This is a genomic window from Methanomethylovorans sp. PtaU1.Bin093 (genome assembly GCF_002067275.1).
Lineage (GTDB): Archaea > Halobacteriota > Methanosarcinia > Methanosarcinales > Methanosarcinaceae > Methanomethylovorans.
The window spans coordinates 1-46,731 of record NZ_MVQX01000039.1 but is presented as its reverse complement, the minus strand read 5'-3'; the positions used below and the strand labels follow the sequence as shown (position 1 = coordinate 46,731).

The 46,731-nt window shown below is 44.3% G+C and carries 43 protein-coding genes, 1 tRNA gene and 1 pseudogene; 30 read left to right on the top strand and 15 right to left on the bottom strand.

Annotation, left to right across the window (positions count from 1 at the left end; genetic code table 11):
- The first annotated feature begins 332 nt into the window (after positions 1-332).
- The 4 genes from A4E24_RS04375 (at position 333) to A4E24_RS04360 (ending at position 5,268) form a co-directional block, all read left to right on the top strand.
- Positions 333-1,844, top strand: coding sequence for a 2-isopropylmalate synthase (locus tag A4E24_RS04375; protein ID WP_292352018.1), 1,512 nt, complete (start codon positions 333-335; stop codon positions 1,842-1,844).
- 133 nt (positions 1,845-1,977) lie between these two features.
- Positions 1,978-2,736, top strand: coding sequence for a TatD family hydrolase (locus A4E24_RS04370; protein WP_292352016.1), 759 nt, complete (start codon positions 1,978-1,980; stop codon positions 2,734-2,736).
- 31 nt (positions 2,737-2,767) lie between these two features.
- Positions 2,768-3,412, top strand: a complete 645-nt coding sequence (locus tag A4E24_RS04365; RefSeq protein ID WP_292352014.1) for an MBL fold metallo-hydrolase — start codon at positions 2,768-2,770, stop codon at positions 3,410-3,412.
- A gap of 53 nt (positions 3,413-3,465) precedes the next feature.
- Positions 3,466-5,268 carry a YgiQ family radical SAM protein gene (locus A4E24_RS04360; RefSeq protein WP_292352020.1) on the top strand — a complete coding sequence of 601 codons (1,803 nt, stop codon included), beginning with the start codon at positions 3,466-3,468 and terminating at the stop codon, positions 5,266-5,268.
- A gap of 57 nt (positions 5,269-5,325) precedes the next feature.
- On the opposite strand, the gene A4E24_RS04355 is transcribed toward A4E24_RS04360, so the two are convergent.
- From A4E24_RS04355 to A4E24_RS04345, 3 genes are all read right to left on the bottom strand, one after another.
- Positions 5,326-6,060, bottom strand: a complete 735-nt coding sequence (locus A4E24_RS04355) for a hypothetical protein (protein ID WP_292352012.1) — start codon at positions 6,058-6,060, stop codon at positions 5,326-5,328.
- Between the two features lie 463 nt (positions 6,061-6,523).
- Positions 6,524-7,579: a (Fe-S)-binding protein gene (locus A4E24_RS04350; protein WP_292352010.1), complete on the bottom strand. Its 1,056-nt coding sequence runs from the start codon at positions 7,577-7,579 to the stop codon at positions 6,524-6,526.
- A 1-nt stretch (position 7,580) separates the two neighbouring features.
- Positions 7,581-8,963 carry an FAD-binding oxidoreductase gene (locus tag A4E24_RS04345; protein ID WP_292352008.1) on the bottom strand — a complete coding sequence of 461 codons (1,383 nt, stop codon included), beginning with the start codon at positions 8,961-8,963 and terminating at the stop codon, positions 7,581-7,583.
- A gap of 101 nt (positions 8,964-9,064) precedes the next feature.
- Here A4E24_RS04345 and arcS point away from each other — a divergent pair, with 101 nt between their 5' ends.
- Together arcS and rimI are read left to right on the top strand one after the other, a co-directional pair.
- Entirely contained in the window at positions 9,065-10,897 is a 1,833-nt protein-coding gene (gene arcS / locus A4E24_RS04340) for an archaeosine synthase subunit alpha (protein ID WP_292352006.1), read from the top strand.
- A 15-nt stretch (positions 10,898-10,912) separates the two neighbouring features.
- Positions 10,913-11,434 (top strand): ribosomal protein S18-alanine N-acetyltransferase, encoded by a 522-nt coding sequence (rimI, locus tag A4E24_RS04335; RefSeq protein ID WP_292352004.1) that lies wholly within the window; start codon positions 10,913-10,915, stop codon positions 11,432-11,434.
- Positions 11,435-11,457: 23 nt separating this feature from the next.
- Here rimI and A4E24_RS04330 read toward each other — a convergent pair whose 3' ends face one another.
- Both A4E24_RS04330 and dnaG read right to left on the bottom strand, forming a co-directional pair.
- Positions 11,458-11,745: a UPF0058 family protein gene (locus A4E24_RS04330; protein ID WP_292352003.1), complete on the bottom strand. Its 288-nt coding sequence runs from the start codon at positions 11,743-11,745 to the stop codon at positions 11,458-11,460.
- 223 nt (positions 11,746-11,968) lie between these two features.
- Positions 11,969-13,297: a DNA primase DnaG gene (gene dnaG, locus A4E24_RS04325; RefSeq protein WP_292352001.1), complete on the bottom strand. Its 1,329-nt coding sequence runs from the start codon at positions 13,295-13,297 to the stop codon at positions 11,969-11,971.
- A gap of 629 nt (positions 13,298-13,926) precedes the next feature.
- On the opposite strand from dnaG, the gene A4E24_RS04320 reads away from it, so the two are divergent.
- Entirely contained in the window at positions 13,927-15,303 is a 1,377-nt protein-coding gene (locus A4E24_RS04320; RefSeq protein ID WP_292352000.1) for an FAD-dependent oxidoreductase, read from the top strand.
- Entirely contained in the window at positions 15,300-16,295 is a 996-nt protein-coding gene (gene rtcA / locus A4E24_RS04315) for an RNA 3'-terminal phosphate cyclase (RefSeq protein WP_292351999.1), read from the top strand. The genes A4E24_RS04320 and rtcA overlap by 4 nt, the downstream gene beginning before the upstream one ends.
- A gap of 20 nt (positions 16,296-16,315) precedes the next feature.
- On the opposite strand, the gene A4E24_RS04310 is transcribed toward rtcA, so the two are convergent.
- On the bottom strand, positions 16,316-16,951 hold the full coding sequence (locus A4E24_RS04310) for an RNA 2'-phosphotransferase (protein ID WP_292351997.1): 636 nt from the start codon (positions 16,949-16,951) through the stop codon (positions 16,316-16,318).
- A gap of 174 nt (positions 16,952-17,125) precedes the next feature.
- On the opposite strand from A4E24_RS04310, the gene A4E24_RS04305 reads away from it, so the two are divergent.
- From A4E24_RS04305 to A4E24_RS04270, 8 genes are all read left to right on the top strand, one after another.
- Positions 17,126-18,253 (top strand): OB-fold nucleic acid binding domain-containing protein, encoded by a 1,128-nt coding sequence (locus A4E24_RS04305; protein WP_292351996.1) that lies wholly within the window; start codon positions 17,126-17,128, stop codon positions 18,251-18,253.
- Between the two features lie 138 nt (positions 18,254-18,391).
- The gene (locus A4E24_RS04300) at positions 18,392-19,000 is read left to right on the top strand and encodes a cyclic nucleotide-binding/CBS domain-containing protein (RefSeq protein ID WP_292351994.1); all 609 of its coding nucleotides are present in this window, start codon (positions 18,392-18,394) and stop codon (positions 18,998-19,000) included.
- A 41-nt stretch (positions 19,001-19,041) separates the two neighbouring features.
- Positions 19,042-19,830 (top strand): HPP family protein, encoded by a 789-nt coding sequence (locus A4E24_RS04295; protein WP_292351992.1) that lies wholly within the window; start codon positions 19,042-19,044, stop codon positions 19,828-19,830.
- A gap of 93 nt (positions 19,831-19,923) precedes the next feature.
- Positions 19,924-20,913, top strand: coding sequence for a CBS domain-containing protein (locus A4E24_RS04290; protein WP_292351990.1), 990 nt, complete (start codon positions 19,924-19,926; stop codon positions 20,911-20,913).
- Between the two features lie 49 nt (positions 20,914-20,962).
- Positions 20,963-21,811 carry an HPP family protein gene (locus A4E24_RS04285; protein WP_292351989.1) on the top strand — a complete coding sequence of 283 codons (849 nt, stop codon included), beginning with the start codon at positions 20,963-20,965 and terminating at the stop codon, positions 21,809-21,811.
- A 36-nt stretch (positions 21,812-21,847) separates the two neighbouring features.
- On the top strand, positions 21,848-22,624 hold the full coding sequence (locus A4E24_RS04280) for a CBS domain-containing protein (protein ID WP_292351988.1): 777 nt from the start codon (positions 21,848-21,850) through the stop codon (positions 22,622-22,624).
- A 2-nt stretch (positions 22,625-22,626) separates the two neighbouring features.
- Positions 22,627-23,793, top strand: coding sequence for an RNA ligase (locus tag A4E24_RS04275; protein ID WP_292351987.1), 1,167 nt, complete (start codon positions 22,627-22,629; stop codon positions 23,791-23,793).
- Positions 23,794-23,848: 55 nt separating this feature from the next.
- Complete coding sequence (locus A4E24_RS04270) at positions 23,849-24,883, top strand: EF-Tu/IF-2/RF-3 family GTPase (protein ID WP_292351985.1); 1,035 nt, start codon at positions 23,849-23,851, stop codon at positions 24,881-24,883.
- Between the two features lie 6 nt (positions 24,884-24,889).
- Here the strand turns inward: A4E24_RS04270 and A4E24_RS04265 are convergent, their stop codons facing one another.
- On the bottom strand, positions 24,890-25,393 hold the full coding sequence (locus tag A4E24_RS04265) for a hypothetical protein (protein ID WP_292351984.1): 504 nt from the start codon (positions 25,391-25,393) through the stop codon (positions 24,890-24,892).
- 12 nt (positions 25,394-25,405) lie between these two features.
- Positions 25,406-26,149, bottom strand: coding sequence for an ATPase domain-containing protein (locus tag A4E24_RS04260; protein WP_292351982.1), 744 nt, complete (start codon positions 26,147-26,149; stop codon positions 25,406-25,408).
- Between the two features lie 92 nt (positions 26,150-26,241).
- Between A4E24_RS04260 and A4E24_RS04255 the strand changes: the two genes are divergently transcribed.
- Positions 26,242-27,246, top strand: a complete 1,005-nt coding sequence (locus tag A4E24_RS04255) for a stage II sporulation protein M (RefSeq protein WP_292351980.1) — start codon at positions 26,242-26,244, stop codon at positions 27,244-27,246.
- A gap of 8 nt (positions 27,247-27,254) precedes the next feature.
- Here A4E24_RS04255 and A4E24_RS04250 read toward each other — a convergent pair whose 3' ends face one another.
- The 3 genes from A4E24_RS04250 to A4E24_RS04240 all read right to left on the bottom strand — a co-directional run bounded on the left by A4E24_RS04250 (position 27,255) and on the right by A4E24_RS04240 (position 30,696).
- The gene (locus A4E24_RS04250) at positions 27,255-28,283 is read right to left on the bottom strand and encodes a methionine synthase (RefSeq protein WP_292351978.1); all 1,029 of its coding nucleotides are present in this window, start codon (positions 28,281-28,283) and stop codon (positions 27,255-27,257) included.
- A gap of 83 nt (positions 28,284-28,366) precedes the next feature.
- On the bottom strand, positions 28,367-28,687 hold the full coding sequence (locus A4E24_RS04245) for a hypothetical protein (RefSeq protein ID WP_292351977.1): 321 nt from the start codon (positions 28,685-28,687) through the stop codon (positions 28,367-28,369).
- Between the two features lie 92 nt (positions 28,688-28,779).
- Complete coding sequence (locus tag A4E24_RS04240; RefSeq protein ID WP_292351975.1) at positions 28,780-30,696, bottom strand: sodium:solute symporter; 1,917 nt, start codon at positions 30,694-30,696, stop codon at positions 28,780-28,782.
- A 265-nt stretch (positions 30,697-30,961) separates the two neighbouring features.
- Here A4E24_RS04240 and A4E24_RS04235 point away from each other — a divergent pair, with 265 nt between their 5' ends.
- From A4E24_RS04235 to A4E24_RS04220, 4 genes are all read left to right on the top strand, one after another.
- A complete protein-coding gene (locus A4E24_RS04235; RefSeq protein WP_292351973.1) occupies positions 30,962-32,245 on the top strand; it encodes a DNA double-strand break repair nuclease NurA in 1,284 nt (427 codons plus the stop codon).
- Complete coding sequence (locus A4E24_RS04230) at positions 32,232-34,055, top strand: ATP-binding protein (protein WP_292351971.1); 1,824 nt, start codon at positions 32,232-32,234, stop codon at positions 34,053-34,055. Before A4E24_RS04235 ends, A4E24_RS04230 begins: the two co-directional genes overlap by 14 nt.
- 114 nt (positions 34,056-34,169) lie before the next feature.
- Positions 34,170-34,246, top strand: a tRNA-Lys gene (locus tag A4E24_RS04225).
- A gap of 106 nt (positions 34,247-34,352) precedes the next feature.
- Positions 34,353-34,523, top strand: coding sequence for a CopG family transcriptional regulator (locus A4E24_RS04220; RefSeq protein WP_292351969.1), 171 nt, complete (start codon positions 34,353-34,355; stop codon positions 34,521-34,523).
- Positions 34,524-34,546: 23 nt separating this feature from the next.
- Here A4E24_RS04220 and A4E24_RS04215 read toward each other — a convergent pair whose 3' ends face one another.
- The 3 genes from A4E24_RS04215 to A4E24_RS04205 are packed head-to-tail and all read right to left on the bottom strand — an operon-like array spanning position 34,547 to position 36,314.
- Positions 34,547-35,320: a sugar phosphate isomerase/epimerase gene (locus A4E24_RS04215; protein WP_292351968.1), complete on the bottom strand. Its 774-nt coding sequence runs from the start codon at positions 35,318-35,320 to the stop codon at positions 34,547-34,549.
- Complete coding sequence (locus A4E24_RS04210; protein ID WP_292351966.1) at positions 35,317-35,775, bottom strand: RNA-binding domain-containing protein; 459 nt, start codon at positions 35,773-35,775, stop codon at positions 35,317-35,319. Before A4E24_RS04210 ends, A4E24_RS04215 begins: the two co-directional genes overlap by 4 nt.
- Positions 35,772-36,314 carry a dephospho-CoA kinase gene (locus A4E24_RS04205; RefSeq protein ID WP_292351964.1) on the bottom strand — a complete coding sequence of 181 codons (543 nt, stop codon included), beginning with the start codon at positions 36,312-36,314 and terminating at the stop codon, positions 35,772-35,774. Before A4E24_RS04205 ends, A4E24_RS04210 begins: the two co-directional genes overlap by 4 nt.
- A 330-nt stretch (positions 36,315-36,644) precedes the next feature.
- Here A4E24_RS04205 and dusB point away from each other — a divergent pair, with 330 nt between their 5' ends.
- The 8 genes from dusB (at position 36,645) to A4E24_RS04165 (ending at position 43,933) form a co-directional block, all read left to right on the top strand.
- A complete protein-coding gene (gene dusB, locus A4E24_RS04200) occupies positions 36,645-37,634 on the top strand; it encodes a tRNA dihydrouridine synthase DusB (protein ID WP_292351962.1) in 990 nt (329 codons plus the stop codon).
- Positions 37,635-37,838: 204 nt separating this feature from the next.
- On the top strand, positions 37,839-38,387 hold the full coding sequence (locus tag A4E24_RS04195) for a pyruvate ferredoxin oxidoreductase subunit gamma (RefSeq protein WP_292351960.1): 549 nt from the start codon (positions 37,839-37,841) through the stop codon (positions 38,385-38,387).
- A complete protein-coding gene (porD, locus tag A4E24_RS04190) occupies positions 38,384-38,644 on the top strand; it encodes a pyruvate synthase subunit PorD (RefSeq protein WP_292351958.1) in 261 nt (86 codons plus the stop codon). Before A4E24_RS04195 ends, porD begins: the two co-directional genes overlap by 4 nt.
- A complete protein-coding gene (gene porA, locus A4E24_RS04185) occupies positions 38,644-39,858 on the top strand; it encodes a pyruvate synthase subunit PorA (protein WP_292351956.1) in 1,215 nt (404 codons plus the stop codon). Before porD ends, porA begins: the two co-directional genes overlap by 1 nt.
- Positions 39,855-40,727 (top strand): pyruvate synthase subunit PorB, encoded by an 873-nt coding sequence (gene porB / locus A4E24_RS04180; protein WP_292351955.1) that lies wholly within the window; start codon positions 39,855-39,857, stop codon positions 40,725-40,727. Before porA ends, porB begins: the two co-directional genes overlap by 4 nt.
- 93 nt (positions 40,728-40,820) lie before the next feature.
- Entirely contained in the window at positions 40,821-41,474 is a 654-nt protein-coding gene (nth, locus tag A4E24_RS04175; RefSeq protein ID WP_292351953.1) for an endonuclease III, read from the top strand.
- A gap of 265 nt (positions 41,475-41,739) precedes the next feature.
- Complete coding sequence (locus tag A4E24_RS04170) at positions 41,740-42,018, top strand: DUF3303 domain-containing protein (protein WP_292351951.1); 279 nt, start codon at positions 41,740-41,742, stop codon at positions 42,016-42,018.
- Positions 42,019-42,220: 202 nt separating this feature from the next.
- A complete protein-coding gene (locus A4E24_RS04165; protein WP_292351949.1) occupies positions 42,221-43,933 on the top strand; it encodes a SulP family inorganic anion transporter in 1,713 nt (570 codons plus the stop codon).
- A 332-nt stretch (positions 43,934-44,265) separates the two neighbouring features.
- Here A4E24_RS04165 and A4E24_RS04160 read toward each other — a convergent pair whose 3' ends face one another.
- Positions 44,266-45,471 (bottom strand): aldo/keto reductase, encoded by a 1,206-nt coding sequence (locus A4E24_RS04160; protein WP_292351947.1) that lies wholly within the window; start codon positions 45,469-45,471, stop codon positions 44,266-44,268.
- A 399-nt stretch (positions 45,472-45,870) separates the two neighbouring features.
- Here A4E24_RS04160 and A4E24_RS04155 point away from each other — a divergent pair.
- Positions 45,871-46,731 (top strand): annotated as a pseudogene (locus A4E24_RS04155) (PKD domain protein); the annotation flags it as partial.

The window sequence follows — 46,731 nt, the reverse complement described above, 5'->3', positions numbered from 1 at the left end:
GTGCGGGAATCACCTTAATGACCGTCTTCGTATATATACCTTGCGAAACAAGGCAGGCACACGACAAACGGACATCAATCGATGATAACTTAACGTTATTATCTCTCAAGCGAGCTGCATTGCGTTTCCGCGCTGCAAGGCCCCTTGCGAGCACCCCTAGAAGCACATGCTTCTATAAATACCTATTGGTTATGCAATATATTATCGCCAAAATTTTGAGAGTAGTAGAAACATGAAGAAACATTTAAATATAATAACTTGACACAAAGTTATGATTACTATGAGCGCAGAAATGCAACTGAGGGATCGTTTTTTATAACACAGAACCGCTGTTGAACAAGAAGATCACTATTTTCGATACCACACTGCGCGATGGTGAACAGACGCCCGGGGTTTCCCTGACGAACGACCAGAAGCTGAAGATCGCAAGGCAACTGGACAAGCTTGGAGTAGATGTCCTTGAAGCCGGATTCCCTATTTCCTCTGATGGAGACAGACAGTCTGTAAAAGCTATCGCCAACGAAGGCCTTAAACTGGACGTGTGTGGTCTTGCAAGAGTGCTGACAAAAGACCTAGACGCATGCCTGGACACGGATGTGAACATGATACATACATTCGTATCCACATCTGACATACAGAGGATCCACACAATAAAGAAGAGCAAAGAAGAAGTGCTCACAATGGCTGTGGATGCAGTTCAGTACATAAAGGACCATGGCGTGAAATGTATGTTCTCGGCCATGGATGCCACCCGTACTGATATTGATTACCTTACACAGATATATAAAGCAGTAGAGGAAGCGGGGTGCGACATCATCAATGTGCCAGATACCGTGGGAATAATGTCCCCTTCCCGCATGTACCATCTGGTAGGTGCGGTCAGTAAGGAAATAAGGATTCCCATCGATGTCCACTGCCATAACGACTTTGGAATAGCAGTGGCTAACAGCCTCATGGCAGTTGAGGCTGGAGCAAGCCAGATCCAAGTAACTGTAAATGGCATTGGAGAAAGAGCAGGTAACGCCAATCTTGCTGAAGTGGTCATGTGCCTGCAATCGATCTACGGCGCAAAGACGAACATTAATACAGAATACCTCCTTGAAACGTCTAAAATGGTCGAGAAATATACAGGTATACACATACCCCCGAACACGCCTATTGTTGGCGAGAATGCCTTTGCTCATGAATCTGGTATCCACACCCACGGAGTGCTCACCAAGGCCGATACATTCGAGCCCGGCATCATGACGCCAGAGATGGTAGGGCACAAAAGACGCATCGTGCTGGGTAAGCATGCAGGCAAGCACGCTGTTCAGAAATCACTGGAAGATGCCGGCATCCAGACCACTGATGAGCAACTGGACGAGATAGTCAGGAGAATAAAGGCTATCGCTGACAAAGGAAAAAGGATCTGTGATGCTGATCTGCATGCCGTCGCATCAGACGTACTGGGAAGGAACCTTGGAAGCGAGACCATAAAGCTCAAAGAACTGTCCGTAATGACAAGCAACCTCACAACACCAACTGCAGTGGTCAGAGCCATTGTTGGTGATGAGGAGGCAGTTGCATCCAACATTGGTACCGGACCGGTGGATGCAGCCGTTAAGGCAGTACAGCAAATGATCGCTGGGTACACAAAAGTGAAGATACGGGACTTCCGCATTGAAGCCATCACCGGAGGTGCCGATGCTCTTGCAGAGGTCACCATAGGTGTAGAGGACGAAGATGGACGCATGGTAACAGCCCACGCTGCAAGCACTGACATTGTGACAGCATCCGTGGACGCACTTGTAACAGCCATAAATATCCTGCTTGACAAGAAAAAACTGTGGAATATGCAGTGAAACCTATTGATTATCTAATTACCAGGCAACAATGCCTGGAGTTCTTTTTCTTTTTAGACCTGCGGTTAATTGCATTGCATACAGATCTTCTGAATCGTTCCCTTTATGATTTCAGCAACCAATAGAAATAACCATGGATCTCCAAGTTATAGATTCACACTGCCATCTTGATTTTCCAAAATTCAATAAGGATAGAGATGCAACCATACAACGTGCCCTTGATGCTGGCGTAGTGCAAATGATAAATTCCGGAGTTGATCCAAAGACCAATATCTCAACCCTTGAGCTTGCACAGAAATATGACCATATCCACGCAACTCTGGGGTTCAGCCCCCATTTGTCACCGGAAGCTACTGATGAACAAGTAAAAAGCATGTTGAGTTTTATAGAAGATCACGTCACAGACATAGTTGGAATAGGGGAAGCGGGACTTGATCATCATTACTTCACCTCAAGCGCTGAAAGGAACAGACAGATAGAAGTTTTCAAACAGGTCATAGAGCTTGCAGACAGATACAACAAACCTCTGGTGATACACGGCAGAGAAGCAGAAGATATTGCACTGGGATTGTCAGGACACCTCGACAAAGTGGTATTTCACTGCTATGGCGGGAGTCTTGAAACCATGAGAAATATAGTAGATGCCGGACATTTTATATCAGTTCCCACTTTGGCATGTTTTTCGGAACACCACCAGGAAATAGCAAAGGAAGTGCCATTGGAGCACATGCTTCTTGAAACGGATAGTCCATATCTTTCCCCTCGCAAAGGCAGGAATGAACCTGCATTCGTTCTTGATTCCCTTCCGTGGATCTCAAAACTCAAAGGAATAGAAGAGAAAGATATAGCAGGTATCACCAGGAAAAACACTATAAGGGTTTTCGGCCTCTAAGGACCATATATAGGGAACAGGGATAAGGAACATGAACGTAAAGAAATTCCATACTGGTTACTATGATGCAAATTCGTATCTTATCAATGGCAAAGTGCTGATAGACACAGGCATCAACACAAATGCCCTGATAGCAGAAATCGAAAAAAACATCGATATCAACGATCTTGAACTCATCGTTCTTACCCATTGCCACTATGACCACACTGCAGCTGCAGAGGCCATTGCCAGAAAAAGCGGGGCGCGTATAGCTATCCACAGGGACGATGTAGAATTGCTACATCACGATGAAGCCAGCGCAGCTGCTGCTTTTGATAGCATAGCACCTTCCTTTGAACCAGATATCCTGCTGGATGACGGAGAAAGCATACCCATCGGAAATGGAGAACATCTGCAAATTATACATACACCTGGGCACACACCTGGGGGCATATGCCTTTACGAACCAGTGTCAAAGTCATTGTTCTCAGGAGATACGGTATTTCCGCAGGGGAGTATAGGACGTACGGATTTCATAGGTGGCAACTCTGCAAATATAAGTGGATCTATTCAAAAACTCACACAGCTGGATGTAAGGACAATGTATCCGGGACATGGGGACCCTACTTCTGAGAACGTGAAACGCCAGATAGAACTATCATACCGCATGGCTAAAAGCATATTCAGGATCATCTGATCATGACATTAAAAAAGAAAGAACAAACTTCATTTGTTTCACAGTTCCTCCCGATGGACCTTAAGGAGGCAAAGCAAAGAGGCTGGGAAGAACTTGATGTGATCATTGTGACCGGGGATGCCTACGTAGACCATCCAGGTTTTGGAACAGCCATCATTAGCAGGGTCCTTGAAGATGCCGGATACAGAGTAGGCATTATTGCGCAACCTAAATGGGATAGTGTAGAAGACTTTAAAAGATTAGGAAAGCCACGCCTGTTCTTCGCCGTTAGTGGAGGAAATACAGACTCAATGGTGAGCAACTATACGCCTTCCCAGAGGTTACGCCATGAAGATGCATATTCACCCGGCAACAAACCCGGAATGCGGCCGAACAGAGCAACCATAGTCTATTCCAACAGGTTGCGGGAAGCATATCCTGATGTACCCCTGGTAATAGGAGGCATAGAAGCTTCTTTGCGCCGCTTTGCTCAATACGACTATTGGTCGGACAAAGTGCGTCAGTCAATTCTTGCGGACACACCTGCCGACCTGCTGGTCTATGGCATGGGAGAATTGCAACTGCTCCAGATAGCAGAAAGACTGGATAAAGGCGTATCGTTAAAAGAAATAACTGACATTGACGGCACTGTCTGGAAAATGGAAGTCAAAATATGGAAGGAAAAAAGAGATGAAATGCTCAGGAACAATATCGAGATACCTTCCTACACCGAAGTCTCACAGGACAAAGTGCTCTATTCCAAAGCGTTCAGGCTTACATTCGATGAGCAGGACCCCGTAAGGGGAAGAGGGATAGTACAGGTCCATCCGAAAACAGTGATCATACAGAACAAACCCATGCGCCCTCTTAATGAAAAAGAGCTCGACCATGTGTATGAGCTGCCCTATACCAGAAGTGCACACCCGTCGTACAAAGAACCCATACCTGCCCTTGACATGGCCAGGTTCTCCATCACCACCCACAGAGGATGTTTTGGTTCCTGCTCTTTCTGCGCCATCGTCCTGCACCAGGGAAGAATGATCTCAAGCCGTAGCATTGGATCGATCCTGAGGGAAGCTGAAGGGTTTAAGAAGATCAAGGGCTTCAAAGGTATCATCAACGGGCTTGGCGGACCATCTGCTAACATGTATGGGATGGAATGCGCAAAGTGGGAAAAGAAAGGGACATGTACAGACAAATTATGTATTCATCCACAGGTTTGCCCCTCACTTGACACAAGCCATAAGAAACTGATAGAACTGATGAGAAGACTGCGGGAAATACCCGGCATATCAAAGGTTTTCGTTGGTTATGGCGTACGTTACGATCTGGCACTCCTTGATGAACAGTATATGGAAGAACTGTGTGCCCATCACGTCAGCGGACAGCTCAAGGTAGCACCCGAACATTACTGTAACGCAGTTACCGATGCCATGAAAAAACCCCGCAGGGAAATATTTGAAAAGTTCGAGCAGAAATACAAGGAGATAAATCGAAAATTAGGCAAAGACCAGTACCTTGTGGCATTCTTGATGTCTGGCCATCCAGGATGTACCCTTAACAACATGATCGAAACTGCAGAATACATCCGGGATACAGGAAGATACACAGAACAGGTGCAGGATTTCACACCCACGCCCATGACTGCTGCCACCTGCATGTTCCATACAGGGATCGACCCTTTCACAGGCAGGAACATCTATGTTGCAACTTCCAGAAAAGACAAAATGATACAGAGGGCCTTCTTGCGCTATAAGGACCCTCAGAATCAGATGCTTGTCTACGAAGGGCTTAAACGCGCAGACCGGCTGGACCTTGTGGGCAATAGCTGGAACTGCCTTATCAGAAGGCCACCGAGGGGAAAAGAAAGGCAATAAGGTTTTAAACAAGATTTATTAAACTTAATAGTAAGCAAATAAAAGAAAGAGTAGAGGTCATTCCTTAACCTCTTCAAAACTCTTTATTTCCGGTTCATACCCTTTTTCAATGGCATCCAGCAATTCTTTCTGATCCACATACTCATATTCCCTTACAGCCAGCCCATCATCAGTTAAAGTGAATTTGCCTAAAGATGCACCAATCACAAGATAGTGTTCTGGGCCAAAGTCCTTAAACATAGTAGAAACATCTTTGCTTACATACAACAAGACCTTTTCACCTTCTTTGAAAGATGGTTCCGAACCGAAGGCCATTTTCACAACTTCGTCCTCTCCTCCTTGAATACGAACCCTAATTTCTTTCTGCTCAAGTGGGTTCTTAAGATATTGATCCACACTTATAATGACATCAGTGTACATAGCATCATATTCACCCAAATTTTCAATTGTATCACCCCGCCTTTTTCCGTCAGGAGTGTTCCATTTTGCGGGCAGAATCTCCTTTACTGTGCCAATAACAATCGATTCAGATCGCTGATTTAGCTCAGTAAAATTGAGATATGCAAGCGATGCACTTATAGAAATAGTTGTTTTGTTGACAGATTCTGCTGTGTTATCTTGCACATATAATGCCTCATTAGAAGAAAGTGGGCTAGATACTTCCTGAAAATATTCGTCTGTTGTGTTTTTTTGTGTATCCATTGCTGAGTAGTTGGATAGAATTATGCTCAGCACCAATATTGATAATAATCCAACAATCAATAGTCCATATTTTATTGTTCTGTTAATCACCTATACCACCTTATGTCCCGTATATTGCAATAATACTATTCTTGCCATCTTGAGAGGCTTCTTTTTGATGTACTGCTCTAACTATTTTTGGTCATATAGCGGCAGCTTAAACAGTTGAGTGACCAAAAACCGCAGCGTATCCAATCTAGAGTAACTCAATTAAACTTGTTTATATAAATTTTTTATGGTTATACCATTAAACTGAGAACTTGTTTGCTACCATAATACATAAAAAAGATAAATTGTATTCACGTTGAATACTTTTGTAAGACACATAGCAATACCTAGTAGACTGACTGATTTTATGGCTATGGACTGGGATTTAGAATTCCGAGATTTGTTCTCCGAAAGAAGATCAGTAATCCATTATGCTAAAATTATCCACACGATATTGAAGAGAACAAAAAGAATAAATCATACCGTATTAAAAGAGAAAAGAGTTTTTAAGTAAAACTGTATAAACTTATTTCATTGCCATTTCCATCAGGTCCAGGATATCAATAACTTCGACTTTCGGCCCCCCACGCTTAAGATTTGTCCTGCACAGGGGACAGGACGTGACGAGATAATCCACACCTCCGGGTATCTCTTCCAGGCGTTTCTTTGAAAGGGCCATTGAAAGATCAGGATAACCTTTCAGTACACCACCACCCGCACCGCAGCAACGGGATTGCTCGTGATGGGATCTCATCTCCTTGAGTTCACAGATCGATGTGATGATCTGCCGGGGTGCATCAAAGATACCATTACATCTGCCCAGATGGCAGGGATCATGATAGGTCACTGTGATGTCCAGATGTTTTAGGTCCAGTTCCTGAAGATGTTCTGCCAGGAACTCTGAAACATGCATCACTTTCAGATCACTGTGATAGTCGTTCTTAAGAGTTGTATAGCATCCTGCACAGCCTGTGATGATGGTATGCGCACCGATCCTTTTGATCTGTTCCAGATTCTTAGAGACAAGAGCATCAGGGTCCAAACCAGTACGGAACAGGGGTGAACCGCAGCAAACCTCCTCAGGGATCAGGGTGACATCGAACTTCTTAAGCAGATCAAATGTCCTGCGTGTAAGCTCAGGATACCTGTAAGCACCGAGGCAACCCACAAAAAAGACATAAGGAGCATGCTCTTTGATGTCGGAAGCATCTTCAAGCCAGGCATGACGATACTGTGTTTCTCCAAGAGGATTGCCCGCTAATGCAGCAGCATCGCGCAGTGCTGCCTGAGCATCGGTCATCCTGCCCTTAAGCACAAGATGGTGGCGGGCATCCTGAACAACCTGAACGGGAGAGGCACCTGAAGGGCACATCTGTTCACACAGCCCACAGGTCGTGCACGTATTGAGGCTGTTTAGCACATCCTGATCTGCCTCAAGACCTTGAGAAACACCATGGGCAACAAGCATACGACCTCTGGAGCTTGCTGATTCCCAGCCTACCTGCTCAAAAACAGGACATACTGACCTGCATGTACCACAACGTACACATTTAAGGATGGATCTAAGATCAAGATTGGACATGTCACACACCCATTTTTCCGGGATTCAGTATCCCTTTAGGATCAAGGGCCTTCTTGATCGTGATCATGACATCCAATGCATTTCCCAGCTCCAGGCGCATGTATTCGGATCTCGCACTGCCCACGCCATGCTCTGCAGTGACCGTGCCACCTATCTCAATGGCTGTACGGTGGATCTTATCAGCTGCAGCGTTCAGCTTTTTCCAGGCATCGTCGCTAAGCATGTCTATGCACATGCCTGTATGCAGGTTGCCATCCCCAATGTGACCGTAGGTCATGATAGGCAGGTTGAACTCTTTGGAGATCTCATCCACCTTGCGCAGCATCCTGGGTATTTCTTTTATGGGAACCCCAACGTCCTCGCCCACATAGACCCTGGTACGCATGGGATCAAGACGCGAGATCGCCGCACCCACCAGCCTGCGGGCAGCCCATATCTCATCTCTTTCCTTCTTATCCGAAGCGGTCCTGACACCTGAAGCCAAGCCTTCACATGTTTTTACTATGAGATCAACACCTTCCTTCACTTCAGCTTCAGTACCATCCACTTCAAAAAGTAGAATGGCACCGGCAAGCGGAAGGCCTAGTTTAGGATCATATGTATTTATCGCCCGGATAATATTCGCATCCAGTATCTCGCATGCAGAGGGAACGATACCCGATGACAGCACTCTCACAACGGCTTTCCCTGCAAGTTCTGGGCTATCGAATGAAGCAAATATGACAGAGCGTTCTTTGGGAATGGCACGTACCTTGATTATTGCCTGGGTGATGATGCCAAGAGTCCCCTCCGAACCGACCATGAGGTCAGTGAGAGAATAACCTGCAACAGTTTTCATTGTCTTTGAACCTGTTCTTATTATTTTTCCATCTGCCATCACTACCTCAAGGCCGAGCACATAACTGCGGGTGGTACCATATTTCACAGAGCGCATCCCGCTGCCGTTATTAGCTATCAGCCCTCCTAGAGTACACATTGCAGAACTTCCGGGATCCGGGGGGAAGAAAAAACCGTATGGTTCCAGGGCCTTATTGAGCTTTTCCTGAACTATACCCGGTTCCACTACCACCTGAAGATTATCAAAATCCATTTCCACTATCCGATCCATACCGGACATATCAAGGACGATACCCCCTTCCAGAGGAACGCAGCCACCCGCCAGACCTGTGCCTGCTCCCCTGGCGGTCACTGGAATATCATGCTCGTAAGCGATACTCACAATATCCGAAACCTGAACAGTGGTCTGCGGTTTAATGACAACTTCCGGAATACCTCTTATCTGGGAAGCATCAGAGGAATAACAATATAGTTCGCAGGTAGCAACGGACAGATTGTCCTTACCTACGATCGTTCTCATTTTTTCTATTAGGTCAACATTGAGCATAGCTTTGATTTTAGAGAAGTGGTCATTATTTAAAGATAGCGGTGAAATAGCAGAAATTTATACCAAACATTTACATCTAACTATGCAGTATCCTACAAACAATGACACGATATTTCGAGGTATACCAGAGGGACGGTGCAGCAAGAAAGGGCAGGCTGCTCCTTTCCAGAACTATTGAGACCCCATGCGTCCTGAAAACCGAGACTCTGAAAGATAACACAGGACCTATCGTGGATGCTGGCTCCCTGTGGGAACTAGGCAATGTGGAAAAAGCTGAACATAGGTTACAACAGCTTAGAAGCGAGATCGGAGAAGATAGGCTGATCATACTACCTCATATGTGTCTTGCACCTGACGCTCCTGACTGCATACCGGAATCTCTGGAAATGCCTGCATCGAATAGTGGAGCCACCGGAAGGCTATACCGTAAAGGGAGAGCTCTAAAGGCTGCTGATCTGTATATACTTGAGGGCGCAGGTGTCTTTGAGAACAATGCAAGAGCATTGCTGGAAAGAGTTCTTGACCACAAAGACAGTACACCTGATGATACAGCATTATACCTCCCTGATATCTGTCTTCCTGAGAACCTGGCAATGCTCGTTTACATGGGGGCTGATGTGCTGGATACCACTAAGGCCACAGTTGCAGCATATAAGGACATTTATCTCACTCACGCAGGAAGTTTCGATCTGGGATCGCTTTTCGAGTTACCGTGTAGATGTTCTGCATGTGTATCTACCACCGCATTGGAACTTAAAAAAATGGATAAGAATTCCAGGGCACAGCTGCTCGAACAGCATAATATCAATGCAATGGAAGCTGAACTTGCCCTGGTAAGAGAAAAGATATCTGCAGGCAATCTTCGGGAATATGTTGATGGCCAATGCCGCACCAGACCTTGGCTTACTGCACTGTTGAGACTGCTTGACAGAGAATATCGATATCTTGAGAGGGGGACTCCGATCACCCGCAATGTGGAGATGCTTGCTAATTCGGGTGATTCCCTAACAAGACCGGAAGTTGTGAGGTTTGCACGCAGGATACAGGAAAGGTATACCCCTCCTGAACTGGATGTACTTCTGCTCTTACCATGCTCTGCAAAAAAGCCCTATTCCATTTCACAATCTCACCAGAAGTTCGGTCTGGCTCTGGGCAAGTACCGCAAATTTGTACATGAGGTAATAATTACATCGCCTCTTGGAATAGTTCCCAGGGAACTGGAGCTGACCTATCCGGCAGCTCATTATGATGTTGCTGTAACAGGTCACTGGGATGCTGAAGAAATGAAGTGGGTTTCAGGATGTCTTGAAGATTATCTTTCAAAGCACAGGTACACTGCAATAGTGGCACATGTAGATGGTGCTTACAGGCAGATCTGTGAGATGGTAGCCGATAAGCTTGGACTGGAGATACACTTCACGAACACCGGCAGTGTCACTTCTCATGAATCCCTCAGGAACCTTAGCAAGACCATGGAGGGACTGTGTACAGGCAGGAAAATAAGCGAAACGAAAAGGAAAGCAGCAATGCTGAAGGCTATTGCTGATTATCAGTTTGGGAAGGGAGCAGGAGAAATATTAGTTCCCGATAATTCCGAAATTAAGGGGCCTTTCCCCAGGTATCAATCTTTTTGTGAAAAGATCCAGCTTGCAACCCTTATACCCCAGTATGGAACACTGGCAGTTACCATAGAAGGAGCGGAAATGATGATCCCACGCAATTCCTACATCGTAAGGATAGACGATTTCATACCTAGAGGTTCCATCCTCGCCCCGGGAGTTCTGGAAGCTGATCCTGCTATCCGCGAAGGGGATGAAGTGTTTGTGGTAGGGGAAAGAGCAATTGGTGTTGGACGGGCGCGTATGAACGGCAAGGAGATGAGCATGTCTACAAAAGGCCAGGCCGTTGACCTGCGCCATGTGAAAACTAAATGACATGATATTGATATTATGAGCATAAGGATCAGGAAATTCAAAACTGATGATTTTGAAGATGTGCTTTGCATAGAATCGGAGGCTTTTGCGGAACATAATCCCTTTGCATACATGCACTTCTACGAAATGCATGGGGATATGTTCCTTGTGGCTGAATACCTGGACTTTATAGTTGGCTTCATAGTGGGATACAGGCTGAACGAAAATGAGGGAAGGGTGTTTTCCCTTGCCGTGAGAGAAGAGTTCCAGGGAAGGGGGATAGGAGCAATGCTTCTGGATGCATTGTTCAAAGAGTTCTATTCGAACCTTTTGAAATATGCTACTTTGGAAGTAAGGGCCAATAACATGAAGGCCAGGAACCTTTATGTTAAGATGGGGTTCATTCCTTGCTGGATCGAAAAAGAGTACTACTCGGATGGGGAGGATGGAATAATAATGAAGATGAAACTATCCTCATATAAGTTCCATGACTTGGATCTCTTTGCCGAAAAAATAGAAGGAATATCCCTGAGGGACGCGGAAGAATTTGATGAGTGAACTTTTTCTGAATGGACTGAATTTCAGAAGTTTTCCTGCATGATGCTATGATGCATACGTGTGGCAAGTTCCTTCATTCTCTCGGATGTCCTGCCAAAGCCTGAAAACTCATCCTTGGACATTACAGATGCAAGGCTATTGCCCAGTACAAAGATGGCGAGTTTATGCTCAGCCTTGCTCCGGTGCACATGTACCGGACTTATTGCCAGAGATTCATATTCAGAGAACTCGTTTGTAAAACCCTTTTCTTCCAGACAACTTTTCATTTGTGCCATTAAAGTGTGCAATTGGATCAATTCGTCTTTGTGCATACCAACCAACATGTCCTTTTTTTGTGTGTACATTGTGCTATTGTGCACTGATGAAATTAATGTACGAACATAAATCGATTGGTTTCGATAAAAGGCTATTGTCGGAAATATATGTCCTTGAGTCAAATATAAAAAGTTAACTAAATAAAGTGTTTATATCGTTTTGAAATAATAAAAAATAAAAAAGGAAAGTATTAAAGAATTAAAAATTGACCATCAAGACCTAAAGGTCTTTAACGGTCAATATTTTCACTGAAGCTGGTCTTTTAGTGATACTTCCTATCTTGGCGCCAACAAGGTTTTCAATACCCTTGTTCTCAGCAATGTCAAGGATCCTCTGGGTTATAACACCATCAAAGACAACACTTTTGACATCACCATTGTAGTTCTTAAGGTTATTGACAAGATCACGCACCGCAGTCTCACCAATCACATTATTGCCGGCATCAAGGAAACGAGCACCAAAAGTGCCCATGAGCTCATCTGCGTGCGACTTGAACTTTTTTGAAGCTGGCGAGAGTTTAACGACCGGCTCCTCAACTTTCTGTACTTCCTCCGAAGGTACCTCGACCTCTACAGGTTCCTGAGAGAATTCACGTGGCTTGATCGGGCGTTTCTTCAACTTAGCCGGGGCAGCAACCCTTGGGATCTCAACAGGTCTTCTTTCTTTTGGTTTTGGCACCCTCTGAACTACCGGAGCCTTCATGGAATCCGAATCCTTCAAAGAATACTTATCCATTACCTGTTCTACTGGTATCTTCTGCCTTAGAGCCCTGACTATTTCCTTCTGTACAAGATCCTCTACACTCTTGCCATCGGGGGCACGGGCAATGTAATCAATGTTAGCTACCTGTAGAAGCTCCTTTATGATCAGTTCTCCTCCACGGTCACCATCTGTAAAGGCGGTCACAGTTTCCTTTTTCTTTGTTAGTTCTGCAACCTCAGGAGGCACATTGGTACCACCTACGCAAATAGTGTTCTTGATACCATACCTTAGAAGGTTCAGCACATCTGCACGACCCTCTAGAACGACTATAGCATCTGAATCAAATACTGCCGGACCACATGGGATCTTGTTCTTCCCAAAATACTGCATTTCTTCCACACGTACGGACTGCCGGACCTCTTCGGCTATTTCCTGAGATTCCGGCACATTGACATCGAACATGCCAGTGAGAATGAACTTTGCACGTTCTATGATCTGCTTCCTCTTTGTGGCCCGCACATCTTCTATATTTGTTATTTCGATCTTGGCGCTGCATGGTCCGACCCTGTCGATGGTTTCCAGAGATGCGGCCAGAATGGATGTTTCCACCTTGTCCAGACTGGAAGGCACCAGAATAGTACCCTTGGATTTGCCACCCTTAGCACTGACAAGGACCTCTATCCTACCGATACGTCCTGTTTTCTGAAGGTCCCGCAGATCCAGGTCCGATCCGAGCAGGCCCTCTGTCTGTCCGAAAATGGCACCTACGATATCGGGGCGTTCAATAATACCATCTGCGCTGATCTTTGAATGAATGATATACTTGGTAGTATCTGCATTTTGCATATATGAATCTCCACATTATTTATGCTGATTTTATGCTATTATCTATGGCACATAGCTTGTTCATCTTGCAAAAACAGTCTAACAAGTGACTTACAAAGCCCAGGCGCAAAGGACCTGATACCGTTTTTAGGTCACTTCAACAGTAGCATTCTGCTGAACCCTATCTCAACTCTGTTCGTTTTTTCCGACGTGCCACACGTAATTCAGCATTACATATGCCCATGTCTTGAACACACGTCTACAGCACTATGAGGGTAACTAACGTTCAATTGGTATACCCAATATCACCAGTACATTAAATACCCTTACCGCCATTCCCTTTGGCAATCCATATCAAATGGGATGCTTGATGCTAATAATCAAACGTGAATTCCAACTTATTTCCTGATTATTGTAAATTAGATGATGATAAACTATTTTTGCGTGATCAGAATACCCATGTCCCATGGGTATCCTCAATGATTCTAGATCAATTTCAAGTTGATGTAGCCATATAAGTAATGATTACAATAGGTAATATCCGTATGATATATAATAAACTTGTGGGTTTACAAAGATGCTCAACTCCCTTTGAAAAGAGAAACAGGCTAACGAATGAACTAAATATAGAGAGCGCAGAGTTCTAATACATGGTAAAAAGAGGAGAAACACCAGGTAAAAAACTCTTGATCATTGGCGGGGGTGCGGTCGGTATGGCTGTGTCCACCGGAGCCACAAGACACACCAGTCATGATGTAACGGTGATATCCACTGATAAACATGCATCTTACAGTCAATGCGGCATACCTTACGTTTTTTCAGGTGATGTGCCTAACTTTGAACAATTAATAGTTAAAGGACCTGAGTTCTTCAAAGAGATGGGCATCAAAGTAAGGCTCGATACCCGGGTAGACTCTATTGACCTTGACAACAGGTCAATAAGGATCGGGAAGGAACAACTGGCCTTTGACAAGCTTGTGATAGCTACAGGAAGCACACCATCTATACCTGAACATATAGAAAATAGCACATCTCTGAAGAATGTGTTCACCCTGCGTACACTATCTGACGGCACCCAGATAGGCAAAGTTCTGGACTCTGCAAAAGACCTTGTGATAATAGGCGCCGGTTCCATCGGTGCCGAGGTTGCCATAGCTACCGCACGTAGTGGGATCAGAACTTCGTTACTGAACAGGAGCAATACGATCCTTTCATCCAGCCTTGACCCTGATATGGCAGAAACAGTAATATCATACCTGGAAAAGGAAGGAGTTCAGGTACTGACGGGACATACCCCTACATCCATCAATGGTGAAGATAGTGTCACATCAGTAACAGTGAATGAAATAGAGATACCTGCAGATGCAGTATTGATCTCAGTTGGCGTGACCCCTGATTCGGCCCTTGCAGCAGAGGCTGGAATAGATATTGGACCCACAGGGGGAATACTCACAAACGACAGGCTTCAAGTCATGAGAAATGGAAATGCCATTGAGGATGTGTTCTCCGGAGGAGAATGCACCCAGATATACAATTTTGTCACCGGCAAACCCATGCTTAGCCATCTGGCAAGCACAGCGCGCAGAATGGCAGGAGTGATAACCGACAATCTGGAAGGCAAGGACACATGTTTTGGCCCTGTGGTGAATCCCTGGGTAGCAGTGATCGGAGACCTTCAGATAGGTTCGGTGGGAATTACGACCGCAGAAGCTGAAAAGCAAGGAATGAAAGTTATCAGTGGTATAGCTACAGGTTCCACACGTGCAGAGTATTTCCCTGGTGCAGGCAAGATATTCATAAAGGTCCTGTTCCATGACAGATGCCTGATCGGTGCTCAGATAATTTCAACAACCGGTACTAAGGAGCGCATTGACGGTCTATCTCTGGCAATAAAGAGAAAACAAACCATAGATGAACTGCTTGAGATGGAAACTTGCTACTCTCCTGCTGTTTCCACACTCCAGGACCCTTTGCTTTTTGCTGTCAAAGGTGCACACAGGAAAATGCCAAAAAAAGGTGCACGATGATAGAGATCGATGGTTCTTACGGAGAAGGTGGAGGACAGATACTGAGGACAGCTATTGCTTTGGCAAGCATTACATCAACCGATGTAAGGATATTTAATATTAGATCGCATCGACCCCAACCCGGGCTTAAGGCCCAGCATATGAAAGCCATAGCAACTGCTGCAAAGCTCTGTGATGCTGATGTCTCAGGACTGTATATAGGTTCTCAGGAGATCACCTATTCTCCAATGGAAATAAAGGGGGCTGCATATACAGTGGACATTGGAACCGCGGGGAGCATCTCCCTGCTGCTTCAATGCATTATGCCAATGACAGCATATGCCGGTGGAAGGATAGCACTTGAGATCACCGGTGGAACTGATGTGGCATGGTCCCCAACGATCGATTATCTCAATAATGTGACGTGTAAAGCGCTTGTACAAATGGGATATCACTGTAACATAGAAGTTCTGAAAAGAGGATACTATCCTGAAGGGGGAGGAAAGGTATGTGCGTTCTTTGAACCGGCAAGGCTGCATGGGTTCGAATTTGAAAGAAAAGAAGAGAACATTAAGGGAATATCACACTCATCAAAACTTCCTGAACATATAGCACAGCGTCAGGCCCTGGCGGCTAAAAGAGTGCTGGAGAACAGGGGAATAAAAAGTGATATAGCTGTATGCGCTAAAAATGAACTTTCAACAGGAAGCGGGATCACATTGTGGAGCGAGTATAGTGGTGCCAGTCATCTTGGAAAGAAAGGTCTTCCTGCTGAAAAGGTTGGAGAGATGGCTGCGGAGCAGATGACACGACACCTCGATTCCGGGGCCTCGGTAGACCCTTATCTGGCAGACCAGCTTATCACCTATATGGGTCTTGCAGGAAGTGGGTCTTTCACCACCTTCGAGATCTCAGAACACACACTGACAAATATGCATATAACTGAACTGTTTTTGGGAGTAGAGTTCGAGATAAGAGAAAAGAAGGAACTTACTGAGGTCTCGATAAAATGAGAGGAAAGAAACTTGCCAGATCAGTTCCCATTCTCAACTATGCTCAAGTACTCAGCCGGAATAGATCTTGCAAGGGCGATGTCCTCATTGGCAGTAATGACCATGATGCCGTCGTTTTGGGCAGAATCAGCGTCTATCTCAAGTATCACAGGATTATCCGTATGTACAAGTGCAGCCTCCACAGCCCTTTCATAAGATGTGCTAAGATGCACATAGGTTTGCCTGATAGGCGTGATGCCACTTTCCAGCAGCATATCGACCTCTTCCTGGCTGACACCATAATAAAGTGAAGGAAGCTCATTTTCAGGATAATCTGACTCAAGCTCCACGTCTACAGAATGACCGTACTTTGCCCTTATGTGTTTGCCATCTATCTCATATCTATGCTTTTTATCAGAACTGACAAGGGCAATGAGCCTTTCCTTGGTGCCCCACCTATAGCGCTCGCTCAGAACATCCAGAAGATGCCCCAGGCTAACCCAGCCATGGTGGTCCATTTTAAGACCCACATCTTCAGGGAAATGCCTCAATGCTCCGGAAACGAATTTTCCCAAGCGCTCTTCGCGGTCATCATCAAGGACGTACCGGCCTTCCACACCGCATGCCGGGCATGTCTCACCTCTGAAATATCCATGCTCATTGCATTTACGGATCATGATGTATCGGTCTTGAGATGTAATTAATCGTTAATATATGTTATCGAAACAAAAGGGAGCTATGATAATAGTTTCGTCAGATTTAATACATACTCATACTATCAGGTTACACAAAGCAGAGAGATTAACTTAGGGGCAAATGCTCCCAATAATAATATATTTCTGGGGATTATCATGAATGGGATAGACGAAATCTACTCTAAAGTTTGTAGGCAAATCAGCAAGGAAGAGTTTATTGAATTAGTCCATGAAAAATTAGTACATTTGGGAGATCTATGTGATGAAAAAACAGCTGCTGCTCTTGTAGCAAACAGCCTAGGAGTAAATGTAATTGAGAATTCATCACAGAAAATTCGAAATATAAAAAGTGACAGTGGAAATGTTAATTTCATTGCAAAGGTTATTTCTGTTTCCCCAACAAAAGAATTCACACGCGGCGATGGTACCACAGGAAGGGTCGGAAATCTAATTGTTGCCGATGATACAGGAAGTATAAGGATAACACTATGGGATGAGAAGGCAGACCTGGTAAATGATAATACTATTCAAATTGGCCAAAATTTGAAGATAGGTGGTTATGTTAAAGAAGGGTATTCAGGAGTTGAAGTTAACATTGGTAACAATGGAGTGTTGGCAATAATTGAAGAAGAAGTACAAGTGAAACATCCTTCAACAAAAATCTCAGAAATAAAAGAAGGTATGGGAGGCATTAACGTTGTAGGAAGGTTACTTGATATTTCCGATGTCCGCACTTTTAAAAAGAAGGATGGATCTGAAGGACGTGTAGGAAATATAATGATTGGTGATGATACCGGCAAGATAAGGATAACATTGTGGGATGAAAAGACAGATAAAATGACAGAACTCCGCACTGGGGATTCTGTTGAGATTATAAACGGTTATGCACGACAAAACAACTTCAACCAGCAGATAGAGATACAGATAGGTAACAATAGTTTTGTAAATAAAAGCGAAACATCTGTAAAGTATCAGGAAAACTTCACACCAATCTCAGATATCGTACCTGGAGAATCTTATTCCATACAGGGTTCTGTGTCAGGATTGGGAGAAATAAGGGAGTTCAACAGGGACGATGGTACGGTCAACATGGTCTCAAATATATATGTTTCCGATGACACAGGCAGGATCAGAGTGGCCTTGTGGGCTGACCACGCATTGCTGGTAGATGAACTTGATATCGCTACACCTGTACAGATCATAGATGCTTATGCAAAATCAGGTTTTAATGAAGACGTTGAACTCAGTGCAGGGAACCGGACACGGATAATCATCAACCCCTGATGAAATTTAGAAATGCAGTAAACATTCCTGCCACTATTCTTTTAATATATATTCTACGAACACCTATATATACAATAAATAATAACATTTATTTGTGGGCAATCGCTTTCCTTAAAAATAACAGGAGCGTGTTATGCAATGGTTTTGGGTGCGCAATGGGACCTTGAAACTGACGCATCTATTAATGAGATCCGTAAGGAGATGTCAGTCCGGGAAGTAATGACCAGCAATGTAGTCGTTGCAAATATCAATTCTAGTGTTCTTGAAATTGCCCGTGAGATGATCCGCCAGAAAGTAGGCAGTGTGATCATCACTGAAGATGATGATCCTGTGGGAATAATAACAGAGGCAGACATCATCAGCAAAGTGGTGGTCAATAATATGGTGCCAAGTACAGTTGTGGCAGGTAAGATCATGTCTTCTCCCATCATAGCGACAAAACCATCAACAAACGTCATAGAAGCTGCAGAACAGATGACCAGATGCAACATCCGCAGGCTTGCAGTGATAGATGGTGATAGAATGGTGGGTATCATCACAGACAGGGATATACTTACAATATCACCTGGTCTCAACACTATTCTTGAAAGTCTGATAGAGCTGCATCGGGACGAGAGTAATTTTGTGGAAGAATCAGGGATAGAAAGAGGAATATGCCAGAGATGCGGTGCATATACAGATCTTACCCTGATGAACGGGCTTATGCTCTGTGAAGACTGCAAAGAAGAAGAAGGCTATTACGATTAGCCGTGTATCATTGACCTGTCCATTCTAAATGGAGGATATCTATGACAGTGGAGAGGATAATGTCAAAGAATCCCTTATATGTGAAAGATACAGACCTTATGACCCATGCACGTCAAGTTATGCGTGACCATTTTTTGAGAGGGGTGCCTGTAGTTAACGATTCAATGAAAGTGAGTGGAATACTTACAGACGGAGATGTACTTAAAATAAGAGCCACCAAGTCCAATGTGACAGTGGAAGGATATGTAAAGGAGATACCAATGATCACACCTGAAATGGAAATATTGAAAGCTGCACGCTTAATGCTTGATGCAGCTCAACATAGAGTTCCTGTAGTATCAGGTGTTGACAGACAGTTGGTAGGGATCATAAGCGATGCAGATATACTGGCAACCATCAAGCCAACAAAAAAGTCTCCTCTGTACATTGAAGAGATCATGATGACAGATGTGACGACCTGCTATCCGGACGACAGTATAACCAAAGTGTGGCATCAAATGCTTGAGCACGATTATACTGGAATACCTGTGGTATCACACACCAATGAAACTATTGGGATGGTGACAAGAAGAGATATCATAAAAGCAGGTTATGCAAGAGTGGGAGAAGTTGATGGACGGAGTGCAAAAGCCGGTGATGCACCAAAAGTGGAAAAGGTTATGTCCACTCCTATGTACACTTTACCCCCGGAGGCTTCAGTGAAAGAGGCCATTGATAAGATCCTGCAATATGACATTGGCAGGATAGCCGTAGCCAGCAATAAGAAGCTTTTGGGCATCGTAAGCAGGTCTGCATTAGTATCTGCCTGCCTTACAGGCACTGGTTTCTGAACTGGTGAAGCTATAATAGAAAAATGAGGACCTTTTATTTTTGGTCCCTGAAAGCAGTTGAACAGAAGAACATTTTATGTGCCGGTGGTTTAATTGACAAAAAAAAGAACAGATATGGTCACAGCAGACAGATCGAAGTTCCAGAACAATATGGAATACCAGGGCAATCATAAAAAAGACCCAGGTATGATTAGCAGTACAAGTACTATGGATGTAGCACCTGTTGAGTTCAAGGCGAAAGCTGCAGAAAAGAAAGGTGACATGAGCGTTGTGGCCAAGAAAGACGTGATAACTCTTCCTCCCACGACAACGATCATGGGTGCTATAAAAACGATGACCAGTAAAGGTTTTAGAAGAGTGCCGATAGCAGACGCAGGTACAAAACGCCTTGAAGGGATCATCACCTCGATGGATATTGTAAACTTCCTTGGAGGTGGTTCAAAGAACCTGCTTGTAGAAAAATACTATAAAGGAAACCTCCTGGCAGCTATCAATGCTGAAGTGAGCGAGATCATGCAACGTGATGTAGCCTTTCTTACCTCCAAAGCAAGTATTTCCGATGCAGTGGAGATGATGATCCAGAGAAATACAGGAGGATTGCCTGTAGTTGACGAAGATAACAGAGTATGCGCTATATTCACGGAAAGGGATTTCCTGAATCTTATGGCAGATACCATTGACTATGATTCTATAAGGAACTACATGAGCACAAAAGTGAAAACTGTACCGTTCGATACTACTATAGAGGAGGCAGCAAAGATAATGGTCAGTAGGGGCTTCAGACGATTGCCTATTGCAAAAGATGGCATATTGATAGGTATCGTTACAGCATCCAACATTATGAATTTCCTGGGTAGCGGAAAAGCCTTTGAAAAGATCGTAACAGGTAATTTCCATGAGGCTTTCAGCGAACCTATAACCTCACTTATAAACAAAGATGTCGTATGGGCCTCACCTGAGATGGACCTGGGAGATGCTGCAAGATTGATGATAGAGAAAAAAGTAGGTTCTCTTCCAGTGATCGATAATGATGTTCTCTGCGGTATCATTACCGAAAGAGACTTTCTGCGAGCCGTCTATTGAACAGACGAAGAACAGCTAATGATTAAAAAATGACTATTGGAGGAAGTAAATGAACGTTTCAGATATAATGAGCTCTCCGGTTTTCATAATGGGACCCGATGAGCCGGTATCACGTGCAAGGAATCTGATGCTGAAACATAAGATCAGCACGGTTGTTGTAGGTGATGGTGAAAAAATGATGGGCATTCTCTCACAGGCTGACCTGAGCAGAAAACTTGCCCAGGCAGAACCTGTCTGGAAAAGGCGCCCTATAGATAAGATCCCTGTAAGCATGGTGATGACAGAAAATCCGATAACTATCTATCCGGAAGCTTCTATCTCCCAAGCCGGGAATCTCATGTTGGAGAACAACATCAACTACCTTGCGGTGATCAAAAAGGGACTTGTTGGCATAGTAACAGGTACCGATATCGTGAGATATGTCTCCAAGCTTGATGAAAAAAATTTCGACAAGAAAGTATATGAGATCATATCTGACGAGCCTGTTCGCATACATAGGCACCATACCATTAACCATGCGATCGAGGAGATGGAGAAAAATAATGTTGATGAGGTTCTGGTTGTCGATGATGCTGAAAAGGTAGTGGGGCTGATATCCTTCAACAACGTTGCCCTTAACATAGTAGCAGGTGCTGACGGAGAACTTCCTACAAAGAATATCAAGATGGCCAGACGTGCTACATCCGGTGGGCAGAAGGCATATAGATATATAAAAGAAGTGCCTCTGGTTGCTGAAGATATCATGTCAGATATCAGTACTATTGTGAAATGGGATGATTCGGCAGTTGAAGCTGCAAAGCTCATTGTAGAGGATAACTCAAGGGTCCTGCCAGTAGAAAAGGATAACGAGATCGTTGGTGTTATCCGAAGGAAGGACCTGATAAGGATAGCGCAGTGAAGGAACAAAAACTAATACAACCTGAAGGTGAAAGACATGGAAGTAAAGGACATAATGACAGAACCACCAACTATCAGTAAATCAGATACTCTTTCCCACGCACTTGATATTATGGAAAAGAAAGAAATGCGTCGGGCCCTCGTGAAACATGACGAGAAGGTAGTTGGTATCCTTACTATGAGAAACCTCACCAGAGAACTCGGTACCCGGAAGAAGGGAAGCATGCCTGCATCCTCACTTCATGTTGCAACAGCTGTCTCTGATAACTTTGTGAAGGTTTTTCCGGATGTAAAGGTAAAGGACGCTGTCACCCTTATTGACAAGAACCAGGGAGTTATCATCGTCTGCAAGGATGAAAATGTTATGGGTTGGGTAACACCCGCAGAACTCCTCAAGACTAACAACTTCAATGGTTTTGCTGGCGAGTTCATGCAGAGAGAACCTGTGATCGCAAGTCCTGGTGACCGTGTAAGCCATATCAGGCATCTGATGCTGGATAAGAATGTAGGAAGGATCCCCATTATAGAGAACGGCAAACTGGTAGGAATCGTCACCGAAAAAGATGTTGTTAAGGCCATGAGGGCTTTCAGGGACATAGTTTCGGGCAATCAGCAGGAAGCCAGGATAAAGAACCTGATCGTTGCAGATATCATGAAGAGAAGTGTAAAGACAGTTAATACGAACACTCCCCTTTCAGATGTGGCAAAGATGATGCTTGCAGATAATATCGGAGGTCTTCCTGTGCTAAATCTTGATGGTGAGTTCGTAGGCTTTATCACCAGAAGGAATCTGGTACATGCAATGGCACAGTGAACATGGAGAACTATCCGCAAACAGAACTGGATATTGAGAATGCAGCATCTTTTCTGGGCATTTCTGCTCAAAGGATGCAGGAGCTTATGGAAAGAAGAGTGTTGGTACCGAACTGGAATGAGTACCAACACCTATTCCGTTTTGAGCATAAGGCTTTGCACATTGATATTGGAAGTGTCCTTGTGCAAAAGAGCGATGGGTTCAGTCTTATTCTAGGATTTCCAAAGATCAAAAGAGCAATGTTGCTCGGACCTGCCATCAAGTTCAACTTCGGTGATATAAAGAGGGTGGCAGTAGAAGAAAAAATGAATGGCTACAATGTACGAGTGATCTTGCTGGATGGGAAGCTTGCAGCTCTTACACGCAGCGGCCATGTGTGTCCTTATTCTTCGGAGAAAGCTAATGACCTGTTAGACCATAGTTTTTTCACTGAGAACCCGCAACTTGTGGTATATGGAGAAATGGTAGGTCCTGATAACCCTTATGTACCCAAGGAAATATACGGTATTGAATCTTTGGAACTCTTTGTTTTTGATATCAGGCATAAGGACACGGGTTTACCCTTGCCATTGTATGAGCGCAGGAGACTGGCTGAAAAATATGGCTTCAGACAGGTTAGACTTTTTGGGGAATTCGACATCCAGGAAGCTCCCTCCATGATCACAGATATCATTCGGGAGATTGGGAGAAAAGGACATGAAGGGGTAGTGATCAAGGACCCAAAGATGGTATTGCAACCAATCAAATACACTGCTTCTCAGAGCAATTGCTCTGATCTGCAACATGCCATGAAAGTGTATAACGAAAGTGGAAGAGATTTTATATTCTCCAGAATAGTCAGAGAGGGTTTCCAGTCAGTGGAATGGGACGAAAGCGAGGAGGATTTCAGAAAACGTTGTCTTCAACTGGGTGAAAGTATACTGAAACCTATGAAAGGATCCATAATAAAGGTAAGGGACGGAGGGAGAGTTGCAGAAGAGTTCACTATCAGGGTGAAAGACAGAACAACCATATCAAAGTTCGAGGAATATATGAGGAGGCTTGGAATGGACATAGTGTTCAGTGAACCTGAGACCGTGGGTAATGAGTATCTCGTACATATGACAAAGGTAAACAAGAGCACCAGTGATAAGACATTGGCCATGTGGGAAGGCCAGTTGTGGTCATGAAAAAAGATATATCTGTATGATAGTATTCGTAACCTCATAAAGACCAGGTGCCAATATGACAAAGATCACTATAATAGGAAGCCAGCAAAGCGGAAAGACAACACTTGCCGCAAAACTGGGGAAGAAAGGGAATGTATCGGATTTCACAATGTATGATTTCGCCAAGGGCGACAAGATAATGACTATCATAGACCCCACCGGATATCCAGATTCCGTTAAGCCATTGATATCCTCGCTTACCCTTTCCGATATCGCCATCCTATGCGTGCCTCCCACAGGTCTGGATGCTTATGCAGGGGAATGTATCGTCTGCCTGGAGTGCATGGGCTACAAACATGGACTTGTACTGCTCACAAGATCTGATACCACTTACCCGCAGGCAACAGATGAATTGAAGGCAAAGCTGCAGAAGATCACAAAAGGTACGGTACTTGAACATTGGGAGTATATGGCAGTTTCCACTAAAACCTTTGAGGGTATGGAAGAGCTCAAGGAAAAGATCTTCAGTATGGGTGAAACGATCGATGAAGAGGACAGGACAAAAGCCACTCTTCCAACAAGGATCATAGTAGACCAATCCTTTAATGTCACTGGGATCGGATGTGTTGTGCTTGGTGTTGTGATGCAGGGCACTGTCAATGCAAAAGACAAAATGACAGCTTATCCCACCAGGAAACCTCTGGAGATCAGGTCGATACAGATGCACGATGTGGATGTTAAGAGTGCACCCAACGGAGCAAGAGTGGGCCTTGCTCTTAAGGGAATACAATCAAAGGATATAGACAGAGGCCATGTTCTTTCCCTTGAGGAAATTGTCAGTGAGAATCTAAAAATAAAATGCAAACTCTCACCTTTCTCTAAGGGTTTCAATACTGGGAGCATGTTGCATGTATTCGTTGGACTGCAATCGTCTCCTATGCGTGTCAATAGCATAGAGAAAAATGGGACCATGGTGGAAAAAGCTTCTGCTGGAAATGAATACGTCCTTCAGTTGATAGGTACGAAAGAAATATCTTATTCGCAACAGGACAGGTTCATACTCACAGATCTGGACGAAAAACAAAGGTTCTTAGGCTTTGGTTCCCTTTGAACAGCATTATTTTTTAGGGGAAAGGTGTTTGATCCCGTCCAGCATGGACGGTCTTGCTACCGCTTTTGTAAGAGAGGTATTCTCAGGTAGGTCTGTAAGCTGGGGTCTTTCTAGAGGAGCCGGGGAACCTCCCTGAGAAGTTTCTCTTTTTCTGAAGGAATTGTCGATTCCCGAACTATTATGAGATTGCGGGAGCAGTATCGATGAAGAGGCAGGTAATGATCTATCCTTATCTGCCACTCTCTTAGAGAGACCTGCCTTCATATCACGTTCTCTGGTCCTGGCACCCTCTGCTCGTCCGGTTTCATAGTTTTCCCTGACGGACTGCCCCAGATCACCTTGGGATGCAAACTCGTAAAGTGAGTTGAACCTTTCCTTTACCCATCCGATCTCTGAATGTTTATGATAACCCACCTCAAAACCCAGTTCATAAGAACTCTTTATGAGTGTCTGTTTCTGAGGTTCGGTGAGCTCTCTTTTACTTTCCTTTTTCTTGAAGATCTTGACCATTGGATCAATCCATTATTCCAGATATCCTTCGATCTTCAGACCCTTATCAGTGAACTGTACTGTGCGCATGTTACAATCATGCTTTGTTCCTCTCATTTTGATAATCTGTACTGCTCTGGTCATATTCTTATCATAGAGGAAATTGTGCATGAAGATCACTCCATGTGCTGCGAACTGTTCTGTTGAATAGGCCGTTGGATCGGTCAGTTCTCCTATCAGTATTGTGGTACATCCAAGCTTCTTGAGATTACGTATGAACCTTGTCATTTCCTTTTCCTGTAAAGAAAGGTCCTTTGTTGTAAAACGGATAGCAGATACGGAATCCAACACAAGCCTTTTTACATCATATTCTGCCACATAAGCAGCAATTTCCTTAAATACCATTGCAGGAGAAGGAGCCTCACTTTCAAGGGAAGTTCTGCTGACCTCATACTGAGGCGATACAGATTCATTGAGTTCGTCCATATATCCGTATTCCATCCTTGGACCCAGGTCCGCGAACAGGAGTTTCCTCATTTTTATAAGTGGGATGACGTTCATTGCATAATTGGACATGTCATCAATGATGTTCTGAGGACTTTCCAGTAAGGTCACATACAGACCTACATCACCAAGTGCAGCACCATGAGCAAGGAATTGTACACAGAATGTAGTTTTACCGCTACCCGGGGGGCCACTCACAAGATAAACCCTTTCAGAGAGCAGACCTCCCTGGACAATTTCATCAAAACCTTCGATTCCAGTTTGTATTCTCATCCTTAATCCTCATCTATGATGGAATATACTAATATAATTATAAACTTATATATAAGACACACGTTCATAATCTAATGGAAACCTTATGGAACATGAATAATAAAGAAGAAAATGATTTTCATATCGCCTGGCACGAAATTCGATGGTCGTCCAAAATATTCATAGTAGCTATGTTCATCGCCTGGATGACAAGCACGCTGTTCTATTTCCTGAGCCTGGCGGCAGCATCACCTGAACCTGTAAATGATGCTATAACTTCTACCGCTGCAATGGCCATGAAGAAAGTGGACTCTGCTGCAAAACACCTGGATCTGATGTGGTCGATCTTCCTGTTCAATTCACTGGCAGTCATAACAGCCTCTGTGGGAAATGGATTGTTACCATTCATCCAGAATATCTCCATTGCTGAACTGAAGGTGAGGGCACATCACCAAAAATACACGACTTTCTCAGTGAAAGTGGAACAATTATTTCAGCTGGCCAGCACCCTCATAAAAGATAGTATCCAACGGTTGGACCCCGGAATTGCCAGGCTAAGAGCTCAGGACAATTCTGAAACAGAGGATTCGATATGGAAACGCGCAAAATACAGCAAAGAACACTTCAGATTACTCGTTTATGTTATCCCATATCTCATTCCTGTCATAACACTAACATTGAATGGAATGCTCCTTGGGATCATGTTCTCCTTCTTCATTTTTAATGGAACGCTATCTTCCTACAACCTGATAGGGCCATTAGGTATTGGACAGGGGATCCTCTATTCTGTTTTTTATTTCTTGGCCTTTATCCTGCCACATGGCATAATAGAGCTGCCGGTCATAATCATAGCTGGCGCCCTTGGATATAGGTTTGCCAGAGTATACTCTGGCAAAATAGTGGAAAATGAACTGCTGTCAGGCAATAAGGCTGAAAGCCTTGAAAAAGATGTATCATATCTGAATAGCATTGCCACAGAGTACATTCGATCTTCTTACCTGCGGACCATGGTAGGTATGATGCTGATCTTGCTCCTGGTAGCCGCTTACATAGAAACGAACATCACACCAAATGTGGCCCTGCAAGTGGCAGATCTTATAGGCCGGCTGCTATTCTGAATGCGATATCATATACCAGACTTCTGCATACCTGCTGCTACATTTTGCAGTAACTGCGAAGCTATCTGCTGAGAGGGCCATGACCCCAGACCACAATCAGGACCAACATACTTTATCCTTTCACCAAAGATCGAATAGGCTTTTTCGAGCCTTTTAGCGATAACATCCGGAGTTTCAAGCCCAGTAACGATCTCCTGAATACGTGATGGATCCTTCCAGACATTGGTACCATACTTGTCATTGAGGACCGAAACGAGATTAGAAATATCGGTCCTTGCAATGCCTACCCTCAGGAAAGAATCCGACTCATCGAGCACTCTTTTGTCTATAAGGTCAAGATATGAAGGATGACCTGCTGATTCAACGCCTATAACATTTATCTGGGAAGTATCACAGGCGAGCTTATAATGAAGAGGTGAATGTAAATGTATCTGCACATCAATGCCTTTACGGTGAGCTGACCTGGTGGCGATCTTAAGAGCTTGTATGAGTTCATCATCATCGAACATGACCTGGGGATTGATGCCAATGCTTGGCTCATCTATGGAAACCACGCTTATGTTCAGATATCCTGAATTCTCAATGGAATTTTTCAGGAAGCGGTCCACACTCTCTGCTAAAAGATAAAGGATATCGGTATATTCCGTTCCTCCAAACTCTTTCAAATACATTTCCAGGGGGCCTGTTACACACACTCTCGTATTTTGCTTCTCACCATGAGATTGCATGTACATTTGAGCCGCTGGCTGGACAGCTTCCAGTTCTAATATCCTGGCAGCTTTTTCTTTGACCTTGAAAGGCTCTTCTGTATTTTCCGGATCCCTGATAACAGAAAGGAACTGTTCGTTCATGTCCTGATATTGGGGATAGGTAGGAGCCTCAACCCCTGCATCTACCTTTTGCTGAAATGCGGCATTGATGATCTGGAACAGTTTTTCGCGCTCCGAGTGTTTTGAAAATGCCTTTTGTACCCATTCCTTTGTTACTCCCTGAGGAAGCGGGTAACTACCTATATCATCAAAGATCAAATCGTTCATGCCTTAGAATTGAAGCAGCAACGAAATATAAGTTTTGGGACGAAAAACTAGAATAAATGAGATTTGCAAGACCTGCGGTGAATTCAGTCCTGTCTTAATTTTCCCTTCTTGGCAACGTGTTCAACATAATAGTCCACACATTTCTGTGAGTAATCAATGGAAACCTTGGACATATGAGCAACGATCTCACTTAAAGGCCTTTCAACTTTTATAGTACGCCTGGGTATACCGTATTTTTCATTGTGCCTTGCTACGGTCTCAAGCATAATGTTCTGCAACTGCAATACATCCAGTTTTTCGGAGGGAGAGAGTTTTTCGAAATCTTCCATTATCTTCCGTATGCGGTCCTTATCCTTTTCATCTACCTCTAATTCGGAAATGGGGTGCCTGATGTGCTCCTCCACTCTATCACCATTAGCAGTGTATACATCATTGGTTAAAATACCTACCTACAAATTTCATAATTAATATAAAAATAAATTGCTGTTCAAAAAGATTAAAGGAGGGTGAGCAATACACCCATTTCCTTTAAGGTCTTTGAGACTTCTTTAAATGCTATGAACATTTCCTTGCGGCTTTGATCAATGTTTTCCTTTCTTGGTTCACACGAGAACCAGATCTCTTTCTCGCTCTCTCCACGGGTAACAGTGATACAAGCCAGCATATCGGATTTTGTCAGCCTGTACACTGAATCCACACCTGTGGGAGTAACCCACTCATGATGCTTGCCAGTGATATGCTTAACGAATTCGTTCCAATTAACTGTAGCATACGCTTTCAGACTAATGTGCAGATGAGCACGATCACCTGTTATTTCTTCTGTCATGATCGTACGCATCTTCCTGTACTCGGGATCTGCCTCATCGACAACGATCTTTTTCTCAAGCTTCATGGCAGCTTCCTTAAAGAAAGGAGCAAGGTTAACCGTTTCCGATGGTTTGCTAGCTAAAGAAACACCAAAGAAAGCTATACCGCTCAGAGCCATACCCAATATCACTCCATGATTAGAGAGCACCGGGTGTATAGAATCCAGATAAGCAGGAGCAAAAGCCGGAGTATTTGCAAGATCAACTACAGTGAGAGCTACCTGAGCAATAAAACCTACTATCAGGCCTGCAAGCGCACCTTCCTTTGTAGCTCTGCTCCAGTAAAGCCCTCCCATGAGAGGGAAGAAGTATGAAGCACTGGCTATAAAAGTGGCTATGTGAATGGCATCAAGAATACCATCAATATAGAAGGAGCCGATGGTCGCACCTGCGACTATTATTAATACGCTCACCCTGTTGATAGCAAGCATCTCCTTCATGGTAGCATCAGGTTTTATGTACCTCTGATAAATGTCGCGAGATAGACAGGAACCTCCGGAAGTTGCAAAAGTGTCTGTAGAAGACATTGCAGCTGCTGCAAGGCCTATGCCTGCCAGACCTATAAGAAGAGGAGAGAAATGTTCAAAGATGTAAACAAGCAGTGCAGGTTCTGCCTGGGCCATTGCACCCATACCTATCTCTGCAAATGATGCAGCAATATCGGGATATACATGGTTCAGCCCTATGGCAATGATAGTGCAGGCCACACCGAACACGATGAAAATAAGGAACGAACCTAGGATCATACCGTTCCTTGCTGACTTTTCATCCTTTGCAGCCCAGACCCTTTGCCACGGATCCTGTTCTGTGATCCAGCCGGGAATGATGGCAAAGATGGCAACCATCACTGCAACTATGCCAACACTGAATGGATTCCACCATCCTGCCGGCACATCAGAGAAAAGTTCAGAAGAGGTTATTGATGAGGCTACATCAACTGAAGTAGCTGAACCTGTTACAGCAACAGCCATTCCCAGAGCAAATGTTGCAAGGAAGAGGAACTGGATCACGTCGGTCCATATTACTGCAGAAAGACCTCCAAGGGTCACATACACAGAAACGGCTAATGCCACAATGGCTGCAGCGTATACAGGAGGCATTCCGAAAAAGATCTCAAGGACCATGGCAAAACCCTTTATATCCGCAACTGCGAAAAGGATCATGACAATGGCGATAATAAGAGCCACAGGACCTCTTATAGCACTGCTGTACCGCTGCTCAAGCAGCTCTGGCTGGGTGATGGCTGGCAGATGCTTGATCTTACCTACTAACAATGCAATCAATAGCAGGGCAAGGATGTTGGGCGCCACGAAGCCCCAGATGGAGCCCATGCCCAGCAGCATGTAAAGACCAACAACCGCAAGAATGCCTCCTGCGGTCATCCAGGAAGCAGCTGCAGAGCAGCCAATTGCCACGAAATTAATTCTGCGTCCCGCAAGCCAGAAATCCGTGACAGATCTCTGCCTCTTAGTGAAATACCAGCCAATGGCGACCAGAACCAGAATATAGGCTGCAAGCAACACCATAAACAAACCATATGAGTTCATAATTACTACCTCGTTTTAATCTATTATAATTGATTTAATTTTTCGATGATTAATAAATATATTACTTCCTTAATTGACTATAAAGTTAAATGCATACATTTCCTCAGGGGTTATATTTAAGCCTTTCAAAAAAATCTGCTTTATAACAAAGCAAGTTTAGTTGATTTAATGGGCAACTGTGAAATATAATAGCAAATGTTCAAAAATGAAGTTCTGCTATTATCATAACCCAATATATATCTCTCATCAGTGTCAATTGTATTGCATGACCCTTGAACCGGTCCACATAAAGGCACTATCCGAACTTGCAGACCGTATCGACAGATGCCTGAAACCGGATGGTCCGGAGGAAGATGGAACCAATGGTGTGATGGATATTCTGGAAAGGCTCAAGGAGTTGAAGCATGATGGAAAAGTGGTGCTTAAGGCCATCGGAAGGCTCAAAAGAGGTAGAGTGAGCATAGAGAAGATGGCTCTGAGCCAAGACCCTTTTCCTGTTACCTATTCATGCGACAGCGGAAGCACGACCACACGATCCTTTGATAACGGTCTTTACGTGGATTTCTGTCATTGTGCTATGGCCTCAACACCTACTGACCTGGAACTGCACAACAGGAGAACAATAGTTGCTGCTACTTATACCCCCAGTTACAGTGTACATATAGATACTACCCCTAATTGGGAAATATTAGATGAGGGAGCAAGCCGCAGCCAGATAATCCGCATCCAACCAGGTTTGCTGAATAAGCGCATTGACAGGATAGTTCATGATGTAGCCCTATACCTTTCAGAATCCGAACATATCCTGTGGTTGAAGGACGAACTTGACCCCCGGGGTTTTTTCATCATGGATGGACCGATCTATCCCAAACATCTCATGTACTGGATGGTGATTGGATCAGAGGAGGTACAGCTGCTTTATGATCCTCATACAGAGCGTATACTGCAAAACTACATAGACATCGTGGACCATCACATTGACAAAAAGCTTCCTTTTATTGGTTTCGTGAAGAATCCCGAGGATATGCAGATAATGCAGACCCTGAGGAAAGAAGGTATGAAAGACCTCCCCTGGCTAATGGATGCACAGTTCTTCAAAAACCTGCTTTCTTTTCCGCCATATCTGGAAGAAAAGAAGAGATACGATCGCTATATAACCTACACTAACTGGTTCATGCAGCCCAACCAGTTCTATGAGAGAATGCTTGGGACCACATCACCGCTGGTCAAGGAAAAGCTCAGGGCAAGATACCCACATGAATACTATTCACTGACATTCTTCGTGGTGTATGTCCCTTCAAAGAACCTGCTCTTTAAGATAGAGGCTCCATACGGGCTAACACAGGATGAAGGGATGCGGGATATCATTACAAGGAAGGTACTGTATGATATCGCATTAAGTGAGATACCAGGCACACTGAAGAAAGCAGATTCCATTGCAAAGATCCAGGTATCGGAAAGAAAACAAATAATCGACAGGTTCAGGTACTCCCGGGTGGATACCAGCTATAACGAGACCAGATGGGGTGAATACGATGAAGATAGATAAAGATATACTGGCCTACGTATCTTCAGAAAAAAGAGAGAGCAGTATCGTTGAAGGGACTGAGGGAACAACTATTGGAGAGAGGTTCAGCTTCGAAGAATATATGGTCACTACAGAAAAACATCCGTACGCAGAGGACAACACTGAAGAAGCTTTCGGGATCATAACCACTGGTATAGAACCTCTTGAGATAACAGAATCCGGAGCAACTATCACCGGATACATCAATACGGAAAGAAGAAAGGATGTGAGACTGGGAACATATGTAATAGTCCCATATGGTGAGGAAGACCTGTTCGCAAGGATATGGAAAATGCAGTACAAGCAGGAGTTTGTGGTAGATGACGCCACTGAGATCCATTCCCGCAGAATGCTCAGGTCCAACACCACAGATGAAGTGGATTACAAGTTCCTGGCTTATCTTGACCCCATCTGTATCCTCTATCCCAGAGGCAAAGGTCTGGCCCGGCGTATGAGCGACCGCATACCCCGACCTAACACCTCCATACTGCCTGTTAAAGACAAGACAAAGATCCAGACAGGGCTTAACATTCCCGGAGAAGGCATATTCCTGGGACATCTCAGCGTAGGAGGTGAGGTGGTAAAGACACATGCAGTGCCTCCTACCGTCCCCTATTACCTGCGGAATGATTATTCAATAGGTGATCCGCTTGTGTTCAGGCACATGCTGGTATGTGGCAGCACAGGAACAGGTAAAACATTCCTCACAAAGAATATATTGAGACAGTTCATGGCAGAGGAGAACCGCTACAATGTAAGGGGAACAAGTGCCAGAAAAAATCCCTGTTTGGTTGTGCTTGATCCTCAGGACGAGTATTCCCAGATGTTAGAGGATAATCCTGAACTTACGGCACATGATGAGTTCAGTTTCAGGTCCGAAAAAATTGATCTCGGAGGATGTGTCAATACCCGCACCTTTGTGGCGAAGGTGGATGGGCAGTCATATAATGGCCGCTCAAGGGCACAACAGATGGAGTTCACAATACCTTTCGAGATGGTAAGGAATAATTCCTGGCTCATGGCCCCTGTGGGCATGACCGACCTGCAGTATCAGGGAGTGGAATTGCTGCTGGACGATTTCTTCAAAAAGGCCGGGGACCATACGTATGATCGTTTTCTGGAACACATCAGTGACGATCTGACCCGGGACAACTATGTGCAGAGCGGGAAGGTCCATGAAGCTTCCTATGATGGTATCGTGCGCAGGGTGAGGGACAGATCTCTTAGCAGGGTGTTCGACCAGCCTGCAAGGCCTATTGACCAGATGTTGGAAGAGATCATAAGACCCGGACAGGTGAGCGTGTTCCCTACAGAGTACATAAGCAACAGCCGTATACGTGACCTGATAACTCTCACTTTGATGACGATAATAGTGGATAACAAGTTAAGTACTAAACTTAACACACCTGGAGAAACTGCCGTTAAGGAGACTCCTATTATCCTGGCACTGGACGAAGCTCACAGGTATCTTGCAAGCACCTCAGGCGAGCACAGCAGGAGAATAGTGTCCAAATTCGCCGAAGCCGCACGGCAGGGCAGGAAAGAAGCACTGGGATTGTGCCTCATAACCCAGGACCCTCAGGACATCGATGATACGGTGTTCAAGCAGGTCAATACGCGTATCATCCTTAACCTGACAAATGATGCTGCCATCGGAGCACTGAAGGTCAAGAAAGAATATGAGAAGCGTATCCCATATCTGAAGAAAGGACAGATGATCGTGCATAGCCCCGACAATAGTGACATGGTTGAGATCATGGGGCTGCAGAGCTGCGTGGTGAAGCATATATAAACTCCTTCACAACTGATAGTTATTCTCTTCTTTCAATAGATAGGAGATGGTATTCAAACCGAAACGTATATATTGAGCAAATACGTATGGAGGCATCACGTCAGTAAACAAGATGGGCCGGTAGCTTAGCCAGGCAGAGCGACGGACTCTTAATCCGTAGGCCAGGGGTTCAACTCCCTTCCGGCTCGCCAATCTCTTTACTGTTCTTACATAAGATTTTTGAGTCTGTTTTTGTGCCTCCTAGTGGGACACTTTAAAATACATGTATCCTGTGATTCTTATCCGAAGGTGAGCCTAATGCCAAAAGTAAGTGTGGAGATCCCCCAAGAGTTGCTGGACGACCTGAACAGGCACGTGGGGGATGACAAGAAGTTCGTTAACCAGTCAGATGCCATCAGGACAGCTATCCGCAAGATGCTGGACATGATGGACGAGATCGATAAAAGGCACGGCAGAGTAAAAGAATGAAAAAAGGTCAGATATTGTGATATTCAGAGATTCCGAAGATATGCAAGACATTCTTCGCCTTCTTGAAGGCTTGCCATTTCAGTTACAAGCCGGCCATTGTAGCCCTTAAGGCTTTCCATGATCTTTTTCCACTGCACGGTTCCCCGTCCCAGAGGCAGGTGTTCGTCTGATTTTCCGTGGTTGTCATGAATATGCATGTGCAGGATCTGGTCCTTGCACTTTTCCAGGAACTCATCCACAACTCCCACTGTATTTGCATGGCCTATGTCCAGGGTCATGCCCACATTGTCCCTGTTCACTTCCTCAAGGGTCCTGAGCATCTCGTCAGGATATTTTCCGAATATCTTGGGCATTTCGGGCATGTTCTCCACAGCTATCGTGATACCGTACTCTGCAGCAGTGTCGCATACGTTCCTGATGGACCCTATATGGGTGCTCCATGCCTTTTCAGGCATCTGTGAACCATAGGGAGATAAGTAACCAGGGTGTACCACCGCCAGTTCCACGATACCACTTCCAAGTGCAAGGCAGCGGTGCATCTGCCTTAATGCTTCATTACGTATCCCGTCATTAAGACCTGCCAGGTTCATGTCGGAAAATGGCAGATGCATTGTGATCTTCAGGTCAGTGGTATCACGGATCTCCCGGACCTCGCCCAGATTACCGTTATGAAGGGTCTGCAAACCCTCCTGGACGATCTCCCAGCCTGTATATCCCAGGTCTTCAAGCTGATAGACCCAGGCAAAGGAATTCCCCGTCTCTACTCTGGAAGAAAAGCTCAGATTCCTTACTTTCATGTACTTTCCACGTCCTCTATATCCGGTTCGAAAAGTATCTTGCCCTTTTCAGTGGGAGGAGCAAGCCATTCCATCAGCCTCTGGAGTTCAAAAGATGAACCTGCGCTTATTGTTACATGTAGCGAGCCCAGTGGTTCTTCGTCAGCCGGGAAATTAAGACGTCCCACAAAAGCCACAAATTTGCTTATCCTGAAAGATGTGGAAGGTGCATTCCTGCTCATGCCCACCTCAAACTGAGTACGTGCAGTGTCTATAATTTCTTCTTCCCTTAACAGAAGATGAAAATGACGCAGTCCCTCAAGACCAGTTGTTCCTTCAACCATTCCACATAATCCGGTATCATCGGTCTTATTGTAGATTAGGTCTGCCAGAGGAAAAATGCTTTGGACCGCTGTCCTGACCTTCTCCTCGGTTTCTGTAGGGTTAACTCTGGCTGAAACTTGAACCTCTATCATGCCTGACCCACCATATCGAGCACTTTTTTTCGGAATTCATCAAGTGTTCCCGTGTTCATAATAACAAGATCTGCAGCAGCGATTGCTTCACCCATGCCCCAGCCAAGCTCACGGTCATCCCTCACGCGCAAGGCATCGATGTCCTTCATGTCATCACTTCTTTTTCTGGCCTGCACCCTTGCGAACCTCGCGTCAAGTGGGGCCTCTATGGCAACTAAAGCAAAATCAGAACCAAAAGCCTTCTTGAAGCAATTGACCTCCGCAAGGCTGCGCACACCATCCACAACAAGAAAACCAGAATCTGCTGCTCTTATCTTGGGTATGCAGCGTTTGGCTACAGCATCTTTACCCTCTTTGTTACGCAAGTCAGTTCCTACGCCACCTACGTTAATATCTGTGGGCTCAAGTCCTCTGCGTACAACCTCTTCACGTATCACATCACCCATATTGACGACATTGATACCTGATTCTCCCAGGATCGATGCAGCTACTGATTTGCCCGAAGCCGGCATCCCTACAAAAGCTAATATCTTCTTCATACCTAACCTGCTGTTGTCTATTGACCTTTATGAAATGTGAATCACACTTCATTGATGTTATAAATAATATACATTCTGAATAAAATGTCTTTGGAAAATTACCTAGATGTAACTGTAACGGCACATTTTATATGTAGGGGTGTAACAAACTATTTGCGTGTGCGCCACAGATAAAATCCACTACTTTTAGATATTTTGAGGAAAGGCTGTGAGAAATACTGATCCGCTGTAAGAAAGTAAACATACCACAGTTTTCTTTCTTTGGCCATTCTTTTTATATCATACTACGAATAGCGGATTAAAAGACTCTTTTTTGGAGTAACCTGAAAAATGAAGATAGGAAATGTAAAGATAGATGGGTATTTGTTCCTGGCACCGATGGCAGATGTAACCAATCCAGCTTTCAGAACGCTCTGCAAAAAACACGGTGCTGCAATGACATACTCTGAGATGATCAGTGCCGATGCTGTACTTCACGGCAATATAAGAACAGCAAGCCGTGGTCTTAGTTCAGAGAAAGAGAAACCTTTTGCTATTCAGATCTTTGGAAACTCTGCAGATACCATTGGAATTGCAGCAAGCATGATAGAGGAAAAGTATTCACCTGATATAATAGACCTCAATTTTGGATGTCCTGCTAATGTGCTTGTAAAAGATGGATCTGGTTCAGCATTACTGGATTTTCCTGAAAGGATACGGGAAATAGTATCTGCTGTATATGGAAAAACAGAGGCACCTGTAACAGCTAAAATAAGAGTGCTGCATGACATGAAAAAAACACTTGATATCGCAAGAACAATAGAAGAAGCAGGCGCCAGTGCCATTACAGTGCATGGTAGGACGCAGGCTCAGCAATATGCTGGAAAAGCTGAGCATGAATATGCCCGGAACATCAAAAAAGAGCTTTCAATTCCAGTGATAGCAAATGGTGACATTGTTGACGGCCTTTCTGCAAAGCAGGTGCTTGAGCACACAGGATGTGATGCCTTGATGATAGGAAGGGCTGCAATGGGTGATCCACACGTTTTTACGAAGATAGCTCACTTCCTGCGTACCGGAGAACAACTACCTACTGATGAATGTACTCAGAGACTTGCAGATCTCAAAGAGTACCTGAGATTGCTGGAGTTGTATGGCCTTGAAGAACATGTAGATATAAGGATGCATGCCCGATGGTTCACACGGGGAATAAAAGGTGGGCGACATGTACGTCAGGGCATCTCCGGCACACGGGAAAAAAGATCGATAATTCAGCTTATGGAAAGCATGTGTGAGCAGTTATCCGATAAGGCTACAAATAATGATTTCCATGGTAACTGATACAGTTTTTTATTCGGTTCAAACCGAAAGGCTTTATAACTATCAGACGGTTCATAACCTACACAATTAACCATTGCATTTATACGCAATTGTGAATAAATGCAGGTTATAACTATCCAGTGTTCGGCCAGGATAATCAAAAACAAACAGCAAGAAACAGAGTTGTGCCGATAGTATATTGTTCTAATGTTGTGGAGAATCCAGATGAAAGAGATACGAATACACGGCCGGGGAGGCCAGGGTTCGGTCACTGCTGCCGAGCTTTTAGCCGTTGCAGCTTTTGCTGATGGGAAATTCAGCCAGGCGTTCCCAGCTTTCGGAGTGGAAAGAAGAGGAGCACCTGTACAGGCGTTCACAAGAATGGATGACACGCCTATCAGGCTCAGAAGCCAGATATACGAACCTGACTACGTTATCGTGCAGGACCCTACCCTTATAGAGGTAGTGGATGTTGCAAGTGGCCTGAAGGAAGATGGAATAATTATCATAAACAGTGAATTTGAACCCTCGACTTTCAAACTCAACACTAAGGCCAAAGTTGTGACCGTTAATGCTACAAAGATCGCACTTGAGATCATTGGCAGGCCGATAGTCAATACAGTGCTGCTGGGAGCCTTTGCAGGGGCCACAGGCAATATCAGACCTGAGTCCATCAAGGAAGCGGTGAAAGAGAGATTCCCTGGCAAAGTAGGGGAGAGAAATGCTGAAGCCATCCAACAGGCATACGACATGATGAAGGAGGCAAAGGTATGAAAATAACTATAGGGGGAGTCTGTGAACCCGGTACCTCATTGGTCAACAAGACTGGTGGCTGGAGAACTTTCAAGCCTGTGTACGACTATGACAAATGTATCAAATGCAAGCTGTGCGAACTGTTATGCCCGGACATGGCCGTGTTGCCCAGAGAGGACGGATATTTCCAGTTCGATTATGATTACTGCAAAGGATGCGGTATATGCGCCAATGAATGTCCCAAGACGGCTATAACCATGGTACTGGAGGAGAAGTGATGGCAACCAAGGGAAAACTTGAAATGGAAAAGATGGTCGTCGTAGAGGGGTCTTATGCCGTGGCACATGCTGTTAAGGTATGCAGGCCCAATGTCATATCTGCCTACCCGATCACTCCACAAACCCATATTGTAGAAGGATTATCTCAGTTCATTGCTGACGGAGAGATCCAAAACTGTGAGTATATAAATGTCGAGTCTGAGTTCTCTGCGCTTTCCGCACTTGTGGGTTCCTCAGCCGTGGGAGCGAGGTGCTACTCTGCCACAACGTCCCAGGGTCTTGAGTTGATGCATGAAGTGCTTTTCAACGTGTCCGGTATGAGACTACCCGTAGTCATGACCGTTGTGAACAGAGCTGTGAGCGCACCCATCAACATCTGGAACGATCACCAGGATGCAATATCTCAGAGAGATACCGGCTGGATACAATTGTATGCAGAGGATCTACAGGAAGCAGCTGATATGACCGCACAGGCATTCAAAATTGCAGAGGACAAGGGAGTACTTATGCCTGCCATGGTGTGTATGGATGGTTTCATCCTGTCCCATGTATACGAACCTGTGATACTGCTGGAACAGGAACTTACTGATGAATATTTACCTGCATATGAACCTCTTAACACACTTGATCCAAAGAAACCCATGAGCTTTGGTACTCTGGCTGATCCCAATTACTACACTGAGTTCAGATATCTGCAACAGAAGGCGATGGAAAATGCTCTGAAGAAGATAGAGGATGCAGCAAATGAGTTCTATGATGTGTTCGGCAGATACTATGGCGGACTCATTGATGAATACCAAACTGAGGACGCTGATATAATTCTCATGGCAATGGGTTCCATCGTGGGTACCATTAAGGATACCATTGATAACCTGAGACAGAAGGGTGTGAAGGTAGGCTTGCTGAAGGTCAGGTCTTTCAGGCCATTCCCGGCAGAGGCCATCAAGGAAGCCATCAAGGATGCAAAGGTCGTTGTAGTTCTGGATAAGAACATCTCACTGGGACTTAACGAAGGCGCTCTGTTCACAGAAACCAAATCCTGCCTGTACAATACCAAGAACCGTGTACCTGTTGTGGGTTATATGATAGGCCATGGAGGCCGTGACATACGCATGAGCACGATAGAGAAGATCATATCCGAGGCTGAGGAAGTAATGAAGACTGGTATTAAGCTCGAGAGCCAGTTCACTGATGTGAGGGAGGAAATACTATGAAACACCTTTTAGTCTCAGGACACAGGGGATGTGCAGGCTGCTGTGATGCAATGGCTACAAAGTTCACCCTTATGGGTGCTGGTGAGGATTGTATAGTGGTCAGTCCTACCGGCTGCCTTGAGGTCATGACAACTCCTTTCCCTGAAACTTCATGGAATGTACCCTGGATACACTCACTATTCGAAAATGCCGCTGCTGTTGCATCTGGTATTGAGGCTGCACTGAAGGCCATGGGAAAGAAGGGGAACACAAGGATTGTTGCCATTGGTGGTGACGGTGCAACTATGGATATAGGTCTGCAGGCTATTTCCGGAGCTTTTGAAAGAGGACACGACTTCACCTATGTCTGTATAGACAACGAAGCTTACATGAACACCGGAGTGCAGAGAAGTAGTGGAACCCCATTTAATGCTTCAACTACTACAAGTCCTGCCGGAAAGGTTTCTTTTGGGAACCAACGGCCTAAAAAGAACATGCCTGCCATCATCGCAGCACATGGTTCCCCGTATGTGGCCACCACATCCCTTGCATATGGCAAGGACATGATAGCAAAGGTGAAGAAAGCCACTGAAATACCGGGTCCCACATATATACACTGTCACTCACCCTGTACAACAGGCTGGGGATTCGACACTTCCAAGACGGTGGAAGTTGCCCGGATGGCTGTTAAGACCGGTCTGTGGCCCTTGTTCGAAATGGAAAATGGGGAGATCACAAAGGTCAGGAAGATAGGTACTCCATCACCAGTTGAGGATTATCTCAAGATGCAGAGCCGCTTCAAGCACCTGTTCAGCAAGGAAGGCGGTGCAGAAGAGATAGCCAAGATACAGGCCATTGCTGATAAGAACATTGAGCACTACGGGCTTTAAAGGCCTGTAGCTATTCTTTTTTTTTGTGTTATTTTGCTCTTGGTTTTTCTTTTCTAAAAAAGTGATAAGAACTATCAGCTACTATCTACCTGCATGAATGCTGAGGAAAATATCCCCGACAACACTCACAACTTTGAAAATATCTTCTCACTTCTGCGACAGGTGTATCCTGATGCTGCCCCTGCCCTGCATTTTAGTTCTCCTCTGGAATTACTGATAGCTACCATTCTCTCAGCCCAGTGCACGGACCGCCAGGTGAACCAGGTCACTCAATCCCTGTTCAGGAAATATCGCACTCTGGAAGATTATGCTGCTGCGGATGTATCAGCATTTGAAAAGGAAATATATTCCACGGGCTTCTATCACCAGAAAGCGAAACATATCATCGAAAGCGCTCAGATCATGCTCTGGGATTTCGGAGGTAAAGTACCTGACACCATGGAAGGCTTGCTGCAGCTTCCCGGAGTTGGCCGGAAGACTGCAAATATAGTCCTATCCAGAGCCTTTGGGAAAATAGAGGGTATTGCAGTGGACACACATGTGAAAAGATTATCAAATCGCCTCGGCTTCACCCAATCCGAAGACCCGGAAAAGATAGAGAAGGACCTTATGAGGATTACAAAAAGAGAGGATCTGGAAACCCTTTCCATGACCCTGATCCTGCACGGGCGCAATGTATGTGTGGCACGCAATCCGAAATGTGTGGAGTGTGTTGTAAAAGAGTTGTGTCCGTCGAGCAGAGTGTAATAGAAAAAAACGGCTCAGTAGAGATCATCTCTTTTCGAGGAAAATCAAATTGTCATTTTTACGAAATAAATGAGATATCTATCGTTGAGTTAGATGAGATGCACACTTACAAATAGCTCTAACAAATCCAGTGCTTCATTGTCATTCATGATAATGCCACTATTATTAATATATTAAAAATTTTTTAAAGTAACCGATAAATACTTTTAATGCATATAATACACTATCAAGTAAAACATATATGAATTGAAAGGGGGTTGGAGAAATGTTGTTCATGGATATAATGACATGGGATCCAAAAGATGACATGGAAGTGAGCAAGCGCTACATGGAATGGAAATATCCCGAAGGCTACAACGTAATTGCAGACTGGTCTGACCTATCTTCATGCAGAGCATTTGTGATATATGAACTTGAAAATGCTGAAGCCTATATGGCTGCTACATTCCCTTGGAGAGACATAATGAAGTGCGAAACCATTCCTGTAATGGAAACACAGAAGGCAGTTGAGTTTGGTTCTAAAATGATGTGCGAATGCCAATGAAGAATGTCCAGGTACTGACCAAACATAGATTATCTTTACATAGTTGTCAGGAATGTTCTTTTTTTCTTTTTATATAATATGCAGATTTAGGGTTTATGCTTGTAAGTTTGATGTTTCAAACAAATCCTTTATTGTATGGACTCTACAACTACCTTACACTCTGATCCCGAACCTATTTTCATTATAGGCAAATTATAAATATATGGTAATTGCTCTAAATCCCTTTGATGAACAATTAATGCCGCGCGCCGAGCAAGATAACATGGATGTAAGAACCGGGATTTCTGGGTATTTCAAGGAATCGTTTTTAAGTGACCTTAAAGCAGGTTTTATTACAGCTATCGTGGCACTGCCACTGGCTATTGCTTTCGCCATCGCATCCGGTGTTGAACCGGTGATGGGTCTTTATACGGCCGTGATAGCCGGAATACTTGTTTCCGCAACCGGCGGTTCCAGATATTCCATAACAGGACCTACCGGTGCTATGACCGTTATCATCCTGTCCACCCTGAACTCCTATGGAATTGAAGGGCTGCTACTTGCAGGTTTCCTTGCGGGTATATTCCAGATACTTTTCGGCCTGTTCAAACTGGGTAAGGTGGTCAAATACATACCACTGCCTGTAATATCCGGATTTACAAGTGGTATTGGTGCCATCATATTGATAGGACAGATACCAAATGCTCTTGGCATGGTGATCCCTGCTAAAGAATACGCATGGGAAACTGTTGTTGCAATTATAGAAAATATCAGTGCTGCAAACACGACTGCACTGTTGATCTGCGTAGCTACTATCGTACTCTTGCTATATCTGCCAGGGATACTTAGCAAAGTAAAGTATCTGAACAGCCTTCCAGCCTCCATTGTAGCATTGATACTTTCAGTTTTGGCAATATATTATATGAAGATAGACATCCCCCTCGTGGGCAGCATCCCTACCGGCCTCCCGAGCATACAGATGATCGATCTCAATCCTCAACTGGTGCTAACTGTCCTTCCGGCTGCACTTACCATTGCACTTCTCGGAACTATCGAAGCTTTGCTTTGTGCAGTGGTCTGTGACGGTATGACCAACACAAAGCACGACAGCAACAGAGAACTCATGGGACAGGGACTGGGAAATATCGTTCTTCCATTCTTTTCAGGAATTCCCTGTACAGCCGCCATCGCAAGGAGTGCCGTGAACATAAGGGAAGGAGCAAAGACCCAAGTGTCCGGGATAATCCATGCACTTATACTATTCACAATACTTCTTTTCTTTGGTCCAATTGCTGCATTCATTCCAAAAGCCTACCTTGCAGGAGTACTTATACTTGTCTCTGTAAGGATGATCAACATCACCGAGTTCAAAACGATCATGCACATCAGCAAAATGGACACCACTGTCCTGATCGCCACATTTGTCCTTACAGTGCTCACGGACCTGGTTTTCGCAGTGCAGATGGGCATGTTCCTTGCAATAATCCTGCTGTTCATAAGGCTCACGAATGTCATTGATATCCAGACCATGGAGAACTACGACAAATCAACGGGCATTAATGCTACTATCTTTTCCCATCCCTATCTTGAAAAGAACGTTTCTGTATACACTCTCAACGGACCTTTCTTCTTCGGGGCAATGAATGTTTTCGAGAGCAAGATCAATGAACATATTAACATCAGCAGGCCTCATATAATACTGCGTATGCGTTATGTACCGTTCATTGATACCACCGGGCTTGAAAGGCTTAGAAGTTTCATAAGTATGGCTAAAAAGAAGAATCAGAGAGTCTACCTCACCTCGATACAGCCGGAAGTGATGAGGAGAATGAAAAATGACGAAGACCTTATGGAACTGATAGAAAAACAGCATGTACACATATTTGAACACACACAGGATGCTCTGGAATACGTGAAGGAGCAGAGTGGGAATTAGAAAGTAGCTTGATCTAAAAAGTGATGATGGAATTTGACATCAAAGCTCAACCATCGTCCCATACCCAAACTTATCCGTAGGCCTTTTGAAAAAACCAAACTTCTAATAAAAGGCTTCTTTTCCTTTTGCAGACATCAGGGTTATGTACGAATGATCCTGCACGTTCTCTTGCAGATATGACATTATCTATTTCATCAATTCAGTGCCTATGCCTTTATTCTGGTAGAACAATAACATCTGCAACGAAATCTTCAACAGAGGGAAGCTTTTCTTCAAGGCAATAATCTATAGTATCCATTTCATCAACTAATATTAGTGTGATCATAAATCCCTCAGAAGTTATCATTTGCAAACAACTGCTTTGCAAACTCGATCCTCTTCTCCATATCCTGCCCTTCGAACTCTTCCACAACCCTCTCAAGCAGTTGCGGTATTGGAAGGTGTTGTGGACAGGCATTAAGGCATTGGCCGCACTGCACACATTGGGATGCTAAATTCCTTTCAGCTCCTCTTAGAATGCCTCCAAGCTTTGCAGCATACATTATCATCAACCTATCTTTTCCACCGAACATGTACAAATTGTTATACGTTTCAAAGCAGGCAGGAATGTCCACTGCCTGAGGACAGGGCATACAGTATCTACAGCCTGTACAATTTATTGTCATCAGTTCTCTGTACTTATCTGCAACCCTGTCAATAAGTTTGAGCTCTTTAGCTGTCAGGGAATCAGCAAGGCCTTCTTCTGCAGACTTAAGGTTCTCTTCAACGTGATAAGGCTCGGTCATACCTGAAAGCACTACAGTGACATCAGGATGGTTCCAGACCCAGCGCAATGCCCACTCTGCAGGACTGCGCATGATATCAGCTTCTTTCCAGATGTCCATTATCTCACAGGGAACAGGAGCTGTCAGATTGCCACCCCTTAATGGCTCCATTATCACAACTCCAAGATCGTGGGAAGCAGCGTATTCAAGCCCCTTTCTTCCTGCCTGTATATCCTCATCCAGGAAATTATACTGGATCTGACAGAAGTCCCAGTCATAGCCATCTACAACATCCTTAAAATCCTCGCCATTACCATGGTAGGAAAAACCTGCGTTGATGATACGCCCATCGGCCTTTGCCCTGTCAAGGAAGTCATTAACACCTAAGTCCCGAATAGTCTTCCAGCTGCTGCCTACCAGACTGTGTAAGAGGTAATAGTCAATGTGGTCTGTGTTCAGTCTCTCAAGCTGCTTGTTAAGGAAACTATCCATATCATCAAGGTTTTTTACCATCCATTGAGGCATTTTCGTTGCAAGCTTTACTTTTTCCCTGTATCCCTCTGCAAGCACACGTCCGAGGAATGGCTCACTTTCTCCCATGTGGTAAGGCCATGCGGTATCTATATAATTGACCCCGTTATCTATTGCATAGTGGATCATCTGAGTGGCCTTTTCCTCATCTATGCTTCCGTCCTGTTTGGTCGGAAGACGCATGGCACCAAAACCAATTATTGAAAGCTTATCTCCATTCTTTGGCATTTTCCTGTATAACATGGTACTCCTCTTTCTGCTTCCAAATTAACAACAAAATTATGTAAAGATCATTTTTAGATATTCCTTTCCACATCAACCGAAATGATATTTCTCCCAGGATATCCAGCTGATCCCCTCAAATGATCCCGTTGAGGACAAAACAAATCTTACAACAGTCTTTTCCTGATCGCACAATATGGATATGAGTTATTCTTGTGGTACTTCGTGCACCAAGAAGTTTGTGTTCATGCCTTAAGCCTTTGCTTTTTATATAATTTTACCTATATAAGCTGCTTTATTTTGCTGACGACATAACTTTTTAGATTTATATAAATCAGTAATGTTGTTAGATGTACATTTTGCTATGTTCATAGCGGTTATATCGATGACCAGATAGTTTTGAATTAAAGGTGAACAACCATGAGTATGAAAAACGTAATTAGCTGGTCTCTTGTTCTATTGTTAACCATAATTCCTCTTGCAGGATGCAATGTAAACGGTTCTATTATGTCTGTTGACACAAATGAAACTGAACACTACTATGATTTTAATGCAACGAAAGACGAAAATCAAATTGAAATAATTGAGTTTAATATAAATGATACAGAAGATTATAACTGGAATATTACAAGTGCTGAAATTCAAATGGATCAGACTTTTGATTCTGCGGCAAGTTCGGTTTCCTTAAAAACACCGGTTGTCTACGTTGATACAGATGGAACCGGAAATTACAACTGTGACGGAACAAATGATCACATTGAAATAAACAAGGCTTTGGCATATATTGATGGACGTGGGGGCGGTACTGTCTACCTAAGGGGCCCAAATACATACTGGATCGATAGTACCCTGAATATAGGTGCAAATACGGTCCTGACAGGTGACCCAACAGCAGAGATCAAATTGGTGGCAAAAGCCGGTTGGGCATCACAGGTTCCATTAATAAGGGGTGAAACCGGAGCCGATAATATTGTGATCACGGGTTTTACTATCGACGGGAACAGCGAAGCACAATCCGGGATAATCAAGGGTCAAGGATATTATAATCTGATATTGTTCCAGAACTCAAATAACGTCGAGGTATCCCACATGCGTCTGGAATGGGGGACAGGCGATGGAATGAAAGTATACAGTGGTAACGATATTAAATTCCTTTACAATGATGTGTACAAGCTCGGTCATGATGCATGCTATATTCTGTATTCGAACAACGGGGAAGTTGCATACAATACCGTTATGACACGGACGAACAGCGCATGCAGGATCACGTGGGGATCACAT

Coding starts and splice junctions, on each gene's coding strand:
- A4E24_RS04350 (WP_292352010.1), bottom strand. CDS start 7,579: ATGTCCAATCTTGATCTTAGATCCATCCTTAAATGTGTACGTTGTGGT.
- rtcA (WP_292351999.1), top strand. CDS start 15,300: ATGATAGAGATCGATGGTTCTTACGGAGAAGGTGGAGGACAGATACTG.
- arcS (WP_292352006.1), top strand. CDS start 9,065: ATGACACGATATTTCGAGGTATACCAGAGGGACGGTGCAGCAAGAAAG.
- A4E24_RS04370 (WP_292352016.1), top strand. CDS start 1,978: ATGGATCTCCAAGTTATAGATTCACACTGCCATCTTGATTTTCCAAAA.
- A4E24_RS04300 (WP_292351994.1), top strand. CDS start 18,392: ATGGTTTTGGGTGCGCAATGGGACCTTGAAACTGACGCATCTATTAAT.
- porD (WP_292351958.1), top strand. CDS start 38,384: ATGAAAATAACTATAGGGGGAGTCTGTGAACCCGGTACCTCATTGGTC.
- A4E24_RS04220 (WP_292351969.1), top strand. CDS start 34,353: ATGCCAAAAGTAAGTGTGGAGATCCCCCAAGAGTTGCTGGACGACCTG.
- A4E24_RS04295 (WP_292351992.1), top strand. CDS start 19,042: ATGACAGTGGAGAGGATAATGTCAAAGAATCCCTTATATGTGAAAGAT.
- A4E24_RS04305 (WP_292351996.1), top strand. CDS start 17,126: ATGAATGGGATAGACGAAATCTACTCTAAAGTTTGTAGGCAAATCAGC.
- porB (WP_292351955.1), top strand. CDS start 39,855: ATGAAACACCTTTTAGTCTCAGGACACAGGGGATGTGCAGGCTGCTGT.
- A4E24_RS04280 (WP_292351988.1), top strand. CDS start 21,848: ATGGAAGTAAAGGACATAATGACAGAACCACCAACTATCAGTAAATCA.
- A4E24_RS04345 (WP_292352008.1), bottom strand. CDS start 8,963: ATGCTCAATGTTGACCTAATAGAAAAAATGAGAACGATCGTAGGTAAG.
- dnaG (WP_292352001.1), bottom strand. CDS start 13,297: ATGCAAAATGCAGATACTACCAAGTATATCATTCATTCAAAGATCAGC.
- A4E24_RS04285 (WP_292351989.1), top strand. CDS start 20,963: ATGAACGTTTCAGATATAATGAGCTCTCCGGTTTTCATAATGGGACCC.
- A4E24_RS04310 (WP_292351997.1), bottom strand. CDS start 16,951: ATGATCCGTAAATGCAATGAGCATGGATATTTCAGAGGTGAGACATGC.
- A4E24_RS04195 (WP_292351960.1), top strand. CDS start 37,839: ATGAAAGAGATACGAATACACGGCCGGGGAGGCCAGGGTTCGGTCACT.
- A4E24_RS04160 (WP_292351947.1), bottom strand. CDS start 45,471: ATGTTATACAGGAAAATGCCAAAGAATGGAGATAAGCTTTCAATAATT.
- A4E24_RS04255 (WP_292351980.1), top strand. CDS start 26,242: ATGAATAATAAAGAAGAAAATGATTTTCATATCGCCTGGCACGAAATT.
- A4E24_RS04360 (WP_292352020.1), top strand. CDS start 3,466: ATGGACCTTAAGGAGGCAAAGCAAAGAGGCTGGGAAGAACTTGATGTG.
- A4E24_RS04240 (WP_292351975.1), bottom strand. CDS start 30,696: ATGAACTCATATGGTTTGTTTATGGTGTTGCTTGCAGCCTATATTCTG.
- nth (WP_292351953.1), top strand. CDS start 40,821: ATGAATGCTGAGGAAAATATCCCCGACAACACTCACAACTTTGAAAAT.
- A4E24_RS04275 (WP_292351987.1), top strand. CDS start 22,627: ATGGAGAACTATCCGCAAACAGAACTGGATATTGAGAATGCAGCATCT.
- A4E24_RS04320 (WP_292352000.1), top strand. CDS start 13,927: ATGGTAAAAAGAGGAGAAACACCAGGTAAAAAACTCTTGATCATTGGC.
- A4E24_RS04210 (WP_292351966.1), bottom strand. CDS start 35,775: ATGATAGAGGTTCAAGTTTCAGCCAGAGTTAACCCTACAGAAACCGAG.
- A4E24_RS04250 (WP_292351978.1), bottom strand. CDS start 28,283: ATGAACGATTTGATCTTTGATGATATAGGTAGTTACCCGCTTCCTCAG.
- A4E24_RS04215 (WP_292351968.1), bottom strand. CDS start 35,320: ATGAAAGTAAGGAATCTGAGCTTTTCTTCCAGAGTAGAGACGGGGAAT.
- A4E24_RS04205 (WP_292351964.1), bottom strand. CDS start 36,314: ATGAAGAAGATATTAGCTTTTGTAGGGATGCCGGCTTCGGGCAAATCA.
- porA (WP_292351956.1), top strand. CDS start 38,644: ATGGCAACCAAGGGAAAACTTGAAATGGAAAAGATGGTCGTCGTAGAG.
- A4E24_RS04165 (WP_292351949.1), top strand. CDS start 42,221: ATGGTAATTGCTCTAAATCCCTTTGATGAACAATTAATGCCGCGCGCC.
- A4E24_RS04330 (WP_292352003.1), bottom strand. CDS start 11,745: ATGCACAAAGACGAATTGATCCAATTGCACACTTTAATGGCACAAATG.
- A4E24_RS04365 (WP_292352014.1), top strand. CDS start 2,768: ATGAACGTAAAGAAATTCCATACTGGTTACTATGATGCAAATTCGTAT.
- A4E24_RS04265 (WP_292351984.1), bottom strand. CDS start 25,393: ATGGTCAAGATCTTCAAGAAAAAGGAAAGTAAAAGAGAGCTCACCGAA.
- dusB (WP_292351962.1), top strand. CDS start 36,645: ATGAAGATAGGAAATGTAAAGATAGATGGGTATTTGTTCCTGGCACCG.
- A4E24_RS04235 (WP_292351973.1), top strand. CDS start 30,962: ATGACCCTTGAACCGGTCCACATAAAGGCACTATCCGAACTTGCAGAC.
- rimI (WP_292352004.1), top strand. CDS start 10,913: ATGAGCATAAGGATCAGGAAATTCAAAACTGATGATTTTGAAGATGTG.
- A4E24_RS04270 (WP_292351985.1), top strand. CDS start 23,849: ATGACAAAGATCACTATAATAGGAAGCCAGCAAAGCGGAAAGACAACA.
- A4E24_RS04260 (WP_292351982.1), bottom strand. CDS start 26,149: ATGAGAATACAAACTGGAATCGAAGGTTTTGATGAAATTGTCCAGGGA.
- A4E24_RS04170 (WP_292351951.1), top strand. CDS start 41,740: ATGTTGTTCATGGATATAATGACATGGGATCCAAAAGATGACATGGAA.
- A4E24_RS04230 (WP_292351971.1), top strand. CDS start 32,232: ATGAAGATAGATAAAGATATACTGGCCTACGTATCTTCAGAAAAAAGA.